Genomic DNA, 57,671 nt, shown 5'->3' on the forward strand with positions numbered 1-57,671 from the left:
ACAATATTCTGTGTTCTATTATTTTCTATTTTTCTATTTAATGAGCCTACAGTTTCTATTCCAAGTATATTAAGCCACTTTTCTGTTTCTCTAAAAATATTAGTAAGACTTTTCTGTTCTTTAAAATCAGAAAGAGTATCTAAATTATATTTAGAAGGTCTTCTTAAAATAAACCCTCCTTCATAATACATTAGATCAAATGTCTTAATAAAACCTGTACTATATGCTAAAAATCCATAAAAATAACCATATCTTCCATCTAGCTCATATAAATTAATCTCTTTTAAATCTAAATGTTCTAAAAGACTAACTTTATCATCCATATCTATTTTTTCAAAATATTTAATTGCATATTCTTTAGAGACTGTTTTCTTATTTATTACTATACTTTGATTAATTAATTTGCACATTCTGTTTTTTATTTTTAAAATTTCTTCTTCTGTTAAAGGGCTCTCTTTTCTTATCTCTCCAAAAAGTCCTTTGCTTATTGAATGTTCTATTTTAACTTTAGAATTTGGAAATATATCTAAAGCAGCTTTTACAAAAATAAATTGGAGGGTACGCACATATATCTTCATTCCAAAATCCATTGTAAATGGTATTAGATAAACTTCTCCCTCTTCCTCTATCCTATCGCCTAAACTATGATAGACATCGTTAAGCTTACATACAGCAATATTCCTTTCATTTATTTTATCATTTTTTTTGAGTAACTCATAAAAAGTGATTCCTTTTTCAGCTTTTATCACATTTAACTCATTTTTCATTATATTTTTTTCTCCTCTGACACTATATAACTATATTATATCCATTTTTACATTAAATTTATAACTATTTTTTTGCATATTTAATATTTATTTAGGAAATATTATCTCAGAGAGGTGTATATTATGTTAATAGTATTTATAAGAACAACAATTTTATATATTCTAGTTATATGCATTATACGACTAATGGGAAAACGTCAAATTGGAGAACTCCAACCATATGAACTTGTCGTTTCAATAATGATTTCAGATCTTGCAGCTCTTCCTATGCAAGATACAAGGCTTCCTCTTATACTTGGTATAATTCCAATAATTACATTACTTTTTTTAAAAACTATTTTAACTCAGACTCAGGTAAAATTTCAATCGTCAAGAAATTTTATTGATGGGGAACCATGTATTCTTATATTTCGTGGAAAAATAAATTATTCAGCACTAAAAAAACAGCAAATGGATTTGGATGAATTATTAGAACAACTTAGAATAGAAAAAATATTCAATCTTGAAGATGTCCAATATGCAATACTAGAAAATAGTGGAAAGCTTTCAATTTTACCTATCAATTATAATATGCAAAATTCGAAAAGTCCAAATCCTCCAGAACCAATACTTCCAAAAATTCTTGTAGAAGACGGTAAGATAAATAAAACATCTTTAACATCTATCGGTAAAAGTGAAAACTGGATTATAGAAACACTAAAAAAGCATAATATAAATTCAATACCAGATGTATTAATCGCTATGTATGATACCTCAGGAAAATTTCAATATCAGCTTTATGAAGATTATGGAAAGGAATGTAAGAAATGAAAAACGCTATTATATCAGTAGTAATTTTTTGGCTAATGTTTTTTTCAGTTCTCTATTTTTCAAAATCAATGGTTTCTTTTTGTAATGTTGTAGAAATTAAATCAGAAGAAATAGAATCTACATTATCAGATCAAGATATGAAAAAAGCATATAATCAAACACTTGAACTCATAGACATAATAAATGATAAAAAATTTTTAGCTTCTATATATCTAAACCATATAGATTACGATGCTATATCTAATGAAGCTGTAAAATTATCAGTTTATGTAAAATGTAATGATAGAAGTGAATCAACAGCTTCTCTTCATTTTATAAAACAAAATATAGATAATATAAAAAATCTTCAAATCCCTACTTTAAAAAATATACTTTAAAATATGTATATTTTATGCATACTTAAAATTTATAATTGAATATATTTCCTTAATTATACAGTCAAAAGTAATTTATTTTTAAATTTTTACTCATAATATTGCTTTTAAAAATATATATATTGTGTATTTTTAGCATTTTACATAAATAAATAGATATTTTTTTATTTTTTTCTATTGATTATTTATTCATTTAATTGTATAATTATAAACAAATGAAGAACATATTTTAAGGGGGACTTATTAATGGAAAAATTTAAAAAAGTTGTTTTAGCTTATTCAGGTGGACTTGATACATCAATCATAATTCCATGGTTAAAGGAAACTTACGGATGTGAAGTAATTGCCGTATGTGGAAATGTTGGACAAAAAGATGAATTAGATGGACTTGAAGAAAAAGCAATAAAAACTGGTGCGTCAAAACTTTATATTGAAGATTTAACTAAAGAATTTGTAGAAGATTATATCTTCCCTACAATTCAAGCTGGTGCAATATACGAAGGCAAATACCTTTTAGGTACTTCTTTTGCAAGACCTTTGATCGGAAAAAGACTTGTTGAAATTGCTCATAAAGAAGGAGCAGATGCTATATGTCACGGTTGTACTGGTAAAGGAAATGATCAAGTAAGATTTGAAATGGCTGTTAAAGCATTTGATCCTTGCATGAAGATAATTGCTCCATGGAGATTATGGGATATTAAATCAAGAGAAGAAGAAATAGCTTATGCTGAATCTCATAAAGTTCCTATAAGAATTTCTTATGAAACAAACTACAGTAAAGACAAAAATATCTGGCATTTAAGTCATGAAGGTTTAGATCTTGAAGAACCAGAAAATGAACCAAAATATGATGAAATATTAGAGCTTTGCAAAACTATTGAAGCTGCTCCTGATAAACCATCATATATCACATTAACTTTTGATAAAGGTAATGCTGTTAAATTAAACGGAAAAGAAATGTCTCCTGTAGACCTTCTTGAAGAATTAAACAAATTAGGTGGAGAAAATGGTATCGGAATTACCGATATGGTTGAAAACAGATTAGTCGGAATGAAATCAAGAGGTGTTTATGAAACTCCTGGTGGAACAATTCTTTATAAAGCTCATAAAGATTTAGAAGAATTATGTCTTGATAAAGAAACTTCTCATTATAAAGAACAAATTTCTTTAAAATTTGCTGATATAGTATATAACGGTCAGTGGTTCTCTCCTCTTAGAGAAGCATTATCAGAATTTGTAAAGAAAACTCAAGAAACTGTAACAGGAGAAATTAAATTAAAATTATATAAAGGTAATATCGTAAATGCAGGAATGACTTCTCCATATTCTTTATATAACGAAGAGTATGCAACTTTTGGAGAAGATGCTGTTTACAATCAGAAAGATGCTGCTGGATTTATTACTCTATTTGGTCTTCCTACAGTAGTAAGATCAAAAATGGAAGCTAATCTAAAAAAGCAGGGAAAATAGAAACAACTTATATTATTTTGAGGTGATAGATTATGAAACTATGGGGCGGACGTTTCCAAAAAGGTCTTAGTAAACAGGCAGATGATTTCAATTCTTCAATAAGATTTGATAAACGTCTATATAAAGAAGATATTGAAGGCAGTATTGCACATGCTTCAATGCTTGGAAAACAAAACATTATTCCAAAAGAAGATAGTAAAAAAATAATAGATGGTCTTGATGAAATCAAAAAAAGAATTATAAGCGGGGCAATTGAGATAGATGATACATCAGAAGATATTCATAGTTTTGTTGAAGGAACATTAACTTATTATATAGGGGAAGATGGTAAAAGACTTCATACAGGAAGAAGCCGTAATGACCAAGTTGCTCTTGATTTGAAACTTTATCTAAAAAAAGCTGTTATTTCAATAAAAAATGATATATTACAATTAGAACAAGTCCTCTTAGATAAAGCAAATGAAAATATTGATACAATAATGCCTGGTTATACACATATGCAAAAGGCTCAGCCAATTACTCTTGCGCATCACATCTTAGCATACTCAGAAATGTTTAAAAGAGATGTAACAAGACTTCTTGACTGCTATGAAAGAATGGATACAATGCCTCTTGGTGCAGGAGCACTAGCTACAACAACATATCCTCTTGACAGAGAATATGTTGCTAAAAAGCTTGGTTTTTCAAAAGTCACTTTAAACAGTCTTGATTCAGTATCAGATAGAGATCATGCAATCGAAGCATTATCATGTTTCTCTATGATAATGATGCATCTTTCAAGATTCTCTGAAGAAATTATTCTTTGGTGTACAAATGAATTTAAGTTTATTGAAATGGACGATCAATATAGTACAGGAAGCAGTATCATGCCTCAGAAAAAAAATCCTGATGTAGCTGAACTTGTTCGTGGAAAAACTGGAAGAGTTTATGGGGATTTAATGACTCTTTTAACAGTAATGAAAGGTATACCACTTGCCTACAATAAAGATATGCAGGAAGATAAAGAAACACTTTTCGATGGAATAGATACTGTAAAGCTTGCTCTTGAAACATTTACTGGAATGGTAAAAACAATGAGAGTTAGAAAAGATAATATGAGAAAAGGTGCTTCTCTTGGTTTCACAAATGCAACAGATGTTGCTGATTATCTTGTTAAAAAAGGAATGCCTTTTAGAGATGCACATGGTGTTGTAGGTGCTATAGTTCTCGAATGTATAAAACAAAATAAAGCTATTGATGATTTATCTTTAGATGAGCTTAAAAAATTCTCTAATTTATTTGAAGAAGACATTTATAAAGCAATTGACCTTGTTACATGCGTAGAAGAACGTACAGTCATTGGTGGTCCTTCTTCAAAATCTGTAAAATTGCAGATACATGAACTTGAAAAATTCATAAAAAAATATAACGATTAGCAATTAGTTATTAAAATATTTTTTGGGGGCTGGTGCACTAAAAAATTAGTGTCAGCTCATTTTTTAATTAAATTTATTATTAAGGGGGCTTCTTATATATGAAATTTAAATTTATTGAAAACGGGGTTACTGCTCCAAATGGTTTTAAAGCATCTGGAACAAACTGTGGTTTCAAATCAGATTCTTCTAAAAATGATCTTGCTTTAATTTATTCAGAAGTTAAAGCTAATTGTGCTGGTATGTTTACAAAAAACAGTATAAAAGGTGCTCATATCTATGTGTCAAAAAAACATCTTAAAGATGACAAAGCTCAAGCTGTCATAATAAATAGCGGAAATGCAAATACATGCAATAACATTGATGGAATAAATAAAGCTGAAGAAATGACAAAACTTGTTGCAGAAAATCTTAATCTTAATCAAAATGATGTTCTTGTAGCATCAACTGGAGTTATCGGAGTTCCTTTAAACATTCAAAATGTACGAAATGGAGTTCCTTCTCTAATTAAGAATCTATCATATGATGGTTCAGATGCTGCAGCTAGAGGCATAATGACAACTGATACGTATAAAAAAGAATTTGCAGTATCATTTACTCTAAAAGATGGAACACCTGTAAAAATTGGTTCAATAACTAAGGGTTCTGGAATGATAGAACCTAATATGGGTACTATGCTTTCTTTTATAACTACAGATTTAAAAATTTCTAAAAATCTTTTAAAAGATGCACTAAAAAAAGTAGTTAAATATACATACAACCGAGTAAGTGTTGATGGTGATACAAGTACAAATGATACAGTATTCATTTTTGCTAATGGAATGGCTAATAATACTGAGATAAGCGAAATGAATGATGACTTTAATTTATTTGTAGATGTTTTAAAAAGTTTATGTACAAAAATAGCTAAAAACATTGCTAAAGATGGAGAAGGTGCAACTAAGCTTATAGAATGTCAAATTCTTAATGCTCCATCTGATGATGATGCACTTATTTTAGCTAAAAGCGTAATAAATTCAAGTCTTGTTAAGACTGCTATATTTGGTGCAGATGCTAATTGGGGAAGAGTTTTATGTGCTCTTGGATATACAGATATTAGTTTTGATCCAGAAAAAGTCGATGTATTTTTTGAAAGTAAAAAGGGTTCTATACAATTATGTAAAAATGGGGGGTCTATTCCATTTAGTGAAGAAAAAGCAAAAGAAATACTTCTTGAAGATGAAATAGTAATAAAAGTGGATTTAAAATGCAAAAATGGTAATGCTATTTCATGGGGATGTGATTTGAGCTATGAATACGTAAAAATAAATGGAGATTATAGAAGTTAATCTATTTTGGTTATTTTAGGGGGAAATATCAACTATGGTTATTGATAATGAAAAAAAGGCGGCAATTTTAGTTCAGGCACTTCCATACATACAACAATATTACGGTAAAACAATTGTTGTAAAGTATGGTGGAAATGCCATGATAAGCGAAAAATTAAGAGAAACTGTTATAAACGATATAATTTTAATGAAATGCGTAGGTATTCAACCAGTGGTTGTTCATGGGGGCGGTCCTGACATTTCAAATTTTTTAAACAAAATAGGACATGATAGCAAATTTATTGATGGACTTCGTTATACAGACAAAACAACAATGGAAGTTGTTCAGATGGTTTTAGGAGGAAAAGTAAATAAGAATCTTGTATCACTTATTCAAAAATTTGGCGGTAAAGCTGTAGGATTATGTGGTATGGATGGTTCTCTTATAAAAGCTAAGAAAATAAAAAAAGACAAAGATTTAGGATACGTTGGAGAAATTACTGATATAAATACTGATATATTAAAAATGGCTATAAACTCTGGATATATTCCAGTTGTAGGAAGCGTTGCTCTTGGAGAAGATGATAATACATCTTATAATATAAACGCTGATACATGTGCAGCCAAAATTGCATCTGCTCTTAAAGCAGAAAATCTAATTCTTCTTACAGATGTTCCAGGCGTCATGAAAGATCCATCTGATACTTCTTCTCTTATTTCATCTCTTCGATTATTTGAAGTACCAAAACTTACAGCCAAAGGAGTTATAAAAGGTGGTATGATTCCAAAAATCGAATGTTGCGTTGAATCTGTCAGAATGGGTGTTAAAAAAGCAACTATACTTGATGGACGTGTTCCACATTCTCTCCTTCTTGAACTCTTTTCAAATGAAGGAATCGGAACTATGATTTATTAATATTTTAGGAGGCAGAAATATGAATTATGATTTTAATGAAGCAAAAACTCATCTAATGGATACTTATGGTCGTCTTGATCCTGTAATAGTAAAAGGTGAAGGTGTTTATTTATACGATAAAGAAGGAAAAGAATATATTGATTTTACAAGTGGAATAGGTGTAAGCTGTCTTGGATATGGAAATAAAAAATGGCTTGACGCAGTTTCTATGCAGCTTAACACACTTGTACATTCATCTAATATATTTTTAAATGATCCAAGTGTAAAACTTGCTAAAGAATTAACAGAAAAAGCTCATATGAGCCGAGTTTTCTTTGGTAATTCAGGTGCAGAAGCTAATGAAGGTGCTATAAAACTTGCAAGAAAATATAGTTTTGATAAATACGGAAAAGGAAGATCAAAAATTTTAACTCTTGTTCAATCCTTTCATGGAAGAACTATCACTACATTACAAGCTACAGGACAAGATAAATTTCATAAATTTTTCTATCCTTTTACAGAGGGTTTTGATTATGTAAAAGCTAATGATACTAATGATTTTAAATCAAAACTTACAAGCGATGTCTGTGCAATAATGCTTGAAGCAATACAGGGTGAAGGCGGAGTCATTCCTCTTGATAAAAATTTTGTTCAAAAAGTATGCAGCATCGCTAAAGAAAAAGATATACTTGTAATCTTTGATGAAGTTCAATGTGGAATTGCAAGAACAGGAAAACTTTTTGCATATGAGCATTTTGATGTAAAACCTGATATTGTAACAACTGCAAAAGCATTAGGTGCTGGTCTTCCTATTGGAGGATTCTTATGCAACGATAAACTAAAAAATGTACTAAAAAAAGGAGATCACGCTTCTACGTTTGGTGCAAATCCAGTTATATGTGCTGGAGCTTTAGTAGTTTTAGATACTCTTTGCAATGACAAATCTTATACTGAGATTTCTAAAAAAGGAGATTTAATTAAAGATATTTTATCTAATTCTAACAATGATAAAATACTTGATATAAGAGGAAAAGGTCTAATGGTTGGTATAAAAACATCTTTAGACATAGCAAAAATTCAGAAAGAATGCCTAAAAAATGGTCTTTTAATTCTTACTGCTGGAAAAGATGTATTAAGACTTCTCCCTCCTCTTGTTATAAGTGATGAGGAAATTAAAAAAGGACTTAATATATTACTTGATGTTTTGCAAAAAATGAATTAATTATACTTTTGGGGGGTATATGATGAAAAAAGACTTACTTAAAATGGATGATTTATCAAAAGATGAAATACTTGATATTTTAAATCTTGCAGATCAACTTAAATATGAAAAAAAACACGGAATAGAACATCCTCTTTTAAAAGGAAAAAGTCTTGCTATGATTTTTACAAAATCTTCAACAAGAACAAGAGTATCATTTGAAACAGGAATGTTTGAATTAGGCGGCAATGCTCTATTTTTAACTGACAGAGATCTTCAAATAGGACGTGGTGAACCTGTTGAAGATACAGCACGAGTATTATCAAGATTTGTTCAAGGAATGGTTGTTAGAACTTATTCTCAAAAGCATATAGAAACACTTGCAAAGTACTCAACTGTTCCTGTAATAAATGGTCTTACAGATTTAGAACATCCTTGTCAGGTTCTAGCTGACTTAATGACAATACGTGAGAAGAAGAATATCCTTGAAGGTCTTAAAGTTGCATTTATAGGAGATACTTTTAATATGGCACATTCACTCACTATTGGATGCTTAAAAGTGGGAATGAATTTTTCAATTGCATCACCTGAAAAATATACAATGTCAGATGAATATTTAAATAAAGCAAAAGAAATAGCTGAATCTGAAAATGTTATTTTTACTCCTACTACATCTCCAATTGAAGCTATAAATGATGCTGACGTTGTCATTACAGATGCATGGATTAGTATGGGAAAAGAAGAAAATTCAGATGCTAAAAAAATCGATTTTAAAGGTTATCAAGTAAATGATGAATTACTTAAATACGCTAAAAAAGATGCTATAGTTCTTCATTGTCTTCCAGCACATAGAGGAGAAGAAATTACAGCAGAAGTTTTAGAAAATAATGCTGATACAATTTTCGAAGAATCAGAAAACAGACTTCATGCACAGAAAGCAGTTCTTGTTAAACTTATGAAATAATATAATATTAAAATAAAAAAGCTGTTGCTTTAATTTATACAAATTTAAAAGCAATAGCTTTTTTGCTGCTATAAAATATCTATTTATTATAATTTTTTATTACAAGCATAATTTTTACGAATACTGATAACAATAAAATGAAGTGAGGTGTATATGACATGAAAGATAATAATAAAAATTCTAACATTTATCTTCCTAAAGAAAGAACTGATTACAATACTCCAGATACAGAATTTGAAAATAAAACTAACTTAAAGCATGAAAATCCAGCATCTGATAAGATTGTAGTAAATAACATAGCTTGTCCTGAATTTGACTATACTGAAGACATGACAGATGATGAGTAATCTTACTTTATGGTTTTATCTTTTATAAAATAAAATTACTTAATAAAACAAAATGGAACCTATAAAATACTCTTTTTATAGGTTCCATTTTAAATTATAGAACTTTAGATAAGAAATCTATTGTTCTTGGATTTTTAGGATGTTTGAAAACTTCTTCAGGTGTTCCTTCTTCTAATATTTTTCCCTGATCTACAAATAATATTCTATCTCCTACTTCTCTTGCAAATCCCATTTCATGAGTAACAACTATCATTGTCATTCCTTCCTTTGCAAGATCTTTCATAACATTTAGTACTTCTCCTACCATTTCAGGATCAAGTGCAGATGTAGGTTCATCAAAAAGCATAACATCTGGCTCCATAGCTAATGCTCTTGCTATAGCTATTCTCTGTTTTTGACCTCCTGATAATGATGCTGGATAAGCATCTATCTTATCTATAAGACCAACTTTATTTAAAAGTTCTTCAGCTTTCTTTTTTGCATCATTTTTTGAAATTCTTTTTACTTTTATAGGTGCTAAACAGATATTTTCACATACTGTTTTATGTGGAAATAAATTAAACTGCTGAAACACCATTCCCATCTTTTCTCTCATTTTATCTATATTAGTTTCTTTTGATGTTATATCTTTTCCCTCAAATGTAATTGTACCCGATGTTGGTATCTCTAATAAATTTAAACACCTTAAAAGTGTACTTTTACCCGATCCAGAAGGTCCTATTATAACAACAACCTCACCTTTTTTTATCTCTTCATCAATTCCTTTTAAAATCTCTGCCTTGCCAAAACTTTTATGAAGATCTTTAACGCATATCACTTGCTTTAAGCCTCCTCTCTACTGTACCTAATACTCTTGTAAGTGTAAATGTAATTATAAAGTAAATAATTGCTGCAACTATAACTGGTTCTAATCCTAATGCAATGCTTCCTCTTACAGTATTAGCATTGTACATAAGTTCTGCAACTCCTATTACGCAGACCATTGAAGAATCTTTTATTATTGCAATAAATTCATTTACAAGTGCAGGAAGTATATTCTTAAACGCTTGAGGGATTACTATATAAAACATAGCTATTCTTGAATTCATTCCAAGACTTCTTGCTGCTTCCATCTGTCCCTTATCTACTGCTTCAATTCCTGCTCTTATTATTTCAGAAACGTATGCTGCAGAATTTAAAAATAATGCAATTGCAGCTACAACCATATCAGGGAAATCTATTCCAAGCACTTTAGGTACTCCTATGTATATGATATATATCTGAACTAAAAGAGGAGTTCCTCTTACGAATTCAACATAGGCTGACGCTATAAATTTTATTGGATTTCCATCAACTAATTTAATCATAAATCTTGAAAATACATTTTTTCCATTTTCAAATTTTATATTTAATTTATCCAAAACAAACCTTATTGGTTTTACATTGCTTCGTCTTAATAATGTTAAAAACAATCCAAGAATTGTTCCTATGAAAACTGCAAAAAACGACAATATTATTGTATTAAGTGCACCTTTAAGAAAATACATATAGTACTTTTCTAAAAACGAGAAATTCAAAACTCTACCTCCAATATTTTAATAAATCTACTTTAAAGTAATAGTTGCCAATTAAAAAGTTAATTAACTTCTAATTGGCAACTATTTTTTATAGATTTTTTATTATATTCTAATCTATTAATTTAGCCATTTCAGATGCAAATTCATCTATTTTTTTGTCATCTTGTAATCTCTTTATTGTGCCGTTGACCTGCTTTACAAGTTCTGGAGAATCTTTTGGCATTGCAATTGCATATCCACCATCTTCATCTTCAAATTCTATTGGAGCAACTGCTAAATCATCATTTTGACTTGCATTAAATTCAGCAATTGGTACTTCTAATAAGATAGCATCAATTTTCTTATTCTTTAAGTCAAGTATTAAATCAGTAACTTTTGTTAATGACTTTATATTTTCTGCATCAAATTTTGATTTAGCTAAATCTTCCTGAACAGATCCTTTTTGAGCACCAACTTTTAAACCTTTTAGATCATCTTCAGTTTTGATTTTTCCTTCATCTTCTTTTCTTACTATATATGTTTGTTTAACATTATAGTATATATCTGAAAAATCAGCGTTTTCTTTTCTCTCAGGCTTTGGTGTCATTCCTGAGAATATCATATCAACTTTGTTTCCCTGAAGTGCAATAAGAAGACCATCAAAATCCATATCTTTTACTTCAAGCTCTACACCTAAATCTTTAGCAACTTCATTTGCAATGCTAATATCTATTCCAATAATTTGATCTTCACCATTACTATTTGAATGAAATTCATATGGTGGAAAATCTGCACTTGTTCCAACTACAAGCTTTCCTTTTTCCTTTATTTGTTCAAGTTTTGATTTCGAATCAGATGAACCAGTCGAAGATGCATTATTTCCACAACCAACCATCGAAATAGAAAGTACTGCAACTGCTGCTAAACCTATAATTCTTTTTAATATTTTATTTTTCATATGCTTCCCCCTAATATTTAATTGCTATTTTAGTTTAATTATACACATAATTATTCATTTTTTCAAGCACTAATTATTCTATTTCAAATTAAGCACTGCTAGTCTATGTAATGCTCTAGTACACATTATGTACTTTACAAGAGGATTTATATTTTCTTTATTATCTTGTATAATTATAACTGCATCAAATTCAAGTCCCTTAGCAAGATATGCAGGAATCAATACTTTTCCTCCCTTATAAATAAGATCTTCATTATCAAGTTTCTGTATTGCTGTTCCTTCTTTAATTTCTTCTGAATATTTATATAACATTGCTTTATTGCTAAAAATTACAGCTATATTTGAAAGTCCATCTTCTTCATAATCTTCAATAATATACTGAAGAGTAGTCAGCATTTCTTCTTTTGATAAATCATTTTCTTCAATAACTTTACCTCCATGTCTTACAAGAGGCACTATCTTATTTTCAGTTAATGACTTATTTGCATATTCCATTATTTCTTGAGTAGATCTATAACTCTTCTTTAGATAAAATTCAGCTATATTATAATTATCTTCTTTTTTAAATATTCTTCCTAAATGTGTCATTGCTGTATCTTCACCATTTAGTGCAAGCCTCTGATTTGAATCTCCTACTATTGTATAGCTTTTACATCCTGTTATCTCTTTTATTATTTCAAATTGAATAAAAGTATAATCTTGTGCTTCATCAATTACAATATGCTTTATTTCTCTCTTTAATTTAGGTTTACATAATTTAACTTCAAGATATAACATTCCAACTAAATCCATATAAGTAATTTTATTATTATTTACATACTTTTTATAAATTTCTTTAACATCTTCATGTTTAAGCCACAAGTCTAAATTTTTTCTAGCTTCAATTACTTTTCTTATAATCTCTTTTATCTTTATTTTCTTTTTAAATAAAATATTATTAATCTGTTCATTCTTTTCTTCTTCTGAAAGATTTTTTATTTTTATATCTATTTCCTTTAAAAGTTTATAATATAGTTCATCTCTCTTATTTTTTATTTTTGATGTTAAAATTCTTCTTATTTTTTCGCTTCTTCTAAATAAAGGCATATTCTTATAATATCCACAGAACATTTCGTTAATTTCATCTTTACTTACTATCATTTCACCATCAAATAAAACATCATTTATTGAAAAATAATTTTTATTTAATTCTTCTATTACATCGTTTAATTTATCATAATATTTTGAAGAACTCTTATACCTATAATCAATAAGACTTTCCTCATCACCATCCATAACCTTTTCCATATATGTACTATATTTTTCTATACTAGAATCATCTGTTATTTTTACGATATTTTTTGCAAAATTTTCAAATGTAGTTTCAGCAATATTACTTTCTCCAAGTGAAGGTAAAACCTGTGCAATATAGTCCATAAATATATCATTAGGTCCAAATATAAGAACTTTATCTCCAAGCTGTTTTCTAAAATTATATAAAAGATATGAAACCCTATGAAGCGCAATAGTTGTTTTTCCAGAACCAGCAACTCCATTGACTACAATAACTTTATTCTTATCTTGTCTTATTATTTCATCCTGTTCCTTTTGTATTGTCATTACAATATCTTTTAATTTATCAGATGAGTGTTCAGTAAGAACCATCTGAAGTATCTCATCTTTTACATCAAGTTCTGAATCAAATACTCCTTTAAGTTCACCCTTTTTTATAACAATCTGTTTTCTTTCTTTTATATCAGCATTTTCTTCCCCATTTGGTACAGTATATTTAACATTTCCAAGGACTCCTTTATAAAATAAAGCAGCAATTGGAGCTCTCCAATCTACTATTACAGGTTCAAAACTATCTTCAAGAGTTAAGCCATATTTTCCTATATAAAAACTAAAAATTTGATCATCATCATCTAAGCAAACTATTTTACCAAAATATGGGCACTCTTTTAGTTTTGTAAGTTCAATAAGTCTTTTATCTATTGTTTTATATGATTCCTCTTTCACATATTCTTCATGGTCAAAATATTTCGAAACTTCTTCATCATCAGTTTTATGTTCTTCAAGATACTGTTGTCTTGCTTCTAATATTCCTTTAGTAACATTCTTTCTTCTTTCTAAATAATCTGCTATCTCACATTTTATTATATTTGAAACTTCTATAAATTTATTTTCTTCTGTTATGAATTCTATCGTTTTATTCAAAAGGCACAGCTCCCTTATTTGTTTTAATTATAAAGAATACTTGTAAAATAGATATATATCTTCTTACAAGTATCTTTAGTATCTTATTTAATAATTATTTTTTTAATCATTATTTTTATCATTATTATCATCTGAGTTATCACTTTTAGTATCATCTTTAACTGTTTCTTCTTCAGAATCAGTTTTATCTTTTATAGGAAATAGAAGTGGTTCGTCTGCAAATAATTTTCTTTTTGCTGAATATGGATCATTTACTTTATTTTCTTTTTCTATATCATCATTCATATTTTTTAATGATACATCTCCATCAATCTCTCTTTTTAACTCTTCAATTTCTAATTCTCTTTCTTTGTTTCTCTTTTCATACTCATACTCATATTCCTGTTCATTAACTTCTTTTTCTTTACGTTTCTCTTCTCTATCTTTTTTTAGCTCTTCAACTTCTTTTTCATGCTGTCTTTGTTCCTTCTCTTTTTCTTCTTTAAGTTCAGGATACTTTTCATACACATAACCAAAGAACTCATCGCCAAACATTGTTTCTTTTTCAAGAAGAATAGATGCTATTTTATCTAAAAGATCTCTATTTTCTCTTAAGATATCTCTTGCTCTTTTATGTGCTTGTTTTATTATCTTAATAGTCTGCCTATCTAACTGAGTTGATGTTTCTTCACTACAGTTTCTAACTGCTCTTCCATCAAGATATCTATTTTGAATCGACTCAAGTGCTGTCATATCAAATTCTTCTGACATTCCATACATAGATACCATACTTCTTGCAGACTGAGTTGCTTTTTCTATATCATTAGATGCTCCTGTTGAAACAAGATTAAATACTTCTTCTTCTGCAGAACGTCCTCCAAGCATTACCGTAATCTGGTTTAGCAATTCTTCTTTAGATGTAAGATATTTTTCCTCCTCTGGAAGCTGCATAGTATATCCAAGTGCTCCCATTGTTCTAGGAACTATTGTTATTTTGTGAACAGGATCTGTTCCTTTAAGCATCGCTGCAACAAGTGCGTGCCCAACTTCATGAAAAGCTACTACTTTTCTTTCCTTTGGAGATAAGATTCTATCTTTCTTTTCTTTTCCCGCTATAATTACTTCAACAGCTTCTCTTAAGTCTTCTTGAAGAACTTCTTTTCTTCTTCTTCTTACAGCTCTTAGTGCCGCTTCATTTATAATATTTGCAAGATCAGCTCCAACAGCTCCTGGAGTTGATTTAGCTATTTCAGAAAGATCAACATCTGTACCTAAAATAACTTTCTTTGCATGTACTTTAAGTATCGCTTCTCTTCCTTTAAAATCAGGTCTATCAACTATAACTCTTCTATCAAATCTTCCCGGTCTTAAAAGTGCTTTATCAAGTATTTCTGGCCTGTTTGTAGCTCCAAGAAGAACAACTCCTTTAGATGAATCAAATCCATCCATTTCTGATAAAAGCTGATTTAATGTCTGCTCTCTTTCATCATTGCTCTGCATCTGACTATCTCTGCTTTTTCCTATTGCATCTATTTCATCAATAAATACTATACATGGAGCTTTTGCTACAGCATCTTTAAATAATTCTCTAACTCTAGATGCTCCAACACCAACAAACATTTCTACAAAACTTGAACCAGATAATGAGAAAAATGGTACTCTAGCTTCACCTGCAACAGCCCTTGCAATAAGAGTCTTTCCTGTTCCTGGAGGTCCTACAAGAAGCACTCCTTTAGGAAGTTTTGCTCCTATTTCTGTATACTTTTTAGGACAGTTAAGGAAATCTATAACTTCTTTTAATGATTCTTTTGCTTCTTCCTGACCTGCGACATCATCAAATGTTACCTTAATTTCATTTTCAACATAAAATTTGGCATTATTCTTTCCAATACCCATCATTCCTCCGCCACCAAGTCCGCCGGCTTTTGAGAATAAAAACTTATACATTAAGAATATAAGTCCAAGTGGAAGTATTATTGTAAGAACAAAATTCAATATAGGTGTACTTTTATCTATATCTCCTTTAAAAGATAAATCTCCTTCTTTTGACTTAGCTTCAAGTTTTTCAATAAGACTATCATCACCAATGTTTACTGTTTTAAAAGTTTTTTCTTTATTATCCTTATTAGATGTTATGTAGATATAACTATTTGTGATAGTAACTTCTGATACTTCATTATCATCTAGCATCTCTATAAATTCATCATATTTTATATCCTTGCTCCCTGTAAACTCCCTCGTATAATATGAAAATACTAAAAAAGCTCCGATTGCAATTAAAATATAAATAACTACAGCATTCAATTTCTTTTTGTTATCATTTTTACCGTTATTTCCATTATCTAAATTTCTATTATTGTCATTGTTAAACAAAAAATCATCCTCCCTTCAAACTACTTCCAAATATCATCTGTCATTTGATTAATATATTTCTGTCTTTCAACAGTCAATTTTTTATCTATTTTAAAGTTATCACCATCCGTCAATAAAATATACCCTTCTTTAAAATTTCCTTTTATTTTTTTTAAAGGTATATTGATCATTTCCCCATTCTCTTTTTCACACACCGCATATTGTCCTTCAATTCTGTCTATTACATATGGCATAACATACACCTCAAATTACTCTCTATTTTATACTTCCAATCCTTGAAAAAGGATAAAATCTAAGTATTGCTTTTCCCTTAATATCTGAAGATTTTATATATGAATTTATCCAAAATCTTGAATCTTTAGAATTACTTCTATTATCACCTAAAAAGAAAAAGCTATCATCTGGTACATCAAACGTTCCTGTATAATTCATATTATTTTGTATATATGGTTCATCAATTACATCTCCATTTATACTAACCGTTCCTTCATTTATCTCTATATGATCTCCAGGAAGTCCTATAACTCTTTTTATAAGTCTATCCGAAAGCTCAGATGAATAAAATACAATTATATCTCCACGCTTTATCTTACTTGGATTATAAACTCTCTCAATTGTAAGTCTATCTCCTATCTGTATCGTAGGATACATAGATGAAGTTGGAACTGAAACATTATATATAAGAAATTTATTTACACATAATGCTAAAACAAACGCTATAGCAATAGGCATAACCCAATCCTTTAAAAAGCCAATTATCCTACTATTTTTCTTTAATATCTGCTGAATACTTTTAAAATTTATATTATTTAAACCATCTTTCATAAAATTTCTCCTAAACGTAAATGCTATTTAATAATTTCAAAATCACCTATAGGATAATACTTAATCTGTGCCTTTCCTTCTATCTTGCTTCCATCTATATATGGATTCTTCCAGTAACGCGCATCATCTGAGATCTTTCTGTTATCTCCAAGGAAAAAATATTTTCCTTCAGGTACATTGAATGTGCCATCATATTTTTCATTATTTTTTACATAATCTTCTTCAAGCTTTTCTCCATTACGATACACAATACCATCTTTTATGTCTATTTTATCTCCCGGCTTTCCAATTAATCTTTTTATCAGTATCTTATTAAGTTCATCTGATTTAAAAACAACAATGTCACCATACTCTAAATTTTGAGGATGATAAACTCTTGTTGAAATAAGCCTGTCATTTATATTAAGTTTAGGTATCATAGAGCCACTTTCAATCCATATGCTGTATGCTACAAAATTCCATATAAGAACTGAAATTATAACTACAGAAAAAATATCTATTATCCATTCCTTTATTGTACTTTTCTGTTCTTTATTTTTTTCACTATTCTTTTTAAAAAACACTTCACACCCTCCAAATGCTAATTATCCGATTAAAATTAAGTATATCATATTTTAAAATAAAATAACATTTCTTATAACTCTTTTTCTATTAATATTATATAAATTTTAAAATTTATAACTTATTTTAAGCAAAAAAATATACACCAAAAATTAATTTTGATGTATACCCTTTTTATATATTATAATCTTGGGAAAGAATATTAATAAAAAGCAATTTTAAATTTATTTTTTTAAATATATAGTTATCTTTTAACCATAATAATTATACCACATTTTCATAAAAAATAATAGTTATTTGCTAAATTTCATTTATAATTAAATTTTCGTATGTTTCCCTCTTACAGACAAGCTTTGACTTGCCATCCTCTACCATAATAACTGCCGCTTTAGGTGTCTTATTGTAATTATTTGCCATAGAATATCCATACGCTCCTGTTGTAGCTATAGCAAGGATATCTCCTATTTTAACTTCTGGTGTTTTAACATCATGAATTAGAAGGTCTCCAGACTCACAACATTTACCTGCAATCGTTACTGTCTCTAATGATTCTGATTGCACATTTGATGCAAGAGCACATTCATATTCCGCTTGGTATAATGAAGGTCTTATATTATCTGTCATTCCTCCATCAACGGAAACATATTTTCTAATTCCAGGAATATTTTTTACAGCACCTATTGTATAAAGAGTAGTTCCTGCATTTGCAACAATACTTCTTCCTGGTTCTATTATAAGATTAGGTCTTTTTTGATCGTACTTTCTGCATACTTCATCAACTCTATTTATAATAGTTTCACAATATTCACTAGTTGCTTTAGGTTTATCACTATCTGTGTAATAAACTCCAAAGCCTCCTCCAAAATCAATATTTTTTACTTTATAATTAAATTTTTCTTCTATTTTTCTTACGTATCCGAGCATTATATCAACTGCATCCTGATAAGGTTTGAGTTCAAAAATTTGTGAACCTATATGACAATGTATTCCTAAAAGATTTACATTTTTTAAGTCTATTGCCTTTTTTACAGCATCAAAAATTATATTATCAACTGGGGCAAATCCAAATTTTGAATCTATTTGACCTGTCTTTATATATTCATGAGTATGAGCTTCTATTCCAGGCGTAAGTCTTAAAAATATATCTTGAATCATATTTTTCTTTTTTGCAGCTTCATTAATAGCATTAAGTTCATCCATATTATCAACTACAAATACACCTACTCCAAGTTCTATACCCATATCTATTTCTTCTTTAGTTTTGTTATTTCCATGGAATATAACTCTTTTAAGTGGAAAATCTGCCTTATATGCAGTATATAATTCTCCCCCAGATACGACATCAAGAGACATATTTTCTTTACTTAAAATTCTGCACATTTCTAAATTTAAAAAAGCTTTCCCCGCAAAAGCTACTCTATTTCCGTTTTCTTCACATTTAAAATACTTTCTATAATCTCTGCAGTATTCTTTTATTAATTTAGTATCATATACATAAAGCGGGGTTTTATATTCTTTTACAAGTTCTTCTGCTTTTACGCCGCCTATTTCAAGTTTATTGCCGTTTATCTTCATAGTTCCAAATAATTTCATATTGTGCCCCCAGTTTTTTATAAATTAAGACTAAATTCAGCTTAATAATATTTTATTCAATCTTATTTGTTATGATACCATAATAATAATTATTTCTCAATTCTATCTATTCTTTTTTCTCTCTGTATACATCCATTAAATCGCACATTATATTTGCTGTTGATGGAGGAGTATATGTTATAGCATTTGCACCTGCCTGAATTGTTTCTTTTATAGTTTCATTTGTAGGACCACCTGTTGCTATAATAGGAAACATGGGGAATTTTTCTCTTATATTTCTTACAATAGTAGCTGTATTTTTCCCACCAGATACATTTAAAATACTAGCACCTGATTCTATCCTTTTAGATACATCATCTTCTTTAGAAACTACAGTAACAATTATTGGTATATCAATAGTATCTCTTAACCTTTTAACAACATTATTTGATGTTGGTGCATTTACAACAACTCCCATAGCTCCTTTAAATTCAGCATCCATTGCAAGATTGACAACTCTTTTTCCCTGAGTTATTCCTCCTCCTACTCCACAAAAAACGGGTACATCTGCTGCCATAACAAGAGACTGCGTTATTATAGGTTGTGGTGTAAATGGATAAACAGCAATTATCGCATCGGCATTAGTATTTTTTATTAATGCTACATCCGTACTAAATAGCAATGATTTTATTCTTTTTCCAAAAATCTTTATACCTCCACATTCTCTTATAACTGATGGAACTTCTACCATGTGATTTCTAAGATTTCCTTTTACCTCTGGTATAAATTTAATTTCCTTAACCCCCATCGATAATCCTCCTATTTTAAAAGTAATATAATCATATAATTAATATTATTATACTATATAAAAATGATACTGTAATACTATTTTTTATTTCTTCTTATCCAAAGATATCCACATTATCCACAGATTTTATCCACAGATTTCATGTTCGTGTTAATTATTTTTCATCTAAAAATTATATTAAAACAACAAATATATCTTTTTTCTACGAAAATCCTTATTTTTTTGAATCTATCTCATATCTGACTCTTTGAAAAATTTAATTTAATTTTTACCATCATTTAAACTTATCCACATAAATTAGTAAAAATAATTAACATTGTCTTTTCCCTTTTTTTCTAATATAAAGCACTCTTTTATAAAATTATTCACATAGTTAATCACATTTTTTGTGGATAACTTATAAATATTATAATTAAATTCTTAATTAATAATAAACTTATCCACAAAAATATGTCTTTAACTAAGGATTACAAATAAAAAACAATACTGTCATAAACTTAAATTATTTCCTAAGCAGCACTATAATTTTATTATTATTTGTATTACAATGAATTATATATCTAAATTTATCATTGGGGGTGCAATAAATGATATCAGAAAAAATGAAAATACTTGCTTCACATAATTCAGTAATAAGAGCTATGTTTGAAGAAGGCAAAAAACTTGCAGACAAATATGGAAAAGAAAATGTTTTTGATTATAGTATAGGAAATCCAAACGTTCAGCCTCCTGATGCTATAAGAAAAGCAGCAATTGAAATATTATCTACAGAAAATCCTAACTTTATTCATGGATATATGAATAACTCAGGATATGAAGATGTACGAGATGAAATAAGTAACTATATAAATAAAACAAGAGGTCTGAATTTAGACAGAGACAACCTTGTTATGACATGTGGAGCTGCTGGAGGACTTAATATAATATTAAAAAGTATAATAAATCCTGGAGATGAAGTTATAACATTTGCTCCTTATTTTGGAGAATATAAAAGCTATACAGAAAATTTTGATGGTAAACTAATAGTTGTACCAACAAATACTGAAACTTTTGAACCTGATCCAGATTTACTAAGAAACGCAATAACTAAAAAAACAAAAGCGTTAATAGTAAATACTCCAAACAACCCTACAGGTGTAATATACTCAAGAGAAGCTATTAAAAAAATGTGTGATGTTTTAAGAGAAAAAGAAAAAGAATTTAACACTACAATATACTTAATATCAGATGAACCTTATCGAGACATTGCATACGATGGAATAGAAGTTCCATGTTTATTCGAATTTTATAATAATACTTTCATAGGATATTCATACAGTAAATCTCTATCTCTTCCAGGTGAAAGAATAGGATACGTTGCTATAAATCCTGAAATGGATGATATAGAAGATATTAAAACTTCTTTAAAAATTGCAACAAGAATTTTAGGTTTTGTAAATGCGCCATCACTTTTCCAAAGAGTAATTGCAAAGACTCTTGGTACAAAAGTAGACGTAAGTATTTATCAAAAGAGCCGTGATTTACTATACAATCATCTTATTTCTTTAGGATTTACATGTGTTAAACCTCAAGGAGCATTTTATCTATTCCCTAAATGTCCAAACGGAGATGATAAGAAGTTCTGTTTAGATGCTAAGAAATTTAATTTATTATTAGTTCCAGGTTCTTCTTTTGAATGTCCTGGATATGCAAGAATTGCTTACTGCAAGTCATATGACGAAATAAAAAGATCTCTTAAAGCTTTCGAGAAACTTGCAGCACTTTATAATTTAAAAAAGAATTAATTAACATATTATGCTATTAAAAATCTACAGGAGATAAAATATTATCTCTTGCAGATTTTTTTATTCTACTTTTTTATAATATAATTGATTGGTTCTAAATATATTTACAAAATTTTTCCTATATCTCTCTATCTTTATAAGAGAAAGAATAAAATCCGTACAAAATAGTAAAAATGCAGTAATTAATATAAGATAAAAATAGTCATCAAAATAATAATATATATCTTTTATATAATTATGAATAAAATTTATTAGTATATATAAAAGTACTGTCCAATATATAGAGAATCTAAGGCAAATTACTCCTTTATAATTATCTTTAAGATTGGAGTAATCCCAGTATTTCTTATGAAAGTATATTTTAAATACAATTCCTGTTATATATTCTATAGATGTAGGGACAATAAAACACAGACAAAATAAGAAAATAGAATTAATTCTAAAATTCTGATAAAGATATAATAGTAAAGTGCAACATATACCATACATAGGTTTTATAGGACCAATTAAAAAATTATCTTTCCTTAAATATTTTACTGAATATAGGCTATAGAGTTCTTCTATAATCCACCCGCAAAAAGAATAGAAAAACAAATTATAAATAACCATATGATAAACAGACATAACATCACACACTCCTTGTCTATGAAATTCACTTTTATTTTCTGTACATACAGTATTTTTATACATTAGTTAAAAAAATTAAGTTTTCTTCTATATTCGTTGTTTTTTATTACTTGTCTGGTATAATTTAGTTGTATAAATATAACCGTGTTAAAGGAGTCATATATAAATGGAAAAGATATATTACGATAAAAAATACGATAAAGAATTTACAACAGATGTTAATGAAATAATAGAAAAAGATGGAAAAGTAATACTTACTCTTAATAAAACTGCTTTCTTCCCTGGAGGAGGCGGACAACACTGTGACAAAGGCACAATAGATGACGCAAATTTATTAGATGTATATGAAGAAAATGAAATTGTTTATCACGTAGTGGATAAAAAGCCTTCTAAAACAAAAGATGTTTTATGCAAAATAGATTGGGAAAGAAGACTTGATGGTATGCATCAACATTTAGGTCAGCATATTCTCTCTGGTGCTTTCTTTGATCTTTTTAATGCAAATACATTTGCAATACATCTTGGAGAAGATATAAGCAGTGTTGATCTTTACGGACTATTTTCTGAAGAGCAGATAAGAGAAGCAGAAAAATATGCAAACAAAGCAATTGCAAATGGACTTTCTGTGCTTTCATTTGTTCCCTCTATAGAAGAACTAAAAAAGCTTAACTTAAGAAGAGCGCTTCCTAAGACAGATGAAGAAATAAGAATAGTAAAAATAGGTGATACATATGACATCAATGCATGTTGTGGACTTCATCCATCAAATACTTCTGAATTAAGACTTATAAAAATAAAAAAATATGAAAAACATAAAGAAGGAACAAGAATTGAATTTTTAGCTGGCAATCGTGCAGTTTACGATTCTTATAAAAAAGATGAATTTCAAAATTCTATATGTAAATTATTAAACTGCAATGAAAATGAAGCTTTAAATAGCATAAATAATTTAAATAATGAACTTAAAAAATCAAATGAGCAAAACAAAAGATTAAATGCAGAACTTATAAAGTATCAAGCTCAAGATTTCATAAATTCATCAGATAAAATAAATGAGTATAATTTGGTTCATAAAATTTTTACCGATTCAGATTCAAAATATCTTTCAAATCTTGCATCTGAAATAGTAAAGAATGATAACATCATCACTTTATTTGCTTTAAAATCACAAGAAAAAACAAATCTTATATTTGCATGTTCAAAAAATATTAAGGGAATTAAAATGGGCGATATTTTAAAAGAAGCTGTTTCCATTCTAGATGGAAGAGGCGGTGGAAGTCCTTTCCTTGCACAAGGTGCAGGTAAAAATACAGAAAAAACAGAAGATGCCATAAACTTTGCAATAAATAAGATAAAAGAAATATAAAATAAAAAATGCAATGATTAAGATTACATTCCTTTATCATTGCATTTTTATATTATAAATTTAATGTGTTTAATGAATTATCTAAATCTTCTATTATATCGTCAGCATTTTCAAGTCCTATAGAAAGCCTTACAAGTCCTGGTGTTATTCCTGCTGCAACAAGCTGCTCATCTGTAAGCTGTCTATGTGTTGAGCTTGCTGGATGAAGTACACATGTACGAATATCTGCAACATGTACAACATTTTCTGCAAGTTTTAAATTATCCATAAATTTAATTGCATTTTCTCTCTTCCCTTTTATTGAAAAAGAAATTACTCCACTGCATCCAAGTGGAAGATATTTTTTTGCTAATGAATTATATTTATTATTCTTTAGTGTAGGATAATTAATAAATTCTATTTCTTTTCTTCCATTTAAATATTCAGCAACCTTTTCGGCATTTCTACAATACTTTTCCATTCTAACAGCTAAAGTTTCAAGTCCTAAATTAAGCATAAATGCTGCATTTGCTGTTGGATATGCACCTAAGTCCCTCATAAGCTGTACTCTTGCTTTTGTTATGTATGCTGCTTTTTTAAATTGTTTACTATAAATTATTCCATGATATGATTCATCAGGCTGTGTAAACTCCTCAAACTTTCCATTTGCATAATCAAATTTTCCACTATCTACAATTACTCCACCAATATATGCTGCATGTCCATCCATATATTTGGTAGTTGACTCAACTACTATATCTGCTCCATGCTCAATTGGTCTACATAAAATTGGTGTTGCAAATGTATTATCAACTATTAATGGTACTCCATTTTTATGTGCTATTTTAGAAAATTTTTCGATATCAAGCACCGAGATAGCAGGATTAGCTATTGTTTCCCCAAATACAAGCTTTGTATTGCTTTTAAATGCTTTTTGAATTTCTTCTTCTGATGCATCCTGATCAACAAATGTACAATCTATTCCAAATCTTTTTAATGTAACATTGAAAAGATTTATAGTTCCTCCATAGATGCATGATGATGCAACTACATGGTCTCCACATTTAGCAATATTAAGCACACTTATAAGAGATGCTGCCTGTCCTGATGTAGTACATAATGCACCTACCCCACCTTCAAGTTCTGCAATCTTTTCTTCAACAAATCCAACTGTTGGATTAGATATACGTGAATACATATGTCCATCTGCTTTTAAATCAAATAATTTTCCTATTTCATTTGTATTATCGTATCTGTATGTAGTACTTTGATAAATTGGAAGTACCACTGGTTCTCCATTCTTAGGTTGATAACCTGAATGAAGACATTTAGTTTCTATTTTCATAATATAGCCCTCCTGAATTATTTTATTGTTTCAATTATACAATATTTATATATTATTATCTATATCAGCATAAGTAAGCTTAATTAAGTTTAACTTCTTTTGCATACTTTCTATATCTTTTATTAATATTTCTTTTTCCTTCTCTACTCTATAATTTTTTATACTTGTTAACTCATAATGATATAACTCTCTATTTTTCTTCTTAATTGATTCTTTAAGTGAAGTATATAATTTCTTTTTAGCATTCCATATTGATATGAGTCTATTATAACCATAAAAAGTAATATTTGATTCTTCTTTAAAAGCATCTGAAATTACTATACTCATAACTATAAGCTGAATACAACATGATAAATTTGAAATACTCTGTTTTATATTTTTTCTATTTTCTAAAACTAGCATTGTCACCATAAACTGAAGTGATGAAAATTCATCTGCATTTTTACATTTACAGTATGATACTATCCCCTTGTCACTTCCTATAATCTTAGATATTTTATATAAAACTTCTAAGATTATTCTATATACATTTTTATCATTATACTCACTTAAAATATCTATAACTTTAAAAATATCAGTTTCTATAAATTTCTTAATATTATAAGTGTAATTACCCATTATTTCTAAATTTCTATAAATAGATGTTAATATCTTGCTATCCAATAATTCTATTTTATAACTTATATTCTTGATATCCTCATCAGAAAATCTTATAAATATATTTTTTGACTGTTTTTTAAAAAACGATATACAAATATTAATATAGTAATTTTCTAAAATTTCTATTTTATCATAAATAAAATTTTGTTCTATATTATCTGCAAACATTTGAAGTGATGTATCCACAATCGAATCTAATGAGTTTATAAAGCTACCTCTATTTTTTATATTAAATATCATCACATTAGAAATTTTTAATATCTTATAATATAATACTAAATGAATCTCATCTTTATTTATGTTTTTTATCTTACTCATTTCATTTTGTATATAAAAATATATATCATCAATCTTAGGTCTATTTATTATATTTTTAATTCCTATAGATGGTATATAAGATGAAATAAGAACATAAAGCATTTTTATTCTTCTCTCATCTAAATTAGTAAAACTTCTAAAAAAATCTTTATATCTTATATTAGTAATCATGCTGTCACTAGCAATATTTTTTAATATAAATGCACTTTTCTTTAAATCTTTTGAATTAATAATATACTCATCTATAATGTCATTAAGTCTACTTAAATTAGTTTTAAATGAATAATTTAAATCTTCAATTTTTTGATTTATTTTCTCTTTTATATACTTATTATCTGCAAAACAATACGATTCAAGACAATCTTGTAAATTTTTACTAATAAACTTTAATATTTTATAATTTTTTCTTATAATAGATATATTCTCTTTAGCAAAATATAATCTTTGAGTAAGCTTATTATCACTTATTTCTAAATTCTCTATATAATCTTTTATTTCTTTCATGCTTACTTCTGAATTTACAAGCTTTGATTCGATATTTAAAATATTGTTTTTTATAATATTTTCTTTGTTCTTATTATCTTTATATATAGAATAATAATTATTTACTTTAGAAATAATTATGCAGTATTGTTTTTTATAATCAAGAAAATACTCACTATGATTTTTAAGTTCGTTTTCATATTTTTGTTTTAATTTCTTTATTTCTATTATTGTATCATTTATTTTAATTATATTAGTCGATTCCATCTGCTGCATCATTTTCTGTCTTAATTTATTAATTTCTATTTCTTTTATAGATATTTCATTTCTCAATTTTAATATATATTTTTCTTCATCTTCAACTGACACTGAAGGAGTAAAAATATAATTTTTATCACTCCGAATGTACCATATAAGTATATTATTAAGTATTATCATAATATCCTCAAAACTATACTTATTTTCTGTTTTTTCTCGTACTATTTCTATGTATTTTTGAATCTTTACAGGAAAATCAATTTCAGGATTGAGTCTAAGGCTCGATATAATAAATGAAATTCCACCTTCATAATCTATATCTGCTTTTTTAGCTTTTTCACGAAGCAAACCTTCTACAACACTTCTTGCTATCATTTTTGCTACTTTTTCATCTTTAAAAAATATAGCTTCAGCTTGAAGAAGTTTATAATAAAAGTTCTCGATATCTGTTCCTTTTAAGTATGAAAAATTATAAATATACAAAGTCTATCACCTTTTGTTTAATATAATAAATTAATCTGTTATAAGAGTATCTATTAAAAGATCATGCTTTTCAATGTTAATTTTATCAAGCATCTGAAATTTATATGAAAGCGAAACTTTTTTTACAGGCTTAGATATACATTTTAAATATTTATCATAGTACCCTCCCCCATATCCAATTCTGCCTCCTTTATTATCGAAAGCAACTCCAGGTACTACAATTAGATCAAAAATATCTGGATCAGCAGCTTTTATATTGGATGCTGGCTCTAATATTCCATATTTATCTTTCGTAAGATTTTTAAAATCTTTAATTCTTACTGCATCCATTACTTTCTTTTTTATGTCTGTTCGTGGAATGAATATTTCTTTTCCATCTTTTAATGCAGTTTTTATTATTTCTTTTGTATCTATTTCTGATCCATATGATATGTAAATAAAAATTTTACTACTTTTTATGTATGTATCTGATGATAAGAATTTTTTTCTAATTATTTCATCAGCTCTTTCTTTTTGTTCAGAATTAAGATTGTTTCTAATCTTTAAAATTTCATGTCTTATTTGATGCTTTTGCTCTTTAATGTCCATATTTAATTTTTTATCCCCCCAGATTTATTTTCGGTTTTGATATAATAACCTTCGAAACTATTTTTAATGTATCTTTATCTATTTCTATTTTATATATATCAGGACATCCGTTTTCTCTCCATAATTTAAGAAACTTCGGATTTATTTTACTTTGATAGTAATACTCTTCATCATAAATATCAGAGAACTGTATAAACGATAAAAGACTCCTTTTATCTAAAAAAATATCTTTCTTTGATAAAATTGTAATGACAGGCTTTAAAAATCTTAAAGGTATTTCATAATTAAAAAATCTATCATTTTTTAATTCTTTTCCCTCTAATAAAGCTCTCTTTAAAAATATATTCTGAGCATCATTATTTGAAATTTTTATTTTAAGTTTAACATTATTTCTTTTATCCGATTGTAATTTTACTCTAACCATTCTCTCCCCATCTATTTTTTATTAATAATTTATTGTAAAAGTTAAATTTTACTCTTCTACACTTATAAATACAGTTGGAAAAGCAAGTAAAACTCCTCCACCTATTAAATTTCCTACACTTACCCATATAATATTTCTTACCACTTCTAATAATGAAATATTATGAAGTGCAAAAAATCCTACTGAAAAAATCCCCATATTAGCAATGCTGTGTTCAAAGCCTGCGATTGCAAAAGCAAATACACACCAAAACATCATAATAAGCTTTCCACTATCTGAATATATTTTTATAGTAGCTAAAAAACCAAGACATACTATAAAATTACATAACATCCCTCTTAAAATAAGTTCAGAAATAGTAAGTGAAAGCTTAGCATTTATTATAGGTTCAATATAATCTCTTATTATATTAAATGATGCTCCACTTTTTATGAAAATATATGAAATTATAATACTTCCTATAAGATTTCCTATATAACTATATACCCATACCTTAAAAGCCATTTTAAATGTGGTTTTACCTGCATATATTCCACTAGACATAATAAGATTATTTCCTGTAAAAAGTTCTCCATTTAAAAATACAATAAGAGCAAGTGCAAGAGAAAATGTTGCTGCAACTATAACTCTAGCAACTTCTGGATATTTAGGATTTAATATTCCTGCTGTTGTATATGATAAAATTATAGCAACAATTACATAAAATCCTGTAACTACTGCCCTCATTATATATTTAACAGGATATTTATCTGCATTATCATACTTTCTTTGAGCTAGTTTTGTTATTATTTCTATATCTTTATTATACATATATATCTACCTTCTAAAATTTATAATTGAGTTAAACCTCAAATTATTATTACCAATAATCTAAGATTTAATTCAAATAGTAAATTAAAGATGATATAACTTAAAAACTACCTTCAATTGACTTATAATCTATCGAAGGCAGTTTTATTAATTATTTCATTTCATTTTTTAGCAGAACATTTCCGTCAAGAGTAATAAAACCATTTTTATATCCTTGAATAACTTCTCCATTATAAGATAACTGTTTATTTGATTTTAATTCTGTCACAACTTTTTCTGTTTTAGAATTACAATATATACTTCCTGTACTATATTCTACTATTATGTCATTCCTATCTATTGGTGTTTTTAAGACCATTTTTTGCCAACTTAATGAATCCTTAGAGAAATCAGCATAATATATTTCCTGAATTTTGCCATTCTCCTCTTTACCAAAATATATATTATCATTAAAATCGTTACCTAATATCTTAGGGCTTGTTACATTTGGTACTTTAACACTATCATTTGTATTTATTACATTTATTTGAGATCCGGTCTCTATAACAGCATTAACTCCAGTTGTTGGCACTGCAATATTTCCTATTTCTATATTACTTTTAACTCTCTTTAATTCATTCATTATATTTAAATAATAAAGATTACTTCTACCTGTTGATTTCTTTATCTTTATATAAAGACTACTTGTTGATGTTGAAAACTGTACATCATCAACAGTATCATCATTACTTTGGCACTGTATTCTTATCTTATTTAAATTAAAATCAGTAAGTTCTCTCGATACACCTTTTTTAGCATCAAATGATATAGGTTCAAAATAATAACTTCCATTTTCCTTTATTTTTCTTACTATAATCATATTACTTTCATTAGGAAGCCATTTATAATAAACTATCTGAGCATCAATAGTACTATTATCATTATCTGAAGAAGACGCATATAGCTTAACATTCTCTATATCTTCGTCAAAACCTATTTTACTATTTTCTTTTAATGGACTATTTTCTTTACTTATAGACTCATTTGTATTCGAAGAATCGCTCTGTACAGGACTTCCGCTTTGAGTTTCTTCATTTTTCTTCTCTTCATTTATTATTTCTTGATTTTTTTCTTTTTCTTCTTCTTTTTTCTCCTCTATCTTTTGCTCTGTTTCTTTTACTTTTTCTTTTGATGTAGTACTCTTTGAAGAAGTGCTTGTTTTTGATTTATCTGTTTTATCACTTGCACTACTTTCTGTATTAGTCTTATCTTTATCGCTTACTTTATCTGAGTCATCTGAAGATGAACTATCATTTTTGCTATAAATATTTTCAAATTCTTTTTCCGATTCATCACTTATATCATATACTTTTAATTTTCCATCCTCGGCATAGGCTATAAATCGTCCATCTGTAGATACTTTAACTCCTTCTACTCCATCTTTAAGCTGTATTTCGTTCTTTAAATTAGCACTTGGATCATCCATTTCAACTTTTTCTGCTTTAGTTGTAATATCTGTAGAGCAGTAAACTTTTTCAATAAACAAAAATATCCCATTTTGTATAATTACTGCAATAAGTGTAAGTGCAAGAAACTTGATAAATTTTTTCATAACTTCATATATCTCCTTTCTTAATACTAAGATTCAACATAGAATGCTGTTGCAACTGTTCTTTCTCCATTCCATGCATTAGGAGAATTTATTACCTCACCTTGATAATACATTGTAGAAGAATATCCACCATCAAGCATACCTGCATTTATAGCACCCCTGCTTTTCATAATCTCCTGAACGTCATATATTGTAGCACCTGGAGAACTTATTTTTCTTCCATCAATAACTAAAAATATAACTGTTCCATCTGCTTTTTGACCTACTGCTGTTCTTGGGTTATACCCTTCTTCCATCTTATCTTTTATTTGACGAACTCCATTTACTAGGAAAGTAGGTCCTCTAAAACACATAGCTTCCTGAACATCGAGATCTTTAAGATCTTCTATACTATGATCACCTACAATAAGCTCGCCATTTTTAGTAAATGCAACTACATTTTCTTTTTTATCTTCATCGTCTTCCTTAAAAACAACTTTTCCATCTGAAATTACAAATCCACCTGGTTGCCCACCTGTTCCTGCATATGTTGTACCATCTGATGATTTATCTTTAAATGTTCCTCCATTTATAGCTGCTATTGCATCATGTTCTTCTGCCATCTCACTTGTCTTTTGTCCAACTTTCCCAAGATATTTTGTCATAGCTACCTTTACTGATTTTGGATTCTCAATTTCAAGTATATATGCATAAAATCTAGGATTATCCTTTATATCATATCGTGATATATTATTTCCTATAGTATGCTCAACTTTTATCTTGTCCATATCTTGAACTTCAGAAGACGTATCCTCTTCTTTAGTTTCATTATTTCCAAGCATTTTATCTATTGTTTCCTCAGAAAATATATCAGTTATAAGATATGCATGTCTTGTTGCCAAAAGTGTATTTAAAAAAACTTTTCTTGTATTCTGATATGGTCCGAAAAAAAACAACATAGGTGTTGTAATAAGTAAAAATACGAATATATATAACGCTCCTAAAAATATAGAAACCGACTTTTTTCTTTTTTTATGATGAGCATGCTTTTCATTCTTTTTTTCAATTCTGCTCTTTGTACTCAATTTCATCCTCCTATCATGTTAAAAATTTGTAAAGTAATTATTATATATATTATACACTAAGATTATTCAAATATACATTATAAACTTCTTAATTTTTTATCATATTACAAAATGAAACATATTTTTTTATTATAATTTTAAAATTTTTAAATAGTATATTATTTAAAAGCCCCATAACAAATTAGCTATGGAGCTTCTAAACATTGATATATTTTTTATTAAATTTTCTATTTTATTTTAAAGTCACTCATTAATTCATGTAAATCCTTACTTATATGTAATGTTCCTTTTGAATCTTCAGTTACTTCATGGCTACTTTCTGTTATCTTATTTGCTGACTCTGTTAATGTTTCAAATGTTGCTAAGACTTCCTCAACACTTGCACTTTGCTCTTCTGAAATTGAAGATATATTTGTTGCAATGTTTGAACAATCCCATATCTTTTTTATAATATTTTTTGTATGCTTTGATGTCATATTTACTTCATTTAATATTGTATCAAATGACTTCATAGCATTATCTGTAACATCTTTGCTTAATGAAACTGAATCAACACTTTTTTTTGTTGCAGTATCTGTTTCACTTATATACTGAGTTATATTAGATATTAACTTTTCAATATCCTGAGCTGCATTTGTGCTCTTATCTGCAAGTTTTCTAATCTCATCTGCAACAACTGCAAAGCCTTTTCCTGCTTCTCCTGCTCTTGCACTCTCTATACTTGCATTTAATGATAAAAGATTTGTCTGTTCTGCTATTTCTTTAATAAGTTCTATAATAGAACCCATTTTTCTACTTGCTTCTGATACATCTGAAATTTTACTGCTTAAAGTTATCATTGATGTATCAATATCGGAGATAGCATTTTTAAGGCTTTCCATATTCTTTTTACTTACATTTGATACGTTAATTGTTTCACCTATTTTATTATTAATGTCTTCTCCAAGTTCATTACATTCACCCATAGAACCTGCTAGTGATACAGTATTTTGTGCAACATCTGTGACGCTTTGTGATATCTGTGACATAGTCTCATTTAACTGCTTCATTGACTCTGACTGAGTTTTTGATTCTTCAAATAATGTTTTTGATAATTCTTCTCCATTTGCACTCTTATTTTGAAGATTTTCAGAATGATTAAGAAGTTTATTAACTTTCTCTTTCATATTAGTTTTATATTTTCTTAAAGCATGTGACATCATGCCTATTTCATCGTTTGTCTTCACTTTAATTTCAGCTGTAAGATCTCCCTCTGTCATTTTTCCAAGTACATCTGTTATTTCCTTAAGTGGCTTTATCATTTTTGTGATTAAATAGCTTTCTACTATAACACATATAGCTACCATAAATATCATTATTGCAAGTATTACCATTGTGATTGTATTTAATCCTTCAAAAAGTACACTTGATTCTATGTAAGTTACTACTTTAAAGCTTGTTTGATCTATTGAAGTGTTATCACACACATACTCTCCTACAGATGTAGGCTTTGTCTGATCTAAAGTCTGCTTTATAAAATGCTCATCTATATCATCTATGCTCTTACCTATTTCATCTACATTCTTAGATGCTAAAACAAAGTCATTATCCGTATCTATAAGCATAATAGATGAACCCTTAAGTTCTTCATTATGAAAATACTTTTCACTTAATTCATCAAGATATATATCTGCACAAACTGTAGTTCCATCTTTAAGCATTCTGCTAGCTGTAACTATCATCTTACCACTTTCAGCATCTTCATATACTTTTCCAAATTGAAATTTATCTGGATGTGATATAGCTTCCTTATACCAATTTCTTGTTGTTATATCTCCATCATAAACAAATCCTGTAGAATTTATACATGTACCGTCTGGACAATGTCGTCAACTTAAGAGAAAATGATAATTTAATAAAAAAAACACTTGACAATAGTGGAAAATTTTGCAGCCTCGCTATAGAGAAATAAATTTATAGCGAGGTTTTACATTATGAAAAATACTAGATTATTATCTTTAATTTTAAAAGAAACAAACGATTTAATTACTTCAAGTGAGTACAAAGAAGCATACAGCTTAGGTAACTCATTCTCAAGGAATAGAAAACTATCCTTTTCAAATACGGTTCATTTTATTTGCTCCGCATTGCGAAAATCCATCTCTTCTGAAATTGATAATTTTATTGAAGATCATAAATGTTTAAAATTTCCGTCAATAACAAAACAAGCATTTTCTAAGGCAAGACAAAATATATCACCAGAAGCCTTTAATGAATTATGCAGACTTTTTGTTGATAAATTTTATAGTATAAATAAAAATTTAAACACTTGGAATGGTTTTAATATTCTAGCTGTAGATGGAACTAGTCTACAAGTGCCAGATACAAAAGAATGTGGTGAATATTTTGGATTAAGCAGTAATCAAAATAAGACAAGAACTGCTATTGCGACGGCGTCAGCCTTATATGATGTATTAAATGACATTATTGTAGATTCTAGAATTACTAAATATAAGACAAGTGAAAGACATATTGCAAAACAACATATAGAGTCAATAGGAGATAAATTCTGTCCTCGAAAAAGCATTGTTATTTTTGATAGAGGCTATCCTTCATATGATATGTTTGATTATTTAAATTCCAAGGAATTACTATTTTTAATGCGAGTATCAACATCTTTTAAACTTGCACAATCAATAGATTCCCCTGACTTTATTTTAAAATATAAAGTTAAAGGTGAAATAAAAAAAATAAGAGTAGTAAAAGTTAAGCTGTCAGATGAGGTGACAGAAACTTTAGTGACTAACATCTATGATGATACTATTACGCCTTTAAAATTCAAAGAACTCTATTTCTTAAGATGGGGCGTTGAATCTAAATATAAAGAATTAAAATGCAGTCTTAAAATCGAAGAATTTTCAGGTACTAAGCCAATTGCCATAAAGCAAGATTTTTACGTTTCTATTTATTTATCGATGATTGCAGCTCTTATAAAAAAAGATGCCGATGCTGCGATATCAAATGATAATAAGGATAAAGATTTAAATTCAATATATCAATCAAATAGGAATTTTATTTTGGGACAGGTATTCAAACGAATTATAGCTTTATTAGTTAAATCTAGATTAAGAAATAAGCTGTTAGAATTAATACTTGAAAAAGCTATAAAAATACGCTCACAAATACGTTGCAACCGATCTTGTGAGCGCAAAAACAAACATCCAAGAAAAAAGCACCATCATAATATTAAATCCTGTTTTTAATATTAAATATAAATAAATACATATTTAAAATTCACTTTATCCAGTGGATTTATTTAGTGTACCATTTTTTAAGATAAATTAAAATAGACATCAAAAATGATTTCTTTCAATTTATTTTTGCATAGCTTAATCTACTAAGTTGACGACATTGACCGTCTGGATAATAAACATATATTCCACAGTCTAAATTATATTTTCCAAGTAAAGACTCTACATCCTCCTTTGAAATGCCTTTTTTTTCTATATTATCTCCAATAACATTTAAATTTGATAAAATAGTTCTCATATGTTCACCAAGTTTAGATGAAATATTTTCATTTGTGAGCGTTAAAAGTTTTTCAGTAGAATTTGTTATCTCATTTTTTGTAAAAAAATAAAACACTGCTGAAATTACTAATAATGAAGCTATAGTAATCGGCAATGTTACAAATAATAATTTGTTCTTTAATTTTTTATTTTTTAGTCTTGTGTTTTTTACCATATTTTCCTCCTAATTGTAAAGTAATTAACATTAATATATTGTTTTTCTATATTATAGTATTTTTCGGCAATTTTTTCAATATATTATCAAGGATATATTGTCTTTTTTTATAATTTTATCATAAAAGGTAAAAGAGACTACATTTTAACAAATTTAGTTAAAATGTAGCCGTTTTTATTGATAAATTTATTCTTTAAGATAATTCAAACATTCCTGTATAAAGGCTATAATACTTTCCTCTCTGCTTTAAAAGAGCATCATGATCTCCTCTTTCTATAATCTCTCCATCTTCAAGAACCATAATTGCATCTGAATTACGTACAGTTGATAATCTATGTGCAATTACAAATACAGTTCTACCCTGCATAAGCTTATCCATGCCTTTTTGTATTAGATATTCTGTTCTTGTATCTATAGAGCTTGTTGCTTCATCTAATATAAGAACAGGAGGATCTGCAACTGCAGCACGTGCTATTGAAAGTAGCTGCCTCTGCCCTTCACTTAAATTCGATCCATCAGATGTAAGCATTGTGTCATATCCTTTAGGAAGATGGTTTATAAATGTATCAGCATTAGCTAACTTTGCAGCCTCTATAACCTGCTCATCTGTAGCCTTTAAATTACCATATCTTATATTTTCCATTACTGTACCAGTAAAAAGATGTGTATCTTGAAGTACCATTGCAAGTGCTCTTCTTAAATCATCTTTCTTTATCTTATCTATATTAATTCCATCATATCTTATCTTTCCATCATGTATATCATAGAATCTGTTTAAAAGATTTGTTATTGTTGTCTTTCCTGCTCCTGTTGATCCAACAAAAGCTATCTTCTGACCTTTTTTTGCATAAAGAGTAATTCCTTTAAGTACAACTTTATTTTCATTGTATCCAAAATAAACATCATCTAAAGTTACTTCACCTTTTAGCATAGTATAAGTAACTACACCATTATGATGTGGATGTTTCCATGCCCACATTCCTGTGTGATTTAAAACTTCTTTAATATTACCATCTTCATCAATCTTAGCATTTACAAGAGTAACATATCCATTATCAGCTTCTTTTATTTGATCTATAAGATCAAATATTCTTTCAGCACCAGCAAGAGCCATTATAATTGAATTAAACTGCTGAGAAATCTGTGTTATAGGCTGTGCAAAAGATCTTGTATATTGAAGAAAAGATGCAAGTGTTCCTATATCCATCATTCCATATACTGCAAGTATTCCTCCAGCCATAGCTGTAATTGCATAGTGTGCATACGAAACATTATTCATAACAGGCATAAGAATGCTTGCAAATGTATTCGCTTCTCTTGCAGATACCTTAAGTTCATCATTTATAACATCAAATTCTTTTTTAACATTTTCTTCATGGCAAAATACTTTGATGACTTTTTGTCCATCCATCATCTCTTCTATATATCCATTTAATTTTCCCATTTTTTTCTGCTGCTCTAAGAAATATTTGCTGCTTTTCTTTCCAAAAACTTTTATAATCTTAACAATTACAACAAGCATTAATACAACAAGTATTGTAAGAACTGGGCTTAATATAAGCATAGTTATAAATACCCCAGTAACTGTTATTGCTGATGCTATAAACTGTGTAAAACTCTGGCTGAACATATCACGAAGCGTATCTGTATCATTAGTGAATCTACTCATAAGTTCACCATGAGTATGTGTATCAAAATATTTTATAGGAAGTTTTTCCATTTTATCGAACATATCTGTTCTTATTTTATATAAACTTTTTGTAGATATCTGAATCATAAGTCTATTATATATATAAGTAGAAACTGAACCTAAAACACATATACCTATCATAATTATTATCATTTTTATAAAACCTGAAAGATCAGGATTTTGTTTCCCAATAAAAGGGATTATATAATTATTAATAAGAGGCTTTAAAAAATAAGTAACAGCTATAGATGCAGCTGAACTTATTATTATCAGAATAGCTACCAAAAATAGTCTAAACTTAAATTCTTTCATGTAACTTAGAATTCTTTTAAATGTCTTTATTGCATTTTTAGGCTTTGGACCTGCTTTCATATTCCCGTGTCTAGGCATCCTCTTGCGCTCCTTTCTGCTGTGAATCATATATCTCTTTATATATCATGTTATTTTTCAAAAGTTCTTTATGAGTTCCTATTTGATCTATTTTACCATCACTCATCATAACTATTCTGTCACATTCTGAGATAGATGATATTCTCTGAGCTATTATTATTGTAGTTGTTCCCTTTAAATTCTTTCTAAGTGCTTTTCTTATATTGCTGTCAGTATTTGTATCAACTGCACTTGTACTATCATCCATAATAATTATCTTAGGCTTTTTTAAAAGAGCTCTTGCAATACATAATCTCTGTTTCTGTCCTCCTGATAAATTTACTCCTCCTTGACCTAAGTCAGTTTTATACTTATTAGGAAATCCCATAATAAAATTATGAGCATCTGCATCTTTACATGCATTTATTACTTCTTCTTCAGTTGCATTTTCATTTCCCCATCTTAAATTATCAATTATTGTTCCAGAAAATAATACATTTTTTTGAAGAACAGTAGCTACGGAATTTCTAAGACATTCTGTATCATAATCTCTTACGTCAACTCCTCCAACTAATATTTTTCCTTCATTTACATCATACAAACGTGAAATAAGCTGTACAAGAGTAGATTTAGATGAACCAGTTTCCCCTATAATTCCAATAGTCTCACCAGATTTTATATCAAGATTTATATTTGAAAGTGCTACATTCTCTGATTCTTTCGTATACTTAAATGTTACATTCTCAAAACTAATTGAACCATTTTTAACTTCTTTTTTAGGGTTTTTAATATTGTTTTTAATGTCTACTTCTTCATCAAATATTTCAATTATACGTGATACTGAAGCTCTTGTTAAAACAAGCATTACAAATATCATTGAAATCATCATAAGAGACATTAATATCTGAGTTACATAACTTATAAAACTCATAAGTTGTCCTGTCTGCATGTTTTGAGAGATTATAAGATTACCTCCAAACCATGAAACTGCTATCATACATCCATACATAACAAGCTGCATTATAGGCATATTAAAAATTATTATTTTTTCAGCACGAAGCTGTGCTTTTCTTACTTCATCAGCTGAAAAATTAAACTTTTTAATTTCATAGTCTTCACGTACAAAAGCCTTTACAACTCTTATTGCTACAAGATTTTCCTGAACTCTTGCGTTCATCTTATCATATTTCTTAAGCATACTTTTAAATCTTGGAAATGCTCCTTTTGAAATAAAATAAAATGCTACTCCAAGAATAGGAACTGCTACAAAAAATATAAGTGATAATCTTGCATTAATATATATAGACATAAAAATTGCACAAACAAGCATCATAGGAGCACGAACCATAATCCTAATTACCATCATAAATGCGTTTTGAAGATTAGTTACATCTGTTGTAAGACGTGTAACTAAAGATGGTGTACTGAACTTATCTACATTTGAGAAAGAAAATTCTTGAATTTTATAAAATAACTTTTTTCTTACTCCATTTGAAAATCCAGTTCCTGCAATTGCTGAAAATCTTGCTGCTAAAGCTCCAAATGTAAGAGATAATAGCGCCATAACAATCATCAATATTCCCATTTTTGTAATATATGTAATATCTTTATTTTGAATACCTACGTCAATAATTCTAGCCATGATAAAAGGTAATGCTACTTCCATTACTACTTCCCCAATCATTACAACAGGAGTTAAAAGTGCATACCTTCGATATTCTTTATCAAGGCAATCCATTAATTTTTTAACTATTTTTCTCACCTCTTCTTTTTTGATTTTAATATCTGCATTAATCCAGTCATTGAACATTTAGAATATTCTTTTTCTGAATCTATATTCTCTAGATTTAATAGTATTCTATCTAAAATTTCTTTTAAATATTGAAGCTCATCCTCATTAATTCCATCAAACATCTTTTTATCAAAATCATCAAATATTTTTCTACATTTAGCTGACAGGTTTATTCCTTTTTTCGTAATATATATTTTTTTGCATCTTAAATTGTTCTCATCTACTTTTTTTTCTATAAGTCCTGCTTTTTCAAGCCTCTTAGTAGATAATGCAATCGATGCAGGAGTAACCAAAAGCTCGTTTGCTATTTCAACTTGAGTTGTTCCACTATTTTTTTTAACAAATTCTAATAATGGGAGCTGCTTTGGATATATTTCAAGCTTGTCTGTATCAAAATTTAGAGAAATTCTTTTTAAAAGATGTATCCTTGCAAGCCTGTATGATAAATCTATTAGTTTAAAAATAAATATTACCTCCTTTTAATAAGCGTTTAATTATTAAGTGCTTAACTATTATACATCAACTAATATTTTATTTCAACACTTGATTCTTCTTGTATGTTTTTAATATAATATGTATATAAATCATATTTTAATTAGAGAGGTATAAAAATGGATAATTCATTTATTTCAGATCCCAATATATTTAATAATAGAATATCTCTTCTCATTGAGGTAAGAGCAAAACCAGACATATTATATACAATTAGACAAAAACAAAAAGGCGAAATTCCAGATGAAATTTCCATAACTGACAAAAAAAACGACCTTATAATATGGAATGCAATGTACACAAGAGAAATTGCTAAAAACGGCGTCTTAAAAAAATATCTTCATCCAATATATAATAAGTTCTATGTTGAGATTTCAAAATTAAATTCTTTAAAAGAGCTCCAAGATCTTGAACTTAAAATGGCAGACACGTATCTTAATGTACTGATTAACGACCTTGAAGTAACAGATAACCTTGTTATTAATAGAATTTTAAAACATCTTCATTTAAATATAGAAAGTCATATATCATTAAAAGAACTATCTGATGATCTTAATCTTTCACAAGGATATATCTCTGCATGTTTTAAAAAGCAGATGGGAATTACTATTATGAAATATGCAAAAAAAATAAGAATTGATAGAGCTAAAGTTCTGCTTTTAACTACAAATCAAAGTATTCTTGAAATTGGAATGACTTTAGGATTTCATGATCAAAGTCATTTTTATAAAGTTTTTAAAGAGTTTACAGGACTTTCACCTTCAGAATATAGGAACTTAAATTTCAGCTAGAGCATAACTTTTTATTTAACATAGTAGTATAATAGTTATTATATGCTAATCAATTTAATAAAGGAGAGGTTAAAATTATGAGTACTTTAATTCCAAATGTTATACAGCATACAAGCCGTGGAGAAAGAAGTTATGATATATATTCAAGACTTCTTGCTGATAGAATTATTTTTCTTGGTGAAGAAGTTTCAGATGCCGCTGCAAGCGTTATAGTATCTGATTTATTATACTTAGAATCAGAAGATCCTGATAAAGATATTTATTTATATATAAATAGCCCAGGAGGTTCAGTAACTGCTGGCTTTGCAATATATGATACAATGCAGTATATCTCATGTAATGTTTCAACAATATGCATAGGTCTTGCCGCAAGCTTTGGTGCATTTCTTCTTGCAGGTGGTACAAAAGGAAAAAGATTTGCACTTCCAAATGCAGAAATAATGATTCACCAACCTTCAATCGGAGGAAACGGAATAAAAGGACAAGCAACTGACATAAAGATTTATTCAGACTCTATTTTAAGGAGCAAAGCTCGTCTAAACAAAATTCTATCTGAAAATACAGGTAAACCATTAAAACAAATAGAAAAAGATACAGAACGTGATAACTTTATGACAGCTAAAGAAGCTGAGAAATATGGACTTATTGATAAAGTAATTACCAAAAATGAACTTAATGCTAAAAGCAAATAGTAACAAAGAACAGATACAAATGACAAATTTCTAAATGACAATTGACAAATGTGGTGGAAATTCCGCAGGAATTTCATTTTATGGTTTTTTGCGATTTAACGCAAAAAATTAAAGCTTTCGCCTGAAGCGAAAGCTAAATAAATTCTACGTTTCTGCGATTTTGAGTAGAAACATCCATCTTTGTCCTTTGTCATTTGTGCTTTGTCCATTAATTTGGGGTTTCTGTGATTTTGAGCAGAAACATCCTAATTTGTCATTTGTCATTTGTGCTTTGTCATTTAAAAAAAGATGCTGCACTTTATTTTGTGCAGCATCTTCTTTTATCTAGGTATTTATTATTTTAATTTCCAGATGTCATTGTTATATTGTTCTATTGTTCTATCTGCTGAGAAGAATCCAGCTTTGCTTATATTAATTAATGTCTTTTTGTTCCAAGCATCTCTATCTTCATAGTCCTTGAATGCTCTTTCTTTAGTTTCTATATAATCTTCAACATCAAGTAATGCCATGAACCAATCTTTATTAACTATGTCGTCATGTAATCTTGTAAGATTTTCTTTGTCTCCTACTTTAAGCATTTCATCACTTGTGATAAAGTCAACTAATCTCTTAATTTCTGGTTTTTCATAGTATTTCTTAGAAACGTAATCTGCTTTCTTGTAATGTTCAATTACCTTTTCACTTGATTCACCGAAAATGTAGATATTTCCGTCTCCAACAAGTTCATGTATTTCAACATTAGCTCCATCTTCAGTTCCAAGAGTTAAAGCACCATTTAACATGAACTTCATGTTACCAGTACCACTTGCTTCTTTAGATGCAAGAGAAATCTGTTCTGATAAATCACATGCAGGAATTAACTTTGAAGCCTTAGTTACATTATAGTTTTCAACCATAACAACTTTTAAGTATGGGCTTACGTCCTTATCATTATCAATAATTTCCTGAAGGCATAAGATTGTGTGAATTATATCCTGTGCAATTATATAAGCTGGTGCAGCTTTTGCTCCAAATATAATTGTAATTGGTCTTGTAGGCTTATTACCTTTCTTAATTTCTAAGTACTTATAGATTATATAAAGTACATTCATCTGTTGTCTCTTGTACTCATGAAGTCTCTTTATCTGAATATCGAATATTGAATTTTCATCAATATCAATTCCCTCTGTCTTTTTAATATACTTCTTTAATGCATTCTTATTATTCTGCTTGATTTCTTGAAGTTTATTTAATACTTCTTTATCATTTACGAATTTTCCTAAATCTTCAAGCTTACTTGCATCTTTCTTGTATCCATCTCCAATTAATGAAGTGATAAAGCTTGCAAGTTCATTATTGCAGTGAAGAAGCCATCTTCTAAATGTAATACCATTTGTCTTATTATTGAATTTTTCTGGATAAATATCATAGAAATTCTTTAATTCTTCTTTTTCTAATATTTCAGTATGAAGTGTTGCAACTCCATTTACACTATGTCCATAGTGGATATCCATGTTTGCCATATGAACTAAATTATTATCATCTATAACAGCAACTTTCTTATCAGTATATTTAAGTTTAACCTGATTATCAAGTTCAGTTATTATTGGTAATAACTGTGGAACTGCTTTTTCAAGATAAGAAATTGGCCATTTTTCTAATGCTTCTGCTAAAATTGTGTGGTTTGTATACGCACAAGTCTTAGTAACTATTTCAATAGCTTCAGACATTGGAATTCCTTTTTCTCCAAGTAATCTTATAAGTTCTGGGATTACCATTGATGGATGTGTATCATTGATCTGTATTGCTACATGCTCATCTAACTTATGTAAATCATATCCTGCTTTTTCAGTTTCTAATAAAATTAACTGTGCAGCATTGCTTACCATAAAGTATTGTTGATAAACTCTAAGTAATCTTCCAGCATCATCACTATCATCTGGATATAAGAATAAAGTTAAGTTCTTCTTTATATCTGTTTTATCAAAGTCAATTCCTTCTTTAACTAAAGATTCATCAACTGTATCAATGTCAAATAAATGAAGCTTGTTACATTTATTATCATATCCTGTAACATCTATATCATAAAGTGTTGAATTTACTTTAAATCCTCCAAATGGTACTTCAAATTTAATATCTGTCTTATCAAGCCAGCTTTCATCAGTAAGCCATGGATTCTTAGTAGCTTTTTGCTTATTGTTTTCAAATACTTGTTTGAATAATCCAAAGTGATAGTTAAGACCAACACCGTCTCCGTTTAATCCTAATGTTGCTATAGAATCAAGGAAACATGCTGCAAGTCTTCCAAGACCACCATTTCCTAATGAAGGTTCAAGTTCTACTTCTTCAATTTCTGTTAAATCTTTACCATTGTCAGCTAATACATCTTTTACATCTTCATAAAGTCCTAAATTGATTAAGTTATTAGATAATAACTTACCAATTAAAAATTCAGCTGAAATATAATATAATTTTTTAGATCCTTTATCGTTATATCCCTTTTTCTTTGCTGCAGACTTAGTTATCTGAAGTAATGCTGAATATATTTCTTCGTTAGTTGCATCTTTAATTGTTTTATTAAACTTCTTTTCTAAGATTTCGCTAATGTTTTTTTCTACCATTAATTTTCCCACCTTTAATAAAAATTATTTATATATAATATTTTGTTCTTTTTCTTAATTGCAAATTCATTATATCATTTTATTTTTGTGTTTTTTGTATATTTATTTACTATTTTGTACATTTCTCATGTCAATTTGATTTTCTCATGATTTTTTTTAAACGCTTACAGATTTTTTTCTAAATATTATTTATAAGTCTGTCTATAATTATCTTTTAATTCACGAATAACACTTATTCCCATAGGCAATATAAGTAAAAATGAACATATATCTGCTATAGTCTGGCTTACTTCAATACCTGTAAGTCCAAAAATACGTGGAAAAATAATAATTGCAGGAATAAAGAATATTCCCTGTCTTGAAAGAGCTGCTACTGATGCTTTGAAAGATTTTCCTATTGTCTGAAGAAGCATATTAGTTATTATTATCCATGATGCAAAAGGGAACGATATACATTGAAATTTTAATGCTGCACTTCCTATGTTTATTACATCTAAATCTTCTTTTCTAAATACAGATATTATATTAGGTGCAAATACAATTCCAAGTGCAGAAACACATATAAGAAATACCGCAGAGACTTTAACAGAGAACCAAAATGCTTTAAGAACTCTATCATACTTCTTTGCTCCATAGTTAAATCCACATACTGGCTGAAAACCTTGTCCAAATCCTATAACTGCAGAACCTGCAAACATAAATACTCTAGTAACTATAGACATAGCCGCAATTGCAGCATCTCCATAAATTCCTGCTGATAAATTTAAAATCATTGTAGATACACTTGCTAACCCCTGTCTATAAAAAGATGGAAGTCCTCCTCTTAAAATTTCTTTATATAAAGTCCATTTAGGGGTGAAATTTTTAAATTCTATTTTTATATTTCCTTTTATTCTGCAATAATGAAACAGAATAAAAAAACTTACAAGCTGACTAATTATAGTAGAAAGTGCAGCTCCTGCTACTCCCATATCAAATCTAAATATAAATATTGGATCAAGAATAATATTTAAAAGACCTCCTAAACCAATTCCAAGCATTGCATGAAAGGCACTTCCTTGAAATCTTAAAATATTATTCATTACAAAACACGCCATCATATATGGCATCCCTATTAAAATAATCTGAACATAGCTTCTTGCATATGGATATATTGTATCTGTTGCTCCTAAAATATATACTATTGGTTTTATAAAAATTGTTCCAATAATAGCAAGAACAATTCCTATCAAGAAGGCTGTAATAAATCCTGTTGCTACAACTTTTGATGCATAATCTCTTCTTTTATTTCCAAGAAGTCTTGCTATATAATTTCCAGAGCCCATTCCAAAAGTAAAGCCTATTGACTGTATTATAGCCATAAGAGCAAAAGCTATTCCCACAGCTCCTGTAGCACTTGTACCTATTTTACCTACGAAAAAAGTATCTGCCATATTATATATTGATGTAATGAGCATGCCTATCATCGTTGGTATTGCTAGTGTACATATAAGTTTTTTTACTGGTGTTTCTATCATTCTAGTATATTTTTCATCTGCTGTTTCTGACTTCATAATTTTACTCCAATCTATCATATTTCATAAAAATCATTAATTATATAATACTACTAATTTGGAATTAAACGAAAAAAAGCTGATAGCTAACTTCAAATTTAAAGCTAGCTATCAGTTTTTTATAATTATTTTTATAATCTAGAAAATGCAAATTGTATCTTCTGACTATACTTTTCTTTTGCTTTTAAGACTACATTTGGAAAATTTTCATGATTTATGGCATCAGGATAATTCTGTGCTTCAAAACTAAATCCACTTCTATTTAAATAAGAAGTTCCATCTTTACCTTCAGAAACATCAACATAATTTCCTGTATAAAGGTGAAGTCCTAATTGAGTAGTTTTGCATTCAAACTTTATCCCGCTTTTTTCACTATAAGCTGATGCAGCTATCTTTAACTTACTACTTTTTTCAAGAGGAAATGTATGATCAAATCCATTTGCAATATCAAGCTGCTTATTACCCTTAATAAAACAATCTCCTATTTTTTTATAAGAAGTAAAATCAAATGGTGTATTCTTAACGCTTAAATTCTCTCCTGTCGGAATTGAGTTTACATCAATTGGAAGATATTTATCCGAATTTATCTTTATATATTGGTCATAAATACTATTAGTTTCATGCCCATCAAGATTAAAATATGAATGATTTGTAATATTACATATCGTATCTTTGTCTGAAACAGCTTCATATTCTATATCTACAATATTATCTTCACTAAATGAATATGTGACTTTAACTTCCATTTTGCCTGGATAATTTTCTTCATTATCATCACTTACAGTTGAAAAAGTAATACTGTCAGCATTTATTTTAGTATTCCATACTCTTTTGCTGAAACTTTTTATTCCACCATGAAGGTGATTTTCTCCATTATTAATATTTAACCTATATGTTTTACCATTTAAATTAAAACATCCTTTAGCTATTCTATTTGCACATCTTCCAACAGTTTGTCCAAAATATGTATCACCTGTTTCATAACCACTTATATGGTTATACGCAAGAACTACATCTTTTAAATTTCCTGTTTTGTCAAAAACATTTATTGAATAAATAGACGCACCATAATCAGTTAAAACAAGAGAAGCTCCCTTATTATTTTTTATAGTATATAATTTTGTATCATGTCCGTCAATTGTCTTTTCAAACGGAGAAACGGTTATTTTAGCCATAATAGATTCATCCCCTTAATTTAATGTACTTGTAAATTTATCAAAAGCTTTCTGCCCTGATTCTGTTCTTTTAAATACTCCTGCATCAAGAAGTACATTTAAAAATACTAATCCAATTTCATTTTTTAATATATCATCTATATTATTTTTATCTACACTAGAATATTTAGTCATAAATTCTGAAACCCATTTAGAATGTTTCTTTATTTCAGGTATATTTTCTATATCATTTTTATTTAAAATAGCATCTTTTAAAAGATTAATTTCATGTTTTAAACGTGATGGAAGAACAGCAAGTCCCATAACTTCAATAAGTCCTATATTTTCCTTCTTTATATGATGAAGACTTTCATGAGGATGAAATACTCCTAAAGGATTTTCTTTTGTTGTAATATTATTCCTCAAAACAAGATCAAGTTCATACTCACCATCTTTTTTTCTTGCTATTGGGGTTATTGTACTATGATTAACCCCATCTGTAGTTGCAAATATAAATGCATCAGGATCAGAATATTTTCTCCACTCCTTTAATATTAAATCTGCCGCTTCAATAATTCTATCAGTATCATTTCCACTTAATCTTATTACTGATAGAGGCCATTTAAGTATTCCTGATTTAACATCTTCAAATCCTTTAATTTTGAAATATCTTTCTATAGGTGCTTTCTCCATAAGAAAATGATAATTTCCTCCCTGAAAATGCTCATGAGTTAAAATAGAACCTCCTACAATTGGTAAATCAGCATTTGAACCAATTATATAATGCGGAAACATCTTTATAAAATCAAATAATTTTACAAATGTATCTCTTTCAATTTTCATTGGTACATGTTCTGAATTAAAAACAATACAATGCTCATTATAATAAACATAGGGGGAATACTGGAGATTCCATTTTTCTTCTCCAAGCTTAATAGGTATAATCCTGTGGTTTTGACGTGCAGGATGATTTACTCTTCCATGGTATCCTTCATTTTCCTTACATAAAAAACACTTTGGATAACTTGATTGTTTTGCATTTTTAGCTGCTGCAATAGCTTTAGGATCTTTTTCAGGTTTTGATAAATTTATAGTTATATCAATATCACCATATGGTGTTGCTGTTTTCCACCTTAAATCATTTTTTACACGATATCTTCGTATATAATTGCTGTCTCCACTAAGTTTATAATAAAAATCTGTAGCTTCTTTTGGTGATGCTTTATACTTTTCAAAGAACTTCGAAATTACTTCTGAAGGTCTAGCAATTAAAACAGACATTATTTCAGTATCAAATAGATCTCTATAAGTTACTGTATCTTCTGAAAATAATTTTTTTGAATAAGCATAATCGAGCATATTCTTTAATATATCTTCAAGATCATCTTCATTTTGATCCTCAATTTTTTTACTTGAAATTTCATCGGGTTCATCAATTTTAAATAGTTCCATTAATCTATTTGTTATATATATTTTATCTTCTTTTTCTATAAGATTTGTATTAATTGCATATGATACAAGTCTTTCTATTTCGGGATATATTCTATTACAAGACATTAAATAATCACTCCATCCGTTTTTAAATATTAACTAAATATTTTTATTCAAAACCATGTGGATGTGTACTATGCCACTTCCATGCAGTTTCTATTATTGTTGAAAGATCTGCATACTGAGGCTTCCAACCTAAAATATCTTTTGCTTTCTGGCTTGAAGCTATAAGAACGGCTGGATCTCCTGCTCTTCTTCCTTCTTCTATAACTTTTATATCTTTTCCTGTAACTTTTTTAGCCTCTTCAATTACTTCTCTTACACTGAATCCTACTCCGTTTCCAAGATTAAATACGTCACTTTTGTTTCCTTTCATAAGATAGGAAACTGCTTTAATATGAGCCTGAGCAAGATCAGTAACATGAATGTAATCTCTTATGCATGTACCATCTTTTGTTTTATAATCTGTACCAAAAATACTTATATGATCACGTGTTTTATTAGCCGCTTGAAGAATTATTGGTATTAAATGTGTTTCAGGATTATGTGCCTCTCCTATTTTTCCGCTTATATGAGCACCACATGCATTAAAATAACGAAGAGAAACAAATCTTAAATTATGTGCAACTCCTGTCCAATGAAACATTCTTTCCATTGATAATTTAGTTTCACCGTAGCAGTTAGTTGGTTTAGTTGTATCTGTTTCAAGTATCGGAATGCTTTCTGGTTCTCCGTATGTTGCAGCTGTAGATGAAAATACAACTTTATCTATGCCATGTTCTACAAGAGACTGAAGTAAAACTTTAGTACCACATAGATTATTATCATAATATTTAAGAGGCTTTATCATGCTCTCTCCAACAAGTGAATTAGCAGCAAAATGTATTACTGCATCAATATTTTTTTCTTTAGAAAGTACACCATCAAGGAAATCTTTATCGCGTAAATCTCCTTTGTAGAATTTTGCATCTTTATGAATTGCCTCTTTATGTCCTGTCTGAAGGTTATCTATTATAACAACTTCATTTCCTCTTTCAATAAGTTCAAAAACTGTGTGTGAGCCGATATAACCTGCTCCTCCTAAAACTAATATTTTCATATTATCATCTCCTAAATCACTTTAATTCCGCCATATTTTCTGATTTTTAGAATATGACATGAACCTTCTCCAAATATTGTTTCAATAAACTCTTTGTACTCATCTACGAAATCATTTTTTACAAATGCTTGAATAGTTCCTGCAAATCCTCCTCCATGAACACGGCATACTCCGTTATATTTAAGAAGTCCTTCACTAAATGCTAATGCAATTGAAACATTCTGAGCCTGAACATCACTGTTTGAATAAACATTCTGTAAATATTTAAATGATGAATTTCCTGATCTTTGTATAACATCTAAAAACTCCTCAAAGTTTTCATCTCTTAATGCTTTTACTGCATCTTCAACATTTTCTTCTTCCTTAAAGAAATGAAATGCTCTTAAAATGGCTCTATCTCCTACTTCTTTTCTAATCTTTGCAATATTTAAATAAAAGTCTGTTTTATCTACTTCTCTAAGTACATCTTTCCCAAAATAATCAGCAACTTTTCTCATTTCTGATGGAATCATTGCATAATCATCAGTTAAATCAACATGCGAACCTTTTGTATCAACTATACATAAGCTATATTTATATTTTTCAAAATCAACTTGTACCTTATTTACAATAGGTTTTTTAGGATCATTAAAATCAATATTAATAAGTCCTCCTACAGAACATGCCATTTGATCCATAAGTCCACATGGTTTTTTAAAGTATACATTTTCTGCAAATTGTGAAGCTTGTGCTATCTCTATAGGGCTTATCTTCATATTATTGAAAAGTCCTGAAATAATCGTTCCAGTTATTACTTCAAAAGCTGCTGAAGAAGAAAGACCTGCCCCAACTAAAACATCGCTTGTCATATATGCATTAAATCCACTTACTTTGTATCCTCTATCTAAAAGATTTTTTAAAACTCCTCTTATAAGGCTTTTTGAAGTTCCCACCTCATCTTCTCTAAAATCAAGATCATTTAGATTAATCTTAATCATGTCATATCCATCAGATATTACTTTTACAGTATTTTCGTCATTAAGACTTACAATCGCAATTGCATCAAGATTAATAGAAGTTGCAAGAACCATTCCATGCTGATGATCTGTATGATTTCCACAAACTTCACTTCTGCCTGGAGCACTAAATATCTCTATATCGTTTTCAGAAAAGGAATTTTTATATTTTTTAATTGTATCTATATATCGTTTTCTTTGATAGTCAAGAACATTTTCATCAACATAAATATCTTTTAAGATGTCATCATATTTTTTATTTTCAAATTCATTTAATAACTGTTTGCTGTTATTCATTTATGTTCCTCCAAATACTTTTTTATTAATTTATCTTTTGTCAAACTGTTCCTTTATAGTTTTTCCTGTTTCATCAATTACTTCGTCATATTTAATTTCGCCATCACGTCTTGCTGAAATTGTTTTTATTATTTCTTTCATATAAATATCATTAAGCTTGTACTTATTTTTATATACAACATATGCAATTATCATAAATACTGCTGGAATTACACACATTAAAGCTCTTATTGATGTAGTAGTTGCAATAGACTGTTCCTGTCCTGGAACATACTGTGTACTTCCAAGTGCAAAACCTATACCAAGTGCTGTAATAGCTGCTGTAAATTTAACGATAAGTGTTTGAAGTGAGAATACTACTCCTTCATTTCTTGTACCAACTCTAAATTCTCCATAATCAACAACATCAGCAAGGAATACTGTTGCACATCCAAGTTCTAATCCAGTTCCTAATTTTACTATGATTCCTGAAATTGCTGTTAGTATTATATTAGTAGGAGCTACAAAACTTATAATAAGTAATATTGAAAGTCCTATTGTTGGCATTATACATGCAAGTAAAAATGAAACTTTTCTTGAAATAATCTTTGCTACTTTTGGAAATACTATTAATCCAACTACTTCTGCAACTGATGCACTAATCATAAATGCAGACATCATACCTGCGTTACCACAAACATATGCGAAATAATATGTACTAACTCCCATTATGCACTGATAACCTACGTTATAAAGTAATATTAATGCTACAGCCCAACGAAGCTGATCATTCTTTTTAATAATACTGAATATATCTTTAAATTTTACTTTCTTCTTTGGAACAGAACTATCTGTATTTTTAGGAAGATTGAACACGGTTACACCGATAGTAAAAATAAATGTTGCTGCAATTATTAATGCAAACTTATGATAACCTATCTGTCCTCCGCCTAAGCCTGAAATAATCTGAACACCAAATCCTGCTATAATTAAAGATTGTCCTATACTTGCAAATATTCTTGGTAATACGGAAACCTTTTCTCTTTCCTCAGGATCAGATGATAAATTAGGAATTATTGACCAATAAGGAATATCCATAATTGTATAAGTCATTCCCCACAAAATATACGCAACTGTTGCAAATATGCAAAGTGATACACCACTTAGATGAAAGTCTGTAAATAAAAGAACAAATATTACAGCGTTTACTAAAGTACCAATTACAAGCCACGGAATGAATTTTCCCCATTTACTTTTTGTATTATCAACAACCATTCCCATAAATAAATCATTAAATGCATCCCAAAGTTTTGCTACAAAAAACATTCCACCTATAAAGATAGGATTAACTTTAAGAATATCTGTAAAGTAAATCATTGAGAAAGTTGCTATCATACCATATATTAAATCTTTACCTAATGCACCAAATGCAAACGTGTATTTTATTCTTCCAGGTATTTTGCCAGTTAAATTTTTACCATTCATATCTACCATATATATTTCTCCTCTTTCTTTAATAATAAAAATAAATGAATTTAGGAATTAAAATCTCATGCATGAAATCTTTTACATTCATTAACTAAATTATATATCTTTTTTACTAAACTAGCAATACTTTTTACTAAATTTATTTTTATAGTTTACTTATTTTTGTCTATTTTATCCTTTAAAATCCCTAATTGTCTTGATTTTTTAAGTAATATTCAATATCATTATTATGGAGGTGATTTTTTCTTGGCAACAATAAGAGATATAGCAAAATACGCAAATGTTTCAGCCTCAACAGTTTCTAGAATTTTAAATAACGATCCTACTTTAAGTACTTCTTTAGAAACAAAAGAAAGAGTTTTAAAAGCAGCTGATAAGCTAAATTATGTAAAGAAAAAAAGGTCTATTTCTAAGTCAAACTCCACCATTGGCATACTTCAATGGTTTTCTGCAAAGCAGGAGCTTGAAGATAATTATTATCTTCTTTTAAGACAAGGAATTGAAGATTATTGTGCAAAAAATAAAATAAATATATTAAGAGCTTATAAATCTGATATAAATTATCTTGATCCTTTACGAAATGCTGATGGTATAATCTGCATCGGAAAGTTTAGTAAACAAGAGGTAAACATTTTATTAAATATTACTAAAAATATTGTTTTCCTTGATATGCCAATAGGTAATTCTACTATAAATACAATTACTCTCAACTTTGAGGAAGCAGTAAATGATGCAATGAATTATCTATACAAATTAGGTCATAAAAAGATAGGTTTTTTAGGTGGAAAAGAATATCTTGAAGATGGAACTCTCTTCCCAGATAAAAGGTTAAAATTTTTTAAAGATTTTTGTATTAGAAACAATATAGAATTTGAGCCTTATGTTAAGCAAGATTTATTTTTAAGTTCCTCAGGCTACAACATGATGAAAAAATTAATTGATGAAAAAAATATTCCTACAGCAATTTTTGCAGCTAGTGATTCAGTTGCAATCGGTGCTATGAGTGCACTTCAAGACTGTGGATATAAAGTTCCTGATGATGTTTCTATAATAGGTTTTGACAATACATCAATGTCTAAATATACAAACCCTCCCCTTACTACAATGAATGCACCAGTATATGCTATGGGGATTTATGGAGTTTCTATTTTATACAGAATGATAACATCAAAACTCCCATCGAATTTAAAAATTACTTTGCCATGTACTTTAGAAAAGCGTGAATCGTGTAAAGTATTTAAAGAAAAAAAGACATTTTAGTAAAATACTAAAATGTCTTTTTTATTTCTCTTATATTATTCTACTGTTACAGATTTTGCTAAATTTCTAGGTTTATCAATGTCACAGCCCTTATTCTTTGCTACATAATAAGCAATAAGCTGAAGCACTACAACACCTAAAACTGGTGCAAAAAGATCATTAGTTCTTGGAATATATACTATTTCATCCATTACTTCATCAAGACCTTTTGTATCTTCGTAACAGATTCCTATAGTAAATGCTCCTCTTGACTTAATTTCAACAACATTACTTATCATCTTTTCTTTTAATGCTTCTTGAGTAAGAATTGTAATAACCTTTGTTCCATTTTCAATTAAAGCAATAGGACCATGCTTAAGTTCTCCACCTGCATATGCTTCTGCATGTATATATGAAATTTCTTTTAGCTTTAATGCTCCTTCTAAAGCTAAATCATAATCAAGTCCTCTTCCTAAATAGAACACATCTTTTTCAGAAGCTATCTTATCTGCTATATCTTTTATATTATCTTTTTCTTCTAAAATAAGTTCGATTTTTTGTGGAAGATTAAGTAATTCTTCCTTTAACTTATTAATTCTATTCTTTTTAAGCTTTCCAACTATTTCGGCAAACTTAATTGCTATCATATTCATTCCAATAATTTGAGTTGTATATGCTTTAGTTGATGCAACAGATATTTCAGGTCCTGCTAAAGTGTATAGTACATGATCTGCTTCTCTTGATACTGTACTTCCAACAACATTTGTAACTGCAACTATTCTTGCTCCTATATTTTTAGAATTTCTAAGTGCAGCTAAAGTATCAGCTGTTTCACCTGACTGACTTATAACGATAACTAAAGATTTATCTGTTACAAGAGGATTTCTATATCTAAATTCAGATGCAATATCAACTTCTACAGGTATTCTTGCAAGAGATTCTATTAAATTCTTACCTACAAGGCCTGCATGATAAGCAGTTCCACATCCAACTATAAATACTCTATCTGTATTTTTAAGATCTTCTTTTGAAATATTTAAACCATCTAAAACTATATCATGAGCCATTGAAACTCTTCCAGCTAATGTATCTCTTATAGCTCTTGGCTGCTCATGAATTTCTTTAAGCATGAAATCTTCAAATCCACCTTTTTCAGCAGCATCCTGACTCCATGTTACATGATAAACATCTTTTTCTAAAGGCTTTCCTTCTTCAGTATAAAGCTTAACATCATCTTTAGTTAATACTGCAATTTCTTTATCCTCTAAAAGATAAACATCTCTTGTATATGAAAGTACAGCTGGAATATCAGATGCAATAAAGTTTTCACCTTTTCCAAGACCAACTATTAAAGGACTATCCTTTCTTACTGCGATTAATTTATCTGGTTCATCTTTACATATAACTCCTATCGCATAACTTCCTTCTATCTTTTTAAGAGCCTTTTTAACTGCTTTAAAAAGATCTCCTTCATAGTAATAGTCAATTAAATTTGGTATAACTTCTGTATCAGTTTCTGATTTGAAAGTATATCCTTCACCTTTAAGCCATGCTTTAAGAGGAAGATAATTTTCTATAATTCCATTATGAACTACAGCAATATTTCCCTTACTATTTAAATGAGGGTGAGAATTTTCATCAGATGGTGCTCCATGAGTTGCCCATCTTGTATGACCAATTCCTAAGTTTCCTTCAATAGGAGACTTCTTTATATCCTCTGCTAATATATTTAAACGTCCTTTAAATTTTCTTACATTAATATCTCCATTATTAATTACTGCAACTCCAGCTGAGTCATATCCTCTATACTCAAGCTTTGATAATCCATTAATTAAAAATGAAGTTGCTGTTCCACTTCCTAAATATCCTACTATTCCACACATATATAATTCTTCCTTCCTTATTTACAGCCACTTATTCTCTGTTTATTATATATAAATAAAGATATAATTGACTTAATTTATTATTTTCTAGATTTTAAATTCATGCCAGCAAAATATATAATTTCGAGCATAATGATCCTGTCATTTATAAAATTTAAAATAATAGAAGGTTTTTAACACCAAGCTGGATTTGTACTAATGATTACTCAAAAGTTTTGCCAACTGTTTACGGTAGTGTGAATACCGTGGGGCACCCGCCGAAATTTCGATAACTCCCCAACCTCGTCAACTTAAGTGAGACTCCAAATCTGTGATTTGGTCAGTCGAACTTACTCAGATGAACGCATATGAATCTGAGTTTCCTTTCCTGACTCCAAATCTGTGATTTGGCTAGTCGAACTTACTCAGATGAATGCATGTGAATCTGAGTTTCCTTTTCCGACTCCAAATCTATGATTTGGTCAGTCGAACTTACTCAGATAAGCGTATGTGAATCTGAGTTTCCTTTCTCTGACTTAAAATCTGTGATTTGTCAGTCGAACTTAAGTTCTGGCGCTTTACTAAATATTACTTTCTATTTGCTTTAACCACTTCCCTTTTTATTTATTTTATGCTCTTAATGTATATTCTATCATATAAATTTAATTTGTCTACAATAATAAATATAAGCTGCGATATTCGCAGCTTATACAACCAAAAATCCTCAGGATTTTCTATCTAAATTGTCATTTGTCATTTACTTTGTCATTTGTCATTTGTTATTTATATTGCCCATGCTCCTGTTTGATCTAAATAATAATCATTTCCATTATCACAAATCCATCCAGTTTCCATTTCTCCTGTGACTTTATTTAAATAGTACCATTTTCCGTAATTTGTATCGTAAAGCCATCCTGTATATCTGTATCCATCGTTTCCCATATAATAATATTTATTAGTTAATCCGTCAAGAATCCAACTATTAACTAAAGGCTTTCCTGAAGCATCAAAATATTTAAGTCTTCCATTAACTGCTTTCCATGTATTTGTATTATTAAATATAGGATCATATCTTGTATCATGTTTTGATGCATCTAAATAATTATATGATGATGCTGTCTTTGAAATTTCTGATCCTCTTATTATTATTAAATTATATATTTTATCATTGTCATCTTTATCTTTTACAACAATCTGAATATTATTTTCACCTTTTTCAAGTGATACTTCTTTTGTAAATCCATCATCATTATCAACATATTCATTATCTATTTTTACTGAATAATCATCATAATAATGTTCTGTGCAGTATGGAACTGCTGTGATTTTTAAAACTTCTTTTTCATTTGGTACATTAAAATAATACTTTAATGTTTTTTTGTCAAAATTAATTTTATAACTATCTGTTTTTAGTTCTTTTAAATAAACCGAATTATCTTCATCTTCATCATCTGAAATATCAGCTTCAGTTCCTCTATAAATATTTAAAACATAAATCTTTTCTTTTCCGTTTTCATCTTCAACTTTTATTTTTATTTCATTTTTTCCATAGTCAAGATCAACTTTTTCTTTGTAATTATTACTTTCATTAACTTTAGATCCATCAATAGAAACTGTAGAATCATCATTTCTAGGTTTTGCAGTTATTCTTATCTCGTCTACATCTTCTTTTACTTCTACATTATATTCATAATTACTTGCAGAAAAATTAATATCGCCTTCACTTAAATAAATGCTTCTAAGCTGTCTATCTGAAAGTGATGTATTACTTTCAGATGCACTTACTTTTTGAGATAATATATTTGTGTATGGAAATGCTACAGAAAATAGTCCTACAATAGCTATTGCTGAAGCAGCTAATTTAATCTTTCTATTCACTTTCTTCACCCCTTTATCTTACCTTGTCCATGGCTGTTCTATATTTGTCTTTAATGTATTGTATCCATTTATTGCTGTTTCAAGAGATGCCTCTAATTTTTTAACATTAAGTACAGCTCTATTATAATCTTGAGCTGTCTTTAAGCCTACATCATATGTAACCTTAAGGTTATCCATTTGTTTTTTAGCTAAATCAAGTTTATTCTTTAAAGTATCTATCTGTGTTTGTGCACTTTTAAGATTTGAATATAATTCAATCATGCTTGTTTTTAAAGTTCTTTTTCCATTTTTAAAGCTATCTGTGCTTGTATCGCTTGAGTACTCTTTCTCTAAATATGCACCATAGCTTGAAA

General features: G+C 28.5%; 48 protein-coding genes (2 of these 48 cut by a window edge). 15 read left to right on the forward strand and 33 right to left on the reverse strand.

Annotated elements, in window-relative coordinates; all coding sequences use genetic code 11:
• Positions 1–767: the beginning of a nucleoside kinase gene (locus MTX53_RS11035; protein ID WP_244833835.1), read on the reverse strand. 874 nt of this gene lie to the left of the window's left edge; only the first 767 of its 1,641 coding nucleotides appear in the window; it begins with the start codon at positions 765–767; its stop codon lies off the left edge, out of view.
• Between the two features lie 123 nt (positions 768–890).
• Between MTX53_RS11035 and MTX53_RS11040 the strand changes: the two genes are divergently transcribed.
• The 9 genes from MTX53_RS11040 to MTX53_RS11080 all read left to right on the forward strand — a co-directional run bounded on the left by MTX53_RS11040 (position 891) and on the right by MTX53_RS11080 (position 9,547).
• Complete coding sequence (locus MTX53_RS11040; RefSeq protein WP_244833836.1) at positions 891–1,577, forward strand: DUF421 domain-containing protein; 687 nt, start codon at positions 891–893, stop codon at positions 1,575–1,577.
• Positions 1,574–1,954: a DUF4363 family protein gene (locus MTX53_RS11045; RefSeq protein WP_244833837.1), complete on the forward strand. Its 381-nt coding sequence runs from the start codon at positions 1,574–1,576 to the stop codon at positions 1,952–1,954. The genes MTX53_RS11040 and MTX53_RS11045 overlap by 4 nt, the downstream gene beginning before the upstream one ends.
• 243 nt (positions 1,955–2,197) lie before the next feature.
• Positions 2,198–3,421, forward strand: a complete 1,224-nt coding sequence (locus MTX53_RS11050) for an argininosuccinate synthase (protein ID WP_244833838.1) — start codon at positions 2,198–2,200, stop codon at positions 3,419–3,421.
• A 32-nt stretch (positions 3,422–3,453) separates the two neighbouring features.
• Positions 3,454–4,836 (forward strand): argininosuccinate lyase, encoded by a 1,383-nt coding sequence (gene argH, locus MTX53_RS11055; protein ID WP_244833839.1) that lies wholly within the window; start codon positions 3,454–3,456, stop codon positions 4,834–4,836.
• Between the two features lie 98 nt (positions 4,837–4,934).
• Complete coding sequence (gene argJ, locus MTX53_RS11060; protein ID WP_244833840.1) at positions 4,935–6,161, forward strand: bifunctional glutamate N-acetyltransferase/amino-acid acetyltransferase ArgJ; 1,227 nt, start codon at positions 4,935–4,937, stop codon at positions 6,159–6,161.
• A gap of 40 nt (positions 6,162–6,201) precedes the next feature.
• Positions 6,202–7,056: an acetylglutamate kinase gene (gene argB, locus MTX53_RS11065; protein WP_244835490.1), complete on the forward strand. Its 855-nt coding sequence runs from the start codon at positions 6,202–6,204 to the stop codon at positions 7,054–7,056.
• A 19-nt stretch (positions 7,057–7,075) separates the two neighbouring features.
• The gene (locus tag MTX53_RS11070) at positions 7,076–8,257 is read left to right on the forward strand and encodes an aspartate aminotransferase family protein (RefSeq protein ID WP_244833841.1); all 1,182 of its coding nucleotides are present in this window, start codon (positions 7,076–7,078) and stop codon (positions 8,255–8,257) included.
• A gap of 22 nt (positions 8,258–8,279) precedes the next feature.
• Positions 8,280–9,200 carry an ornithine carbamoyltransferase gene (argF, locus tag MTX53_RS11075; protein WP_244833842.1) on the forward strand — a complete coding sequence of 307 codons (921 nt, stop codon included), beginning with the start codon at positions 8,280–8,282 and terminating at the stop codon, positions 9,198–9,200.
• Positions 9,201–9,358: 158 nt separating this feature from the next.
• A complete protein-coding gene (locus tag MTX53_RS11080) occupies positions 9,359–9,547 on the forward strand; it encodes a hypothetical protein (protein WP_244833843.1) in 189 nt (62 codons plus the stop codon).
• 94 nt (positions 9,548–9,641) lie between these two features.
• Here the strand turns inward: MTX53_RS11080 and MTX53_RS11085 are convergent, their stop codons facing one another.
• The 10 genes from MTX53_RS11085 to MTX53_RS11130 all read right to left on the reverse strand — a co-directional run bounded on the left by MTX53_RS11085 (position 9,642) and on the right by MTX53_RS11130 (position 20,354).
• Positions 9,642–10,364, reverse strand: coding sequence for an amino acid ABC transporter ATP-binding protein (locus MTX53_RS11085; RefSeq protein WP_244833844.1), 723 nt, complete (start codon positions 10,362–10,364; stop codon positions 9,642–9,644).
• Positions 10,351–11,103: an amino acid ABC transporter permease gene (locus MTX53_RS11090; RefSeq protein ID WP_244833845.1), complete on the reverse strand. Its 753-nt coding sequence runs from the start codon at positions 11,101–11,103 to the stop codon at positions 10,351–10,353. The genes MTX53_RS11085 and MTX53_RS11090 overlap by 14 nt, the downstream gene beginning before the upstream one ends.
• A gap of 109 nt (positions 11,104–11,212) precedes the next feature.
• Positions 11,213–12,040, reverse strand: coding sequence for a transporter substrate-binding domain-containing protein (locus MTX53_RS11095; protein ID WP_244833846.1), 828 nt, complete (start codon positions 12,038–12,040; stop codon positions 11,213–11,215).
• Between the two features lie 78 nt (positions 12,041–12,118).
• Complete coding sequence (locus tag MTX53_RS11100) at positions 12,119–14,236, reverse strand: UvrD-helicase domain-containing protein (RefSeq protein WP_244833847.1); 2,118 nt, start codon at positions 14,234–14,236, stop codon at positions 12,119–12,121.
• A gap of 102 nt (positions 14,237–14,338) precedes the next feature.
• Positions 14,339–16,519, reverse strand: a complete 2,181-nt coding sequence (ftsH, locus tag MTX53_RS11105) for an ATP-dependent zinc metalloprotease FtsH (RefSeq protein WP_244835491.1) — start codon at positions 16,517–16,519, stop codon at positions 14,339–14,341.
• Positions 16,520–16,608: 89 nt separating this feature from the next.
• Positions 16,609–16,821 (reverse strand): DUF3006 domain-containing protein, encoded by a 213-nt coding sequence (locus MTX53_RS11110; RefSeq protein WP_244833848.1) that lies wholly within the window; start codon positions 16,819–16,821, stop codon positions 16,609–16,611.
• 22 nt (positions 16,822–16,843) lie between these two features.
• Positions 16,844–17,413 carry a signal peptidase I gene (gene lepB, locus MTX53_RS11115; protein ID WP_244833849.1) on the reverse strand — a complete coding sequence of 190 codons (570 nt, stop codon included), beginning with the start codon at positions 17,411–17,413 and terminating at the stop codon, positions 16,844–16,846.
• A 23-nt stretch (positions 17,414–17,436) separates the two neighbouring features.
• On the reverse strand, positions 17,437–17,976 hold the full coding sequence (gene lepB / locus MTX53_RS11120) for a signal peptidase I (RefSeq protein ID WP_244833850.1): 540 nt from the start codon (positions 17,974–17,976) through the stop codon (positions 17,437–17,439).
• A 298-nt stretch (positions 17,977–18,274) separates the two neighbouring features.
• The gene (gene lysA, locus MTX53_RS11125) at positions 18,275–19,567 is read right to left on the reverse strand and encodes a diaminopimelate decarboxylase (RefSeq protein ID WP_244833851.1); all 1,293 of its coding nucleotides are present in this window, start codon (positions 19,565–19,567) and stop codon (positions 18,275–18,277) included.
• A 106-nt stretch (positions 19,568–19,673) separates the two neighbouring features.
• Positions 19,674–20,354, reverse strand: coding sequence for a hydrolase (locus MTX53_RS11130; RefSeq protein ID WP_244833852.1), 681 nt, complete (start codon positions 20,352–20,354; stop codon positions 19,674–19,676).
• Between the two features lie 587 nt (positions 20,355–20,941).
• Between MTX53_RS11130 and MTX53_RS11135 the strand changes: the two genes are divergently transcribed.
• Positions 20,942–22,138, forward strand: a complete 1,197-nt coding sequence (locus MTX53_RS11135; RefSeq protein ID WP_244833853.1) for a pyridoxal phosphate-dependent aminotransferase — start codon at positions 20,942–20,944, stop codon at positions 22,136–22,138.
• Between the two features lie 793 nt (positions 22,139–22,931).
• On the forward strand, positions 22,932–24,131 hold the full coding sequence (locus tag MTX53_RS11140) for a DHHA1 domain-containing protein (protein ID WP_244833854.1): 1,200 nt from the start codon (positions 22,932–22,934) through the stop codon (positions 24,129–24,131).
• Positions 24,132–24,183: 52 nt separating this feature from the next.
• Here the strand turns inward: MTX53_RS11140 and MTX53_RS11145 are convergent, their stop codons facing one another.
• The 8 genes from MTX53_RS11145 to MTX53_RS11180 form a co-directional block, all read right to left on the reverse strand.
• Entirely contained in the window at positions 24,184–25,455 is a 1,272-nt protein-coding gene (locus tag MTX53_RS11145) for an aminotransferase class I/II-fold pyridoxal phosphate-dependent enzyme (RefSeq protein ID WP_244833855.1), read from the reverse strand.
• Between the two features lie 45 nt (positions 25,456–25,500).
• Positions 25,501–27,657: a hypothetical protein gene (locus tag MTX53_RS11150; protein ID WP_244833856.1), complete on the reverse strand. Its 2,157-nt coding sequence runs from the start codon at positions 27,655–27,657 to the stop codon at positions 25,501–25,503.
• A 30-nt stretch (positions 27,658–27,687) separates the two neighbouring features.
• A complete protein-coding gene (locus MTX53_RS11155) occupies positions 27,688–28,245 on the reverse strand; it encodes a 5-formyltetrahydrofolate cyclo-ligase (protein WP_244833857.1) in 558 nt (185 codons plus the stop codon).
• Positions 28,246–28,255: 10 nt separating this feature from the next.
• Entirely contained in the window at positions 28,256–28,669 is a 414-nt protein-coding gene (locus tag MTX53_RS11160) for a hypothetical protein (protein ID WP_244833858.1), read from the reverse strand.
• 48 nt (positions 28,670–28,717) lie between these two features.
• Entirely contained in the window at positions 28,718–29,479 is a 762-nt protein-coding gene (locus MTX53_RS11165) for a formate/nitrite transporter family protein (protein WP_244833859.1), read from the reverse strand.
• Between the two features lie 151 nt (positions 29,480–29,630).
• Positions 29,631–31,070 carry a hypothetical protein gene (locus MTX53_RS11170; protein WP_244833860.1) on the reverse strand — a complete coding sequence of 480 codons (1,440 nt, stop codon included), beginning with the start codon at positions 31,068–31,070 and terminating at the stop codon, positions 29,631–29,633.
• A gap of 26 nt (positions 31,071–31,096) precedes the next feature.
• Positions 31,097–32,134 carry a phosphodiester glycosidase family protein gene (locus MTX53_RS11175; RefSeq protein WP_244833861.1) on the reverse strand — a complete coding sequence of 346 codons (1,038 nt, stop codon included), beginning with the start codon at positions 32,132–32,134 and terminating at the stop codon, positions 31,097–31,099.
• A gap of 227 nt (positions 32,135–32,361) precedes the next feature.
• Positions 32,362–33,855, reverse strand: a complete 1,494-nt coding sequence (locus MTX53_RS11180; RefSeq protein WP_244833862.1) for a HAMP domain-containing methyl-accepting chemotaxis protein — start codon at positions 33,853–33,855, stop codon at positions 32,362–32,364.
• 252 nt (positions 33,856–34,107) lie between these two features.
• Here MTX53_RS11180 and MTX53_RS11185 point away from each other — a divergent pair, with 252 nt between their 5' ends.
• Positions 34,108–35,376, forward strand: coding sequence for an IS4 family transposase (locus MTX53_RS11185; protein ID WP_244833863.1), 1,269 nt, complete (start codon positions 34,108–34,110; stop codon positions 35,374–35,376).
• 106 nt (positions 35,377–35,482) lie between these two features.
• Here MTX53_RS11185 and MTX53_RS11190 read toward each other — a convergent pair whose 3' ends face one another.
• From MTX53_RS11190 to MTX53_RS11205, 4 genes are all read right to left on the reverse strand, one after another.
• Positions 35,483–35,857 carry a hypothetical protein gene (locus tag MTX53_RS11190; RefSeq protein ID WP_244833864.1) on the reverse strand — a complete coding sequence of 125 codons (375 nt, stop codon included), beginning with the start codon at positions 35,855–35,857 and terminating at the stop codon, positions 35,483–35,485.
• A gap of 193 nt (positions 35,858–36,050) precedes the next feature.
• Entirely contained in the window at positions 36,051–37,937 is a 1,887-nt protein-coding gene (locus tag MTX53_RS11195; protein ID WP_244833865.1) for an ABC transporter ATP-binding protein, read from the reverse strand.
• Positions 37,930–39,726: an ABC transporter ATP-binding protein gene (locus MTX53_RS11200; RefSeq protein WP_244833866.1), complete on the reverse strand. Its 1,797-nt coding sequence runs from the start codon at positions 39,724–39,726 to the stop codon at positions 37,930–37,932. The genes MTX53_RS11195 and MTX53_RS11200 overlap by 8 nt, the downstream gene beginning before the upstream one ends.
• Entirely contained in the window at positions 39,675–40,178 is a 504-nt protein-coding gene (locus MTX53_RS11205) for a MarR family winged helix-turn-helix transcriptional regulator (protein WP_348521813.1), read from the reverse strand. The genes MTX53_RS11200 and MTX53_RS11205 overlap by 52 nt, the downstream gene beginning before the upstream one ends.
• Before the next feature lie 141 nt (positions 40,179–40,319).
• Between MTX53_RS11205 and MTX53_RS11210 the strand changes: the two genes are divergently transcribed.
• Together MTX53_RS11210 and MTX53_RS11215 are read left to right on the forward strand one after the other, a co-directional pair.
• Positions 40,320–40,991, forward strand: coding sequence for an AraC family transcriptional regulator (locus MTX53_RS11210; RefSeq protein ID WP_244833867.1), 672 nt, complete (start codon positions 40,320–40,322; stop codon positions 40,989–40,991).
• A 77-nt stretch (positions 40,992–41,068) separates the two neighbouring features.
• Entirely contained in the window at positions 41,069–41,683 is a 615-nt protein-coding gene (locus tag MTX53_RS11215) for an ATP-dependent Clp protease proteolytic subunit (RefSeq protein ID WP_244833868.1), read from the forward strand.
• 335 nt (positions 41,684–42,018) lie between these two features.
• Here MTX53_RS11215 and MTX53_RS11220 read toward each other — a convergent pair whose 3' ends face one another.
• The 7 genes from MTX53_RS11220 to melB form a co-directional block, all read right to left on the reverse strand.
• Positions 42,019–44,283 (reverse strand): glycogen/starch/alpha-glucan phosphorylase, encoded by a 2,265-nt coding sequence (locus tag MTX53_RS11220; RefSeq protein ID WP_244833869.1) that lies wholly within the window; start codon positions 44,281–44,283, stop codon positions 42,019–42,021.
• A 185-nt stretch (positions 44,284–44,468) separates the two neighbouring features.
• Entirely contained in the window at positions 44,469–45,836 is a 1,368-nt protein-coding gene (locus MTX53_RS11225) for an MATE family efflux transporter (RefSeq protein WP_244833870.1), read from the reverse strand.
• Between the two features lie 131 nt (positions 45,837–45,967).
• The gene (locus MTX53_RS11230) at positions 45,968–47,011 is read right to left on the reverse strand and encodes an aldose epimerase family protein (RefSeq protein WP_244833871.1); all 1,044 of its coding nucleotides are present in this window, start codon (positions 47,009–47,011) and stop codon (positions 45,968–45,970) included.
• 15 nt (positions 47,012–47,026) lie between these two features.
• Entirely contained in the window at positions 47,027–48,547 is a 1,521-nt protein-coding gene (gene galT, locus MTX53_RS11235) for a UDP-glucose--hexose-1-phosphate uridylyltransferase (protein WP_244833872.1), read from the reverse strand.
• A 43-nt stretch (positions 48,548–48,590) separates the two neighbouring features.
• Positions 48,591–49,580: a UDP-glucose 4-epimerase GalE gene (galE, locus tag MTX53_RS11240; RefSeq protein WP_244833873.1), complete on the reverse strand. Its 990-nt coding sequence runs from the start codon at positions 49,578–49,580 to the stop codon at positions 48,591–48,593.
• A gap of 11 nt (positions 49,581–49,591) precedes the next feature.
• The gene (locus MTX53_RS11245; RefSeq protein WP_244833874.1) at positions 49,592–50,872 is read right to left on the reverse strand and encodes a galactokinase family protein; all 1,281 of its coding nucleotides are present in this window, start codon (positions 50,870–50,872) and stop codon (positions 49,592–49,594) included.
• A 30-nt stretch (positions 50,873–50,902) separates the two neighbouring features.
• The gene (gene melB / locus MTX53_RS11250; RefSeq protein WP_244833875.1) at positions 50,903–52,345 is read right to left on the reverse strand and encodes a melibiose:sodium transporter MelB; all 1,443 of its coding nucleotides are present in this window, start codon (positions 52,343–52,345) and stop codon (positions 50,903–50,905) included.
• Positions 52,346–52,585: 240 nt separating this feature from the next.
• Between melB and MTX53_RS11255 the strand changes: the two genes are divergently transcribed.
• Complete coding sequence (locus tag MTX53_RS11255) at positions 52,586–53,599, forward strand: LacI family DNA-binding transcriptional regulator (protein ID WP_244833876.1); 1,014 nt, start codon at positions 52,586–52,588, stop codon at positions 53,597–53,599.
• A 35-nt stretch (positions 53,600–53,634) separates the two neighbouring features.
• Here the strand turns inward: MTX53_RS11255 and glmS are convergent, their stop codons facing one another.
• From glmS to MTX53_RS11270, 3 genes are all read right to left on the reverse strand, one after another.
• Entirely contained in the window at positions 53,635–55,461 is a 1,827-nt protein-coding gene (gene glmS, locus MTX53_RS11260) for a glutamine--fructose-6-phosphate transaminase (isomerizing) (protein ID WP_244833877.1), read from the reverse strand.
• A gap of 762 nt (positions 55,462–56,223) precedes the next feature.
• Complete coding sequence (locus MTX53_RS11265; protein ID WP_244833878.1) at positions 56,224–57,318, reverse strand: cadherin-like beta sandwich domain-containing protein; 1,095 nt, start codon at positions 57,316–57,318, stop codon at positions 56,224–56,226.
• Positions 57,319–57,336: 18 nt separating this feature from the next.
• Positions 57,337–57,671: the final stretch of a TolC family protein gene (locus MTX53_RS11270; RefSeq protein WP_244833879.1), read on the reverse strand. It continues 901 nt past the right edge of the window; only the last 335 of its 1,236 coding nucleotides appear in the window; its start codon lies beyond the right edge, outside the window — the gene reads right to left on this strand; its stop codon occupies positions 57,337–57,339.

Source organism: Clostridium sp. BJN0001 (genome assembly GCF_022869825.1).
Taxonomy (GTDB): Bacteria; Bacillota; Clostridia; order Clostridiales; family Clostridiaceae; genus Clostridium.

Excerpts from the sequence above, each read along its gene's own strand:
- argH (WP_244833839.1), top strand. The coding sequence starts at position 3,454 with ATGAAACTATGGGGCGGACGTTTCCAAAAAGGTCTTAGTAAACAGGCA.
- lysA (WP_244833851.1), bottom strand. The coding sequence starts at position 19,567 with ATGAAATTATTTGGAACTATGAAGATAAACGGCAATAAACTTGAAATA.
- MTX53_RS11045 (WP_244833837.1), top strand. The coding sequence starts at position 1,574 with ATGAAAAACGCTATTATATCAGTAGTAATTTTTTGGCTAATGTTTTTT.
- MTX53_RS11165 (WP_244833859.1), bottom strand. The coding sequence starts at position 29,479 with ATGTATAATAAAGATATAGAAATAATAACAAAACTAGCTCAAAGAAAG.
- MTX53_RS11140 (WP_244833854.1), top strand. The coding sequence starts at position 22,932 with ATGGAAAAGATATATTACGATAAAAAATACGATAAAGAATTTACAACA.
- MTX53_RS11225 (WP_244833870.1), bottom strand. The coding sequence starts at position 45,836 with ATGAAGTCAGAAACAGCAGATGAAAAATATACTAGAATGATAGAAACA.
- MTX53_RS11195 (WP_244833865.1), bottom strand. The coding sequence starts at position 37,937 with ATGCCTAGACACGGGAATATGAAAGCAGGTCCAAAGCCTAAAAATGCA.
- glmS (WP_244833877.1), bottom strand. The coding sequence starts at position 55,461 with ATGTGTGGAATAGTAGGATATTTAGGAAGTGGAACAGCAACTTCATTT.
- MTX53_RS11210 (WP_244833867.1), top strand. The coding sequence starts at position 40,320 with ATGGATAATTCATTTATTTCAGATCCCAATATATTTAATAATAGAATA.
- MTX53_RS11200 (WP_244833866.1), bottom strand. The coding sequence starts at position 39,726 with ATGTTCAATGACTGGATTAATGCAGATATTAAAATCAAAAAAGAAGAG.
- MTX53_RS11070 (WP_244833841.1), top strand. The coding sequence starts at position 7,076 with ATGAATTATGATTTTAATGAAGCAAAAACTCATCTAATGGATACTTAT.
- MTX53_RS11145 (WP_244833855.1), bottom strand. The coding sequence starts at position 25,455 with ATGAAAATAGAAACTAAATGTCTTCATTCAGGTTATCAACCTAAGAAT.
- galE (WP_244833873.1), bottom strand. The coding sequence starts at position 49,580 with ATGAAAATATTAGTTTTAGGAGGAGCAGGTTATATCGGCTCACACACA.
- MTX53_RS11245 (WP_244833874.1), bottom strand. The coding sequence starts at position 50,872 with ATGAATAACAGCAAACAGTTATTAAATGAATTTGAAAATAAAAAATAT.
- MTX53_RS11050 (WP_244833838.1), top strand. The coding sequence starts at position 2,198 with ATGGAAAAATTTAAAAAAGTTGTTTTAGCTTATTCAGGTGGACTTGAT.
- MTX53_RS11170 (WP_244833860.1), bottom strand. The coding sequence starts at position 31,070 with ATGAAAAAATTTATCAAGTTTCTTGCACTTACACTTATTGCAGTAATT.
- MTX53_RS11080 (WP_244833843.1), top strand. The coding sequence starts at position 9,359 with ATGAAAGATAATAATAAAAATTCTAACATTTATCTTCCTAAAGAAAGA.
- MTX53_RS11230 (WP_244833871.1), bottom strand. The coding sequence starts at position 47,011 with ATGGCTAAAATAACCGTTTCTCCGTTTGAAAAGACAATTGACGGACAT.
- MTX53_RS11160 (WP_244833858.1), bottom strand. The coding sequence starts at position 28,669 with ATGGTTAGAGTAAAATTACAATCGGATAAAAGAAATAATGTTAAACTT.
- argF (WP_244833842.1), top strand. The coding sequence starts at position 8,280 with ATGAAAAAAGACTTACTTAAAATGGATGATTTATCAAAAGATGAAATA.
- MTX53_RS11155 (WP_244833857.1), bottom strand. The coding sequence starts at position 28,245 with ATGGACATTAAAGAGCAAAAGCATCAAATAAGACATGAAATTTTAAAG.
- MTX53_RS11190 (WP_244833864.1), bottom strand. The coding sequence starts at position 35,857 with ATGGTAAAAAACACAAGACTAAAAAATAAAAAATTAAAGAACAAATTA.
- MTX53_RS11220 (WP_244833869.1), bottom strand. The coding sequence starts at position 44,283 with ATGGTAGAAAAAAACATTAGCGAAATCTTAGAAAAGAAGTTTAATAAA.
- MTX53_RS11130 (WP_244833852.1), bottom strand. The coding sequence starts at position 20,354 with ATGGGGGTTAAGGAAATTAAATTTATACCAGAGGTAAAAGGAAATCTT.
- MTX53_RS11185 (WP_244833863.1), top strand. The coding sequence starts at position 34,108 with ATGAAAAATACTAGATTATTATCTTTAATTTTAAAAGAAACAAACGAT.
- galT (WP_244833872.1), bottom strand. The coding sequence starts at position 48,547 with ATGTCTTGTAATAGAATATATCCCGAAATAGAAAGACTTGTATCATAT.
- MTX53_RS11110 (WP_244833848.1), bottom strand. The coding sequence starts at position 16,821 with ATGCCATATGTAATAGACAGAATTGAAGGACAATATGCGGTGTGTGAA.
- MTX53_RS11095 (WP_244833846.1), bottom strand. The coding sequence starts at position 12,040 with ATGAAAAATAAAATATTAAAAAGAATTATAGGTTTAGCAGCAGTTGCA.
- MTX53_RS11040 (WP_244833836.1), top strand. The coding sequence starts at position 891 with ATGTTAATAGTATTTATAAGAACAACAATTTTATATATTCTAGTTATA.
- lepB (WP_244833849.1), bottom strand. The coding sequence starts at position 17,413 with ATGAAAGATGGTTTAAATAATATAAATTTTAAAAGTATTCAGCAGATA.
- MTX53_RS11215 (WP_244833868.1), top strand. The coding sequence starts at position 41,069 with ATGAGTACTTTAATTCCAAATGTTATACAGCATACAAGCCGTGGAGAA.
- MTX53_RS11135 (WP_244833853.1), top strand. The coding sequence starts at position 20,942 with ATGATATCAGAAAAAATGAAAATACTTGCTTCACATAATTCAGTAATA.
- argJ (WP_244833840.1), top strand. The coding sequence starts at position 4,935 with ATGAAATTTAAATTTATTGAAAACGGGGTTACTGCTCCAAATGGTTTT.
- melB (WP_244833875.1), bottom strand. The coding sequence starts at position 52,345 with ATGGTAGATATGAATGGTAAAAATTTAACTGGCAAAATACCTGGAAGA.
- MTX53_RS11180 (WP_244833862.1), bottom strand. The coding sequence starts at position 33,855 with ATGATAGTTACAGCTAGCAGAATGCTTAAAGATGGAACTACAGTTTGT.